Below are 57671 nucleotides of genomic sequence, written 5' to 3' on the forward strand. Positions count from 1 at the left end.
TCAAAAACAACAAAAAAGCAATCTAAAGAATATTATAAAAATTGTACTTTGATGAGAAAGAAATATCCCAATGGAGTTAAAAAAGGACATCCTGCTTATCAATCTAAGTTAGACCGTGATAAAGATGGATGGGCATGTGAAAGATAAGCATTAATCATATAGTAAATTAGGGTGCGGAACAAGAAATTCGTAATGAATATTGTTTCGTACCTTTTTTATAGTGCAAAAGGCGTAACAATCAATTAATCAGCCTAATCATGATAAAATAAAAATTAATATTACAAATACTAGGTGAGAAGTTATGACTAAAGTCAATTTAATAGAAAGTCCGTATCCGCTTCAAAGTATCAAAGGACTAGGACCAAAAAGAATTGCTTTATTGCAAGAACTGAATATTAATACGGTTGAAGACTTAGTACTCTATCTACCGACTCGATACGAAGATAATACAGTTGTAGATTTAAATATGGCTGAAGATCAATCTACAGTTACAATTGTCGGCGAAGTTTATTCGATGCCAACTGTCGCATTTTTCGGCAGAAATAAATCAAAGTTAACAGTACACTTGATGGTAGATAACATCGCGGTCAAGTGTATCTTCTTTAATCAACCATACTTGAAAAAGAAAATTGAACTTCATGGGACGGTAACTGTTAAAGGAAAATGGAATCGTGCAAAACAAGAAATAAATGGAAACAGGATGTTTTTTAATGAGCAATCACAAGATACAAGTGAAATTAAGTTAGAACCTGTTTATCGCATTAAAGAGGGCATTAAACAAAAACAAATGCGGGATATGATTTATCAAACTTTAGATGATGTTACAATCCATGAATGGCTTACAGAAGAACTTAAACAGAAATATAAATTAGAATCCTTAGAGGATACATTACATGCCTTACATCGTCCAAAGGATCGACAGGACTTATTACGTGCTAGAAGAACATATGCTTTTACTGAGTTATTTATGTTTGAATTAAGAATGCAGTGGTTAAATCGTTTAGAAAAGTCATCTGACGAAGCTATTGAGATAAATTACGATATTCAAAAAGTGAAAGATTTTATAGAAACTTTACCTTTTGAATTAACTGATGCACAAAAAAAGAGTGTGAATGAAATCTTTAGAGATTTAAAAGCACCGATACGTATGCACCGATTACTACAGGGTGATGTGGGGTCAGGTAAAACAGTTGTTGCAGCAATATGTATGTATGCGTTGAAAACAGCGGGCTATCAATCAGCATTAATGGTCCCAACGGAAATTTTAGCTGAACAACATGCAAATAGTTTAACTGAACTGTTCGGTGAGTATATGAATGTAGCATTGCTGACAGGTTCTGTTAAAGGTAAAAAAAGAAAAGTTCTATTAGAGCAATTAGAAAATGGTACTATTGATTGTTTAATAGGTACACATGCGCTGATTCAAGATGATGTAACATTTCAAAATGTAGGACTTGTCATAACAGATGAACAACATCGCTTCGGAGTCAATCAACGTCAACTTTTAAGAGAGAAGGGTGCAATGACGAATGTACTCTTTATGACAGCAACACCGATTCCTAGAACACTTGCTATATCTGTATTTGGTGAAATGGATGTGTCATCAATTAAGCAACTACCTAAAGGGCGCAAGCCAATTATTACAAATTGGGCAAAACATGAACAATATGAGCAAGTGCTATCGCAAATGACGTCTGAACTTAAGAAAGGGCGTCAAGCCTATGTAATATGTCCATTGATAGAGAGTTCAGAGCATCTTGAAGATGTGCAAAATGTAGTCGAGTTGTATGAATCACTCAAACTGCATTATGGCGAGAAAAAAGTAGGATTATTACATGGTAAAATGCCAGCTGAAGAAAAAGATGAGGTTATGACGCGTTTCAGTCAACATGAAATAGATATACTAGTTTCAACAACTGTAGTTGAAGTTGGCGTCAATGTACCAAACGCGACATTTATGATGATATATGATGCAGACCGCTTTGGTTTATCAACGTTGCATCAATTAAGAGGTCGTGTAGGACGTAGTGAACACCAAAGTTACTGTGTCCTTATCGCATCTCCCAAGACAGAAACTGGCATAGAACGCATGACTATTATGACGCAAACAACGGATGGTTTTGAATTGAGTGAGCGTGATTTAGAAATGCGTGGTCCTGGTGACTTCTTTGGAGTTAAACAAAGTGGTTTGCCTGACTTTATGGTAGCGAATATTGTTGAAGATTATCGAATGCTTGAAGTAGCTCGAGACGAGGCGGCAGAGTTAATACAATCAGGTGAATTTTTCACAGAAACATATCAGCATTTACGTGAATTCATTGATCAGAACTTGCTACATATGAGTTTTGATTGATGCTTAAAAGTCACTATTGTCAAAAAGTAAAATATAGCACTATGATATTTGTTGAGCTTATCAAACGGAAAGTGTTATGATATGTGAGGAATGTTTAAGACTTGGTACTAATTTCACTTTTAAGGAGGGATTTAATTGAAATTGAAAAAAGCAGAACGTCGTCAGGCGATTCAAAAAGCAATTGAATTAAATCCCTTTATTACGGATAGTGAATTATGTGAACAGTTTGAAGTTAGTATTCAAACCATAAGGTTAGATAGAACAAACCTAAGTATTCCAGAACTACGAAAGCGTATTAAATTAGTAGCTGAGCAAAATTATGAACAAATTCGTGCTCTAGAGGCAAATGAAGTGGTTGGAGATTTAATTCAAGTTGAACCAAATATATCCGCTCAATCCCTCATTGAAATTACTGAAGAATCCGTTTTTACGAAGACTCAGATAGCACGAGGTCATGTGTTATTTGCTCAAGCAAATTCGCTTTGTGTAGCTTTAATACATAAATCAACAGTGTTAACACAGGAAAGTAATGTAGCATTCATTGAGAAAGTTAAACTTAATGATACAGTAAGGGCAGAAGCACACGTTGTAAATAAAACTTCGCACCATTATGTTATAGAAGTAAACTCATACGTAAGAGACACAATAGTGTTTAAAGGAACGTTTAAAATGTTTTATATAAGCGAGGATGAATGACATGGTTAAAATTGCTATTGATATGATGGGTGGAGATGACGCACCCGGTATCGTCTTAGAAGCGGTTGAGAAAGCAGTTAATGATTTTAAAGATTTAGAGATTATTTTATTTGGTGATCAAAATCAATACACACTCAATCATGAACGTATAGAATTTAGACATTGTTCTGAGAAAATAGAAATGGAAGACGAACCTGTAAGAGCTATTAAACGTAAGAAAGACAGTTCAATGGTAAGAATGGCAGAAGCAGTGAAAAATGGTGAAGCGGATGGATGTGTGTCTGCAGGTAATACCGGTGCGCTTATGTCAGCAGGTTTATTCATTGTTGGTCGTATTAAAGGTGTGGCAAGACCAGCACTTGTAGTCACTTTACCAACAATTGATGGAAAAGGATTTGTATTTTTAGATGTGGGTGCCAATGCAGATGCGAAACCTGAACATTTATTGCAATATGCACAACTTGGTAATATTTATGCTAAAAAAATACGTGGCATTCAAAATCCTAAAGTATCATTATTAAATATCGGTACAGAACCAGCTAAAGGTAATACATTGACTAAGAAGTCTTACCAACTACTTAAAGACGATCAAAGCTTTAACTTTGATGGTAATATTGAAGCTAAAACGTTAATGGAAGGTAATACTGATGTAGTGGTAACTGATGGATATACGGGTAACATGGTACTTAAAAATATCGAAGGTACTGCAAAATCAATAGGTAAAATGTTGAAAGAAACATTTTTAGGAAGTTTAAAAAACAAACTAGCAGCTTTAGTATTAAAAAAAGACTTAGACACTTTTACTAAGAAGATGGATTATGCAGAATACGGTGGATCAGTATTATTAGGTCTTGACGGAACGGTTGTTAAAGCGCATGGTGGATCTAATGCTCGCGCGTTTTATTCTGCGATTCGACAAGCTAAAATTGCTGGCGATGAAAAGATTGTCGATATTATGAGAGAGACGGTAGGTGGTAAGGATGAGTAAAGTAGCAATTATTTTCCCAGGTCAAGGTGCACAAAAAGTTGGCATGGCAAGTGATTTGTTTAATGAGGATAAGAAAGCGACAAATATTCTAAATTCAGCTCAAGAAGCAATGGACTTTGATTTATTGGAAACGATGTTTACAGATAATGAGAACAAACTAGGTGAAACTGAACATACACAACCAGCTTTATTGACGCATAGTATAGCGTTATATAGTGCATTAGATAATATTAATGCTGATTATACTATGGGACACAGCTTAGGTGAATATTCTAGTTTAGTTGCTGCGGGAGTATTAAAATTTGAGGATGCAGTTAAGATTGTTCGCAAACGTGGTCAATTAATGGCTCAAGCTTTTCCAAATGGTGTTGGTAGTATGGCAGCAGTATTAGGTTTGAGTTATGAAGAAGTAGACCGAATTTGTAAAGAATTATCTACAAATGATGAATTGGTCGAACCAGCAAACATTAATTGTCCAGGTCAAATTGTAGTGTCAGGTCACAAATCACTTATTGATAAATTTGTTGAAGAAGGTAAATCGTTAGGTGCTAAACGCGTCTTACCTTTAGCGGTTTCTGGACCTTTCCATTCTTCAATGATGCAAGTGATTGAAAAAGACTTTGAGTCTTTCATTAATCAATTCGAGTGGCATGATGCATCGTTCCCGATAGTTCAAAATGTTAATGCACAAGGTGAAACTGATGCAACAACAATTAAGTCTAATATGATTAAGCAATTATATTCACCCGTTGAATTTATCGATTCAGCAGAATGGTTAATTGCTCAAGGTGTAGATCATTTTATAGAAATTGGTCCTGGTAAGGTCTTATCTGGTTTAATTAAGAAAATAAATCGCGATGTTAAATTGACATCAATTCAAACATTAGAAGATGTGAAAGGATGGAATAATCATGACGAATAAAAATGCATTAGTGACTGGTGCTTCAAGAGGTATAGGTCGTAGTATCGCATTACAATTGGCTGAAGATGGTTTCAATGTAGCCGTAAACTATGCAGGTAATAAAGAAAAAGCTGAAGCAGTTGTTTCTGAAATTAAAGCTAAAGGTGTTGAAAGTTTTGCGATTCAAGCAAATGTAGCTGAAGGCGACGAAGTTAAAGCTATGATTAAAGAAGTCGTTAGTCAATTTGGTTCGTTAGATGTACTTGTGAATAACGCTGGTATCACTCGTGATAACTTATTAATGCGCATGAAAGAACATGAATGGGATGATGTTATCAATACTAACCTTAAAGGTACATTTAATTGCATTCAAAAAGCTACACCTCAAATGCTTCGTCAACGTGGTGGTGCAATCATTAACTTATCAAGTATTGTAGGTGCCATGGGTAATCCAGGACAAGCTAACTATGTTGCTACTAAAGCAGGTATAGAAGGTTTAACGAAATCAAGCGCACGTGAACTTGCATCACGTGGTATTACAGTCAATGCGGTAGCACCTGGTTTCATTGTTTCGGATATGACAGACGCACTGAGTGATGATTTAAAATCACAAATGTTGGAACAAATACCACTATCTCGATTTGGTGAAGATACAGATATAGCGAATACAGTAGCATTTTTAGCATCTGATAGAGCGAAATATATTACTGGCCAAACAATCCATGTCAATGGTGGCATGTACATGTAAATGAAGTACTTGAATTTTATTATCAGTGTTTAAGAAATGCTTGTATTTTACCCATTAAAATGGGAAAATAAAGTAGTCTATGGATAGACACTTTTAAAGGAGGTGAATCGACGTGGAAAACTTCGATAAAGTAAAAGATATCATCGTTGACCGTTTAGGTGTAGATGCTGATAAAGTAACTGAAGACGCATCTTTCAAAGATGATTTAGGCGCTGACTCACTTGATATCGCTGAATTAGTGATGGAATTAGAAGATGAATTTGGTACTGAAATTCCTGATGAAGAAGCTGAAAAAATCAATACTGTTGGTGATGCAGTTAAATACATCAATAGTCTTGAAAAATAAAAACTTACATCTGAGTCGTCTACAAGATGGCTCAGATTTTTTTCTTAAGAATCAAACAAAGAATAAACATATGGGAGGTTCTAATGTGACAAATCCAAAAAAAATAGAAATGGTTAATGACTTTCAACAACAGTTTGCGAAGAAAATGAATGAGTTGGGATTTACATATTCAAATATTGACTTGTATCAACAAGCTTTTTCTCATTCAAGTTTTATCAATGACTTTAATATGGACCGTTTGGCGCATAATGAGCGACTCGAATTTTTAGGCGATGCGGTATTAGAATTGACGGTATCACGCTACCTTTTTGATAAACATCCGGATCTACCAGAAGGTAATTTAACAAAAATGCGTGCAACAATTGTATGTGAGCCCTCACTTGTAATATTTGCTAACAAAATCGAGTTAAATCAACTTATCTTATTAGGTAAAGGTGAAGAAAAAACGGGTGGGAGAACACGCCCTTCATTAGTGTCCGATGCCTTTGAAGCTTTTGTCGGGGCTTTATATCTTGATCAAGGATTAGATGTAGTTTGGCAATTTGCTGAGAAAGTGATTTTTCCATATGTTGAGGATGATGAATTGGTTGGTGTTGTTGATTTTAAAACACAATTTCAAGAGTATGTTCATAGTCAAAATCGTGGAGATGTGACTTATCGTTTAATTAAAGAAGAAGGTCCAGCGCATCATCGATTGTTTACGTCGGAAGTCATTTTAGAGAATGAAGCAGTAGCAACAGGTCAAGGTAAAACTAAAAAAGAATCAGAACAAAAAGCGGCAGAGAGCGCTTATTCAAAATTAAAAAGCAATAATAATCTTTAACATATATTAAAGAAAACCATTAAACGGTAAAATATTGTCCTCCTCTCAACTAGAATGAGTGGAATGATTAACAAGGAGAATAGTATGGTGTATTTAAAATCAATTGATGCCATAGGTTTTAAATCATTTGCAGATCACACAGATGTTCAATTTGACAAGGGTGTAACTGCAATTGTTGGGCCTAATGGTAGCGGAAAAAGTAATATCACTGATGCCATTAAATGGGTATTAGGTGAACAGTCCGCCAAATCATTACGTGGCTCTAAAATGGAAGATATTATTTTTTCAGGAGCAGAACATCGAAACGCTCAGAATTATGCAGAAGTACAATTGAAACTTGACAATAAAGCTAGAAAGTTACAAGTTGATTCAGATGATATCGTCGTGACACGTCGTTTATATCGTAGTGGTGAGAGCGAATACTATCTTAATAATGATAAAGCGCGTTTAAGGGATATCACTGAACTATTCCTGGATTCTGGTTTAGGAAAAGAAGCATTTAGTATTATATCTCAAGGTAGAGTAGATGAAATTTTAAATGCTAAACCTATTGATAGACGACAAATACTTGAAGAATCAGCTGGTGTATTAAAATATAAGAAGCGAAAAGCTGAATCATTACAAAAGTTAGACCACACTGAAGATAATCTTACGCGCGTAGAAGATATTTTATATGATTTAGAAGGACGCGTTGAACCATTAAAAGCTGAAGCATCAATTGCAAAAGAGTATTTAAAATTGTCTGAAGAGATGAAACAAAGTGATGTTATTGTTACTGTAAATGATATCGACCAATATTCAGAGGATAATCGTCAACTGGATCAAAAATTAAATGATTTAAAAAGCCAACAAGCGGATAAAGAAGCAAAACAAGCTCAGATTAATAAATATATTCAAAAGCAAAAGTCTCAACGTCAACAAATTGATAATGACATTGAACAATTAAACTATAATTTAATCAAAGCTACTGAAGAATATGAAAAGTTCACAGGTCGATTGAATGTTTTAGAAGAAAGAAAACGAAATCAATCAGAAACGAATGCTCGTTTTGAAGAAGAGTTAGATAATTTACATCAAGAATTAAAAAATGCTCATAATGAAAAAGCTGATATTACTCAACAAATTACTGCTTTAAAAGAAAAACAAAAAGAGTTGAATAGTAGTATTCATCAATTAGAATCACAACTGTATGTTTCTGATGAACAACATGACGAAAAATTGGAATCAATCAAAAATGAATACTATGAATTAATGTCTGAACAATCAGATGTAAATAATGATATTCGCTTTTTAGAGCATACGATTAAAGAGAATGAAGCGAAAAAATCACGCTTAGATTCTCGCTTGGTTGAAGCTTTCAATCAACTTAAAGCGTTGCAAAGTGAAATTTCTAATACAGAACGCAACCATCAAGCTACTGTTAAACAATTGAGCGATATTGAGACTCAAATAAGTCAACTAGAACAGCAGTTATCAAAAGCTAAACAAACTCAAACTGAATATGAAGATAAACTTTATCAGGCTTATCGATACACTGATAAAATGAGAGCTAGAATAGAGAGTTTAGAAACTCAAGAAGAGGATTATACTTATTTCTTTAATGGTGTTAAACATGTGTTAAAAGCTAAAAATGATAACCTACAAGGTATTCATGGTGCTGTTGCAGAAGTGATAAATGTGCCATCTGAATTGACTCAAGCGATTGAGACCGCATTAGGTGCTTCATTACAACATATCATAGTTGATAGTGAAAAAGATGGACGCCAGGCAATACAATTTTTAAAGCAAAAGGGTCTTGGTAGAGCCACATTCTTACCATTAAATGTTATAAAATCGAGACAATTATCTAATAATATTAGGCACATCGCTGAAAATACAAATGGATTTATCAATGTAGCTTCAGATGCGATTAAAGTTAATTCACAATATCAAGCTGTAGTTGAAAATTTAATAGGTACTACTATTATCGTAGACAATTTGAAACATGCTAATGAACTGGCAAGAGCTATCCAATATAAAACACGCATTGTAACTTTAGAAGGAGATATTGTTAATCCTGGTGGTTCTATGACCGGTGGTGGTGCGCGCAAGACGAAGAGTATTCTATCACAAAAAGATGAACTGACAACTATGCGTAATCAATTAAAAGATTATGAATCACAAACACAAGATTTCGAGAAACAGTTACAAAAACACAAAAATGAAGTTGAACATCTCAGCGAAACTTATTTTAAAATGAGTCAGCAATATAACGAAGTAAAAGAACAATCTCATAATGAAGCGTTAGAATTAGATCGACTTAAAACACAAGAAGCGCACATTAAAGATGAACATGAGGAATTTGAATTCGAGAAAAATGATGGCTACCAAAGTGAAAATAGTCGCATTACTTTAACTGAAAAACAAGAGCGATTAACTATTATTCAAGGTAAGTTAAAACAACTTGAAACAGATATTGAACGTTATACTCAATTATCTAAAGAAGGTAAAGAGAATACCACTCAAGTGCAACAACAATTAAACCAAAAACGCTCTGACTTAGCTGTAATTAAAGAACGAATAAATGCTCAAAAAGCGTCATTAGAACGTACAGATAAACAGATAGAGACGATTAACAAACAATTAACAAATGTTGACGATAAAATTAAACTCTTCAATTCTGACGAAATGATGGGGGAACAAGCATTTGAAAAATTACAACAACAGATAAAATCTAAAGAAAATGACCGACAATCCATCACTGATCAGTTAAAACAATTGAAAAAAGAACGTATTGATGTCAATGAAGATGTTGAGTCACATGAAGCTACATTGCAAGAATGTCATCAAGATTTATTGTCAATTGAAAGTTTTTATCAAGATATAAAAGCACAACAATCGAAATTAGATGTATTGATTAACCATGCAATTGATCATTTGAATGATGAATATCAACTAACTGTTGAGCGGGCTAGAAGTGAATTCTCTTCAGAAACGCCAATTGATGCGCTGAGAAAGAAAGTCAAACTAACTAAAATGTCAATTGAAGAACTAGGGCCAGTAAATATTAATGCTATTGAGCAATTTGAAGAATTAAATGAGCGTTATACTTTCCTAGATGAACAACGTACAGACTTGCGTGAAGCGAAACAAACACTTGAACAAATTATAAGTGAGATGGACCAAGAAGTGAAAGGTCGTTTTAAAGAAACGTTTTTACAAGTGCAAGCTCATTTTACGACAGTATTTCAGTCGTTATTTGGAGGTGGACATGCTAAATTAGAGTTAACAGATGATGATTATTTATCAGCTGGTGTCGATATTATTGTTCAACCACCTGGTAAGAAATTGCAACACTTATCTTTATTAAGTGGTGGTGAGCGTGCATTAAGTGCTATTGCACTACTATTTGCTATCTTGAAAGTAAGATCTGCTCCATTTGTTATACTAGATGAAGTAGAGGCTGCACTCGATGAAGCGAATGTAATTCGATACGCTCAATTTTTAAAAGAATTATCTATTCAAACTCAATTTATTGTTATTACACATCGAAAAGGAACTATGGAATATTCAGACCGTTTATATGGTGTGACGATGCAAGAGTCAGGTGTTTCAAAATTAGTAAGTGTCAACTTAAATACAATTGATGAGGTTATGAAGGAGGAACAAGCATGAGTTTCTTTAAACGATTAAAAGACAAATTTTCAACGAAATCTACTGAAGATATAGAACAAGAATTATCAGAAGAAGAAGGCAATCAGAGTAGCACAATTCATGATGACAATGATGAAGCACAGATAGAACCGAAGAAAAAACCGCGTAAATTAAGTGAAGCGGATTTTGATGACGATGGATTAATTTCAATTGAAGATTTTGAAGAAATTGAAGCACAAAAAATGGGGGCTAAATTTAAAGCAGGTCTTGAAAAATCACGTCAGAACTTCCAAGAACAACTTAATAATTTGATCGCACGTTATAGAACAGTAGATGAAGATTTCTTCGAAGCACTTGAAGAAATGTTAATCACTGCAGATGTTGGTTTCAACACAGTAATGCAATTAACAGAAGAATTACGTACTGAAGCACAACGTCGAAATATACAAGAAACTGAAGATTTACGTGAAGTTATTGTTGAAAAGATTGTTGAAATCTATCATCAAGAAGATGACCAATCAGAAGCAATGAATCTTGAAGACGGCCGTTTGAATGTCATTTTAATGGTTGGCGTAAATGGTGTTGGTAAAACAACTACAATCGGTAAATTAGCACACAGATATAAAATGGAAGGAAAAAAAGTAATGCTTGCCGCTGGAGATACATTTAGAGCTGGTGCAATTGATCAACTACAAGTTTGGGGTGACCGTGTAGGTGTTGAAGTAATTCGTCAAAGTGAAGGTTCAGATCCTGCTGCAGTTGTATATGATGCAATTAATTCCGCTAAAAATAAAGGTGTCGATATATTAATTTGTGATACTGCAGGACGTTTACAAAACAAATCTAATTTAATGCAAGAATTGGATAAAATGAAACGTGTCATTAGCCGAGCTGTGCCAGATGCGCCACATGAAGCTTTATTATGCTTAGATGCAACAACAGGTCAAAACGCATTATCTCAAGCACGTTCATTTAAAGAAGTTACAAACGTATCAGGTATAGTATTAACTAAATTAGATGGTACTGCTAAAGGTGGTATTGTACTTGCGATTAGAAATGAACTTCACATACCTGTGAAATATGTAGGATTAGGTGAGAAACTTGATGACTTACAACCATTTAACCCAGAAAGTTATGTATATGGCTTATTTGCAGATATGATTGAACAAAATGAAGATATTCCAGATGAAGTTGCTGAATTAGATTTTAATAATGAGGATAATCCAAATGGGGAAAAATGATTTAGTTAAAACTTTGCGAATGAATTATTTGTTTGATTTTTATCAAACATTATTAACTGAAAAACAAAGAAATTATATGGAACTGTTTTATTTGAGAGACTATTCACTAAGTGAAATTGCAGAGACATTTGATGTGAGTAGACAAGCAGTTTATGATAATATAAGAAGAACTGGCGATTTAGTAGAAGATTATGAAGCTAAATTGAATTTGTATGAAAAATTTGAACAACGTCGTAAAATTTATGACGATATGAAACAAACATTAAATGATTCTAAGAAGTTAGAACAATACATTAATCAATTAGAAGAATTAGAATAAATAGAGATAAAGGAGGGCAATTGATATGGCATTTGAAGGATTATCTGATCGTTTGCAAGCTACGATACAGAGAATGCGTGGTAAAGGTAAAGTTACTGAAGCGGATATTAAAGCAATGATGCGTGAAGTACGATTAGCATTATTAGAAGCCGATGTAAACTTTAAAGTAGTTAAAGAATTTGTTAAGACAGTGTCAGATCGTGCCTTAGGATCAGATGTAATGCAATCATTAACACCTGGTCAACAAGTCATTAAAATTGTACAAGATGAATTAACTCAATTAATGGGTGGCGAAAACTCAACGATTAAAATGGCAAACAAGCCACCTACTGTTGTTATGATGGTTGGTTTACAAGGTGCAGGTAAAACAACAACAGCCGGTAAACTAGCATTATTAATGCGTAAAAAATATAATAAAAAGCCAATGTTAGTTGCAGCGGATATTTATCGTCCAGCGGCAATTAACCAATTACAAACGGTAGGTAAACAACTTGACGTTCCTGTTTATAGTGAAGGGGACCAAGTTAAACCGCAACAAATCGTTGAAAATGCATTAAAACATGCCAAAGAAGAACATTTAGATTTTGTAATCATTGATACAGCAGGTCGTTTGCATATTGATGAAGCGTTAATGAATGAACTTCAAGAAGTTAAAGAAATTTCTAAACCTAATGAAATCATGTTAGTTGTAGATGCTATGACTGGGCAAGACGCTGTTAACGTTGCTCAATCATTTGATGACCAATTAGACGTTACTGGTGTTACGTTGACTAAATTAGATGGAGATACTCGTGGTGGTGCTGCTTTATCTATTCGTTCAGTAACTCAAAAACCAATTAAATTTGTTGGTATGAGTGAGAAGATGGATGGACTTGAACTGTTCCACCCAGAGCGAATGGCTTCTCGTATACTTGGTATGGGAGATGTTTTAAGTCTTATTGAAAAGGCACAACAAGATGTTGACCAAGAAAAAGCTAAAGATTTAGAACAAAAAATGCGTAATTCTACGTTCACATTGGACGATTTCCTTGAACAATTGGATCAAGTTAAAAATCTTGGCCCACTTGATGACATCATGAAAATGATTCCAGGAATGAATAAGATGAAAGGCATGGATAAGTTAAATATGGATGAAAAGCAAATTGACCATATTAAAGCAATTATCCAGTCTATGACACCAAGTGAAAGAGAAAACCCAGCAGTACTAAATGTTTCAAGAAAAAAACGTATCGCCAAAGGTTCTGGGCGTTCACTACAAGAAGTGAATCGCTTGATGAAACAATTTAATGATATGAAGAAAATGATGAAGCAATTCAGTGGCGCTGGACGTAAAGGTAAAAAAGGTAAACGTAGTCAAATGGAAAATATGTTAAAAGGTATGAACTTACCATTTTAATTAAGTGAAAATATCGAACGCTTCTCAAATAGTGTTCGATATTTTGATGTTTATTGAAAAAATAAATGTACTACCAAACATTTAGCAAAAGGTTCGGCCTAGCTAAAGCTAGTCCATAACCAAATCTACGGTTTTAAAAAAACCTAGATTTGGTAAAGAAAAAAGTCTTTACAAAATATCAAGTTACTGTTAATATTATTTCTTGTAGAAAATAAAAAGTAAAAGATATAAAGGAGAGTTTTATATATGGCAGTTAAAATTCGTTTAACTCGTTTAGGTTCAAAAAGAAATCCATTCTATCGTATCGTAGTAGCAGACGCACGTTCACCACGTGATGGTCGTATTATCGAACAAATCGGTACTTACAACCCAGCTAGTGTTAATGCTCCAGAAGTTAAAATTGATGAAGAATTAGCATTAAAATGGTTAAAAGACGGTGCTAAACCAACTGATACAGTTCATAATATCTTATCTAAACAAGGTATTTTAAAAACTTTTGATGAACAAAAACACGCTAAATAATTAGATTAAACTTTATAAGTAAAGTAATAGAGGCGCCAACTGATGGCGCCTTTTTAAATACTGAAAAATCATGATATGATAAACAAAATGACATTAATGGATTAAATGAGGTGCAAATATGCAAGTTGAAGTTGGTCAAATCGTAAATACACATGGAATTAAAGGTGAAGTTAAAGTGAAATCTAATTCCGATTTTACGGATACCCGTTTCCAACCAGGTGAAGTATTGACGGTAAATCATCAAAATCATGAAGAACAATTGACGGTCTTATCTTACCGTGTTCATAAAGGATTTCATATGTTGAAATTTGAGGGAATAAATAACATTAATGACGTCGAACAATATAAAGGTGACTATTTGTACCAAGAACGCGATCATGAAGATATTGAATTAGCTGAAAATGAATATTACTACTCTGACATCATTGGAAGTACTGTATTTGATAATGACAATCAACCTATCGGCAGAGTTATCAATATTTTTGAAACAGGTGCAAATGATGTTTGGGTTGTTAAAGGAGAAAAGGAATATCTCATTCCTTATATAGCTGATGTAGTTAAAGAAATTGATATTGAAAATAAAACGATTCGTATAACACCTATGGAAGGGTTGTTAGATTAATGAAAATTGATTATTTAACTTTATTTCCTGAGATGTTTGATGGCGTGCTCAATCACTCCATTTTAAAAAGGGCACAGGATAAAGAAATCATTAGTGTGAATACTGTGAATTTTAGAGATTATGCCATTAATAAACATAATCAAGTGGATGATTACCCATTTGGTGGTGGACAGGGTATGGTCCTAAAACCTGAACCAGTCTTCAATGCTATGAAAGATTTACAACGAACTGATCAAACGCGTGTCATTTTAATGTGTCCTCAAGGTAGACCTTTTTCACAAGAAATTGCACAAGAATTAAGCGAAGCTGAGCATATCGTATTTATTTGTGGACATTATGAAGGTTATGATGAACGTATAAGAACGCACCTAGTGACGGATGAAATTTCAATTGGGGATTATGTATTAACTGGAGGAGAATTGCCAGCGATGACGATGACAGATGCGATTGTGCGATTAATACCAGGTGTATTAGGAAATCAACAATCACATCAAGATGATTCGTTCTCAGATGGTCTATTAGAATTCCCTCAATATACGCGTCCAAGAGAATTTGAAAATATGACCGTTCCAGATGTATTATTATCAGGTAATCATGCAAATATTGAACAATGGCGACATGAACAAAAATTAATCCGTACTTATCATAAGCGACCGGACTTACTTGATCGATATCCTTTAACAGAAGACGATGAAAAATTTATAGAAAGCTATAAAAAGCAATTGAAAAACAATTAGTATTATGCTAATATATATCAAGTGTGAAAAGACACTAATTATCACTATGATCCGCTGCTATATGAATGTCTAGGCAAGAACATAGGTTGAAGGAGAGTATATCAATGAGTAATCATAAGTTAATCGAAGCAGTTACAAAATCACAATTACGTACAGACTTACCAACATTCCGTACTGGTGATACTTTACGTGTACACGTACGTATCGTAGAAGGTTCACGTGAACGTATCCAAGTATTCGAAGGTGTTGTAATCAAACGTCGTGGTGGAGGAATTTCTGAAACTTTCACAGTTCGTAAAATTTCTTCAGGTGTAGGCGTGGAACGTACATTCCCATTACACACTCCAAAAATCGAAAAAATCGAACTTAAACGTCGTGGTAAAGTACGTCGTGCTAAATTATACTACTTACGTAGTTTACGTGGTAAAGCTGCTAGAATCCAAGAAATTCGTTAATCAGCAAACTGAGTATAATAATAAGACAGAGATTAGATACAACGTTTGTCTTACAAATAAAGCTTCCAATCTTCTTCTTTCAAGTTGAGATTGGAAGCTTTATTATTTTTATTCACATTTAAAACAATTAAAGTTTAATTTATTAACTATCTTAATTTATCGTTTTTTCTTAACCCATAAACTAAATAATATACTACCGATAACACCAATGAAACTCATAATAGCAAGTAGATAGAATTGAGGAGGTGTGTATGTGAGTTTAATCACTTTATCTCCTTTATTAACTGGTATTGCTGTCATGATACCATTAGCTTGGTGAACAGGTACTTCTTTCCCATCGACTTGCGCATGCATACCTTTTGCATATACAGTTGGTAAAATGACATATCCTGTTGCGTTCTTAGGTTTCTTGACGACATAACCATTTCTCATATCTTTAACTTTCACAGGTGTTAATTCTTTTGAAGCTTTTTTAAGTGTGCTGTAGTCCTCGCCATAAATACCTTTCACAGATAAACGATAATTCCCTTTAGATAGATGAATATTTAGCTTATCAGATGCTTTAACACGCATTGTAACTGGTGTAACTAAACGACGATATTTGTAGCTCAGTTCATTTCGATTTTGCGAATATTCATTAACACTTACAGAATGCGCTTTGTCAGGAGAAAGTAGTTCAACATCCATTTCTACGTACATATCTTTATATTGATTCGCGACAGATTCAGGTAATTTTAATGTAACTCCACCATTATCCTTGTGTACTTTAAGATGATTTTGATTTTTCCAAGTCGCATCTTTTGTAGACATTTTTGACTCGGTTAAAAGATTTTTATTAGGTTTAAATGAAGTATTAGCTTTTTCTGAATTGTCGTTTAATATGATCCCTTTTAACATAGCTTGTTCACGATCTAAAGGTGACTTTAAATCATCACTATTATATATATGATTAGTTACATGAGCTGATGGATAGTCAATCATGTTTTTAGAATGGATAAGCGTATTTTTACCATTCAATATCATATCTTTCTTTTCAAAACCGTAAGTCATATTTTGATCTTCAGGATGACGTAGTCGATCTTGAACATTCCATAAAGCAGTTAAGTTTGCACGATTTCCTAAAAAGCGATACGTACTATTTTTATCAACGGGCATATTAATTTGCATTAATTTATCATAATATTTCAAAATTCCTCCATCAAAAATGCTTGAGTATAGCGAAATACCATTGTAGTGATAAAGAAAAGGAGAATTTAATGCATATGCCGACATATAATCAATACGATGAAATGGATCATCATGATGTTCTTTGATAGAATTAATTTTTTTAGCAGTAGTATCATTATAGTATGAAGGATCGCTCAATGTATTGATTGTCGTTGAATATGGGTCTATCGTTCTTTGTCTTGAATCATGTGTCATTATAATTTGTTGACCGAAAAATAGCACAATCAACGATAACATAATAATTGGTTGTTTTAGTAAAGATTTGCGATAGATAAATATTCCTAGCACAACGATGATAATTAAAGCAATTACCATCCAATCTACAAAGTTGTCAGCTATGATATACCTACACAAACCAGCAATAAATACGGACACAGCTGCAAATAGAAACTGTTTCATAGTCAACTCTGATAAGTGATGAATATATAAAGCAATCAGTCCACTTGTAGATAACACTAAGAAATAAACCCAACGTCGTTGTGGTAATGAGAATCCATTAAAAGCACTATCAAAGTACTGTGATAATGAACCAATAAGTAAGAACCACGTTATAATAGCAAAAATTTTATAGTAATAGTGTTTATATAACTTTGGCGTTAATAAAGCCACCAATGCAATAAGTGATATTGTTACATAAAAGCCATTTGAAAATATATAATAATTATTTTTAGTTAAATCAGTAAATAGAGAGATGTTGAAATCAGAATTTTGTTGGCGATCATTATTTAGGAAAGATGATACACCAGTGTAAAAACCTAATATGCTTGATAGGAGCGCAAACATAGCCCCTATAATTAGTAAATAACATTTTTGCCAACGAGATACGATATCATGGCGATATTGGAATACGACACGTAATATAAAATAAATACCTAACACAATGGCTTGATAATAAGTAAAGTAAAAATTTGAAAATAGTGTGATTGCCACCGCAAAGATGAACAAACCTATCTTTCTTCGTTGAAAGAAACGTTCCATTCCCCATAATGATAATGGCAATATAATTAACAAATCTCCATAAAATGACCAAGTAAAATTGTAATATAACACTACTGTTGATGCCCCATATAAAATTGTTGCTATCAACAGAGGTGTAGAACTTAACTTTAAATATCTAAAATAATAAAATGCACAAATAAAAGTAATTATTGTTCGTACATAAGCAACAATTAATTGATTTGTTGGCCAAAAGCGAATGTTTTGCGGTTGCCAATGGAATATATGTTCACCGATCCATACAATAATAAAATTGACCCACATGATTGGTGAAAGGGAATAATAATAGGCTAACCCTTTAACATAATCTCCGCCTAGTCCAAATGAATGATCGTAAAATCCTTTTAATTGTGTGAAGTGTTCATATAAATATAATTGGAACGGCATCATTTGTCTAAAACCATCACCAGAGCCACTAAATACCACGCCATCTTTTATGTAATCCCGGATAAATGGATAATAAATGGTTAGTGTTACGATATTAGCTATGATGAAAATGAAACCAAACGTCCATAAGGGTTTAGACCATATTTTTTTAATCAATTTACTTCCTCATCTTTCGTTTTTTTGAATTAAAAATTTTTACAAAAATAGCACTAAGAATCATACTCATTAATGAAATGAATATCATAGTATTCCAGTAAGGAGGTTGATATTTAATGACAATTTGTTTTGCATTTTTGTCGACTGGAACACCGGTCATCATATAATTTACTTTTTGGATTTTTGCAGGTTGACCATCAACATACGCTTGCATTCCTTTTCGATAAGGAATGTTTATTGAGGCTACACCACTCTCATGGTGACTGAGTTGGACTTGTATACCATTTTTAATATCATGATAACTTGTATCAAAATTAGCATTATCATGCACCTTTTTAAGCGTATCATAATTCTCGCCATTTAATTGTTGTAAATCGACATAAAATTCACCATCAGGCGAAAGGGTAATAGTGATATCACCATTTTTATCTGGTTGAGTGCGATAAAGTTGAGTGTCTACACCTGTTCGATAGGTAGAATTATTAAACAATCGATGATTAGCGTAATTATTAATAGCGACAGTGTAATTACTATCTGGATTACCTCTCTTAATCTTCATCGTTAAATAAAAATCATCATATTTATCACGTATTTGTTTTGGAAGATGTAATTTTATAGTACCACCTTTGCCACCAATGACCTTATAGCGATTTTTTCCAATTCGCTTAATATTTTGTTGTTGCATATCAACTTTTGATAGTAAATTAGATGCTGGTTGTTTGAAAGATTTTCCTGCATTATCCATGATCACACCATTTAACATCGCATGCTCACGATCTATAGCTGTTTTTAAAGATTTACTATTATAAACATTTTTCGTAACTTTAACACTCGGCAAAGTAAGTGTATTTTCATAGATAGAATATTGTCCACTTGTTTTAACCTTTTTAAAATAGGGGGGTAAATTTCCTTGATAATCTTTAAGCATCATATAACGTACTGAGAAAAGACTCGCTATATTTTGTCGACCATTTATTGATTGATAGCGACTTAGTGACTCCTCGGCAAGATTAATCTTTAGTGCATCATAATAGTAATCGAGAATATTATGATGGAAGATACTTGAATATAAACTTAGTCCCTTAAAGTGTTGGTACATAGGTGTGTTATCTTGCTCATTCACTCGCCAATCGATACGTTCATCTTCTCGCTTACTATTCTTCATTGTATTAACTAATGAACGCTGTAAGTCTGAACTATATAAACTTGAATTAATATAAAATGTATTAGCTCGTTCTTGATGATCTTTAAAATAAATTTGATTTTTAATAAATACGAAAGAAACCATTAAATTGAGTAAGATTATAGAAATACCGAATATATAGCTTAGATTAATGCGATAACGTCTATCTTTTAAAATTAAAATAAGTAACCCTATTAAAGAAACGATTGGTACAAGTACAAGCCAAGCTACAAATTTATGATATGTAATAGCACTAGCGAAAATGATAATTTCAGCAATAATATTACTAATTAAATATGATTTGATTTTTAGTGTTCTAAAATATTTTAGAAATAGACCAATTAATATTGCTGAATTAAAAGACAATATAAAATGCCAACGTTTTTGTGGTGCAGAAAATCCATTAAACAATTGATCGATAAATGGTACAAAGCTTAATAGAATAAATGCGAGAGTTAAAATTGCGAATAAGCGATAATAAAAGTGTTTATAAAGTTTAATACATAATAATGCTTGAATAGTTAGAAATAGCAATACGATTAAATAATTATCAAAGAAGATATTTGTGTTAATATCTAGCTTTTCGAAGGTATTTACTGTTCCTGAAAAAGGGACACGACGGTTATTTAAAAAACTTTGAACACCGTGGAAGAACATAAATAAACTATTACCTAACCCTAAAATGGCACTGATAGCAAATAATAGTAAAGCTTTGCCACGTGGAATAATATCTTTAGAGTGTTTAAAAATTATTCGAAGAAGTATGTAACCTGCACCTATAAGACAAAGATAATATGCAAAGTAGAAATTATTTATCATTATTAGTGTAATTGTAACTATAAATAGACCAAACTTTTGTTTTTGAAGTGTGCGTTCTATAGAAAATAGTAACAATGGCATCCAAATAAAAACATCACTAAAGAATGGCCAATAAACAGTAAAGCGATAATAAAGCGGCGACATAACAAATAGAAATGCCATAATAATACTAATCCAAGTATTACGTGAAATAAATTTACTATAAAGATAGGTACAATACATCGCTAATGCAGCTTTAATAGTGGAAATAACTAGCGCATTTACCATCCAAAATAGTAATCCCTGAGTATTTATATGTATAAATGTTTTTAATAGAATGATACATAGTACATTAATAATAAATAGTATGTTTGTTGAGAAATAATAGCTTAAATCCGTAAAAAAATCTCCACCTAGACCAAAATCAGTAGCATAAAAAAGATTGCCAACGCTCCATTTATCAAATAGAAACATTTGAATAGGTATCATCTGTTCGATACCATCGTTGGGTCCTGTAAATAATACGCCGTCGTGAATAAAGCGATAAATAATATAGCTATGTCCTAAGAAAGACAGAGTTAAGAATATACATATATATATTAATATTTTCTTCATAACTTACCTCTAAGCGATAGGATTATAATTGTAAGAGTATATTTAAATTGTAGGGGATTGATTGTGCGATTAAAAGTAATTATGCTTTTCTGACATTATAAACTTATTGTACTTTATCGTTTTATTTAATGAATGATAAAATAAATGATGAACTTAGAAAAAAAGTGGCTCTCAAATAAAAATTCAATTATAATCAACAGGTTGAATTAAAATATATCGAAAGTAAGGTGACAATTAATGGCAATTCAATGGTATCCAGGACATATGGCAAAAGCTAAACGAGAGGTAACAGAACAATTAAAAAAAGTAGATGTTGTATTTGAATTAGTTGATGCACGTATTCCATATAGTTCTCGTAACCCAATGATTGATGAAGTAATCAAACAAAAACCGCGCGTAGTTATTCTTAATAAAAAAGATATGTCCAATTTAAATGAAATGCAGAAATGGGAAAGCTTCTTTATAGATAAAGGATATTATCCTGTATCAGTAGATGCTAAGCATGGCAAAAATTTAAAAGGTGTAGAAACTGCAGCTATAGCAGCAACAAAAGAAAAATTTGAACGTGAGAAGGCTAAAGGACTTAAACCTAGAGCAATTAGAGCAATGATTGTTGGCATACCTAACGTTGGTAAATCAACTTTGATTAATAAATTAGCACGTAAAAATATTGCACAAACTGGTAATAAACCAGGTGTAACCAAACAACAACAGTGGATTAAAGTTGGGCAATCTCTACAATTATTAGATACACCTGGAATTTTATGGCCTAAATTTGAAGATGAAATTGTTGGTAAAAAATTAAGTTTAACTGGCGCAATAAAAGACAGTATTGTACATTTAGATGAAGTTGCTATCTATGGTTTACAGTTTTTAATTAACCATGATTTAGAAGGTTTTAAGCAACATTATAAGATTGATGTATCTGCAGATGCTGAAATATTAGAATGGTTTGATGCAATTGGACGTCGACGTGGACTTTTACAAAGAGGCAATGAAGTAGATTACGAAGCGGTTATTGAACTGATAATTAATGACGTTAGAAATGCCAAAATTGGAACATACAGTTTTGACTTATATTCAGAAATGAAGAGTGAATTAGATAATGACACAAACAATTAATGAAGCAAAGCACATATTGTCTGAAATTAACTCAATTGAAGTTTTAGAACAACATGAATTAAATCAAGACGTTCGTAAAGGGATACAACAAGCTATTACAAGACGTCGTAAACAACTTTTAAAAGAACAAGAAATTTTAGACCATTACAATACAATGAATAAATTTGAAAGTGAGTTGCTGAATAACAATCCTCAAGCATTAATCTGTGGTATTGACGAGGTTGGACGTGGTCCGTTAGCAGGTCCTGTTGTTGCATGTGCGGTGATTTTAAATGAAGGGCATCGCTATTTAGGACTTGATGATTCTAAAAAAGTAACAGCGAGTAAAAGACAAATACTTAATAAAAAGCTTAAAGATGGGGTGTTGGAGTATGCCTATGGTTTAGCTAGTCCAGAAGAGATCGATGAATTGAATATATATAATGCAACTCAAGTAGCAATGAATCGAGCTTTGAGTCAATTAGTAAATCGTCCAGATCATTTATTAATAGATGCAATGTCTTTAGATACAACAATTCCTCAAACATCTATTATTAAAGGCGACGCAAAGAGTGTGTCTATTGCTGCAGCAAGTATAATGGCAAAAGAGTACAGAGATGATTTAATGAAAGAGATTGCAGATGAATATCCAGGATATGAATTTGAGAAAAATGTGGGTTACGGAACTAAAGCACATTTAGATGGCCTAAATAAACTCGGTATTACACCTTATCATCGTAAAAGCTTTGAACCAATCAAATCTATGACGTAATTATTTGAATTTTAAATTAATTGCAAAAAGTGGAACACTTTCAGTTTACAATAGCGCTTTCATTTTCTATAATTATAACTGAACTTAACCTAAGAAGTAGGAGGATGGAAGATGAATATCCACGAATATCAAGGTAAAGAAATATTTCGTTCTATGGGCGTAGCCGTTCCAGAAGGACGAGTTGCATTTACTGCTGAAGAAGCAGTGGAAAAGGCTAAAGAATTAGACACAGAGATTTATGTGGTTAAAGCACAAATCCACGCTGGGGGTAGAGGTAAAGCAGGTGGAGTTAAGATTGCTAAATCATTATCTGAGGTTGAAACTTATGCCAATGAATTATTAGGTAAACAATTAGTTACACATCAAACTGGACCTGAAGGTAAAGAAGTTAAACGTTTGTATATTGAACAAGGTTGCGATATTCAAAAAGAATATTATGTAGGTTTTGTAATTGACCGTGCAACTGATCGTATTACTTTAATGGCTTCAGAAGAAGGCGGTACTGAAATTGAAGAAGTAGCTGCTAAAACACCAGAAAAAATCTTTAAAGAAACAATCGACCCAGTTGTTGGTTTATCACCTTATCAAGCGCGTCGTATTGCTTTCAATATTAATATTCCAAAAGAATCTATTAATAAAGCAGCGAAATTCTTAATTTCTTTATACAATGTATTTATCGAAAAAGATTGTTCTATCGTTGAAATTAACCCATTAGTTACTACTGGTGAAGGTGAAGTTTTAGCTTTAGATGCTAAAATCAACTTCGATGACAATGCATTATTCAGACATAAAGATATCCAAGAATTACGTGATTTAGAAGAAGAAGATCCTAAAGAGATTGAAGCATCTAAATATGACTTATCTTATATTGCATTAGATGGAGATATTGGTTGTATGGTTAATGGTGCTGGTTTAGCGATGGCTACAATGGATACTATTAATCATTTTGGTGGAAATCCAGCTAACTTCCTAGACGTAGGGGGCGGCGCTACAAAAGAAAAAGTTACTGAAGCATTCAAAATCATCTTAGGTGATGACAATGTTAAAGGTATCTTTGTAAACATTTTCGGTGGAATCATGAAATGTGATGTTATTGCTGAAGGTATCGTAGCAGCAGTTAAAGAAGTTGAATTAACTTTACCATTAGTAGTTCGTTTAGAAGGTACAAATGTAGAACGCGGTAAAGAAATCTTAAACGAATCAGGTTTAGCAATTGAACCAGCAGCTACAATGGCTGAAGGCGCTCAAAAAATTGTTAAGCTTGTTAAAGAAGCGTAAGGAAAGGATGGGAACACTAAGATGAGTGTATTTATAGATAAAAATACTAAAGTAATGGTACAAGGTATTACAGGGTCTACTGCCCTTTTCCATACAAAACAAATGCTTGATTATGGTACACAAATTGTTGCAGGGGTAACACCAGGTAAAGGTGGACAAGTTGTTGAAGGTGTACCTGTATATAATACTGTTGCTGAAGCTAAAGAAGAAACAGGTGCTAACGTATCTGTAGTTTATGTTCCGGCGCCATTCGCAGCAGATTCTATTTTGGAAGCAGCAGATGCAGATTTAGATATGGTTATTTGTATCACTGAACATATTCCTGTTGTTGACATGGTTAAAGTTAAGCGTTACTTAGAAGGAAGAAAAACACGTTTAGTTGGACCAAACTGCCCAGGTGTTATTACTGCTGATGAATGTAAAATTGGTATCATGCCAGGATATATCCATAAAAAAGGTCATGTAGGTGTTGTATCACGTTCTGGTACGTTAACTTACGAAGCGGTTCATCAATTAACTGAAGAAGGCATTGGTCAAACTACAGCTGTAGGTATTGGTGGCGACCCTGTCAACGGTACTAACTTTATCGATGTACTTAAAGCGTTTAATGAAGATGAAGATACTAAAGCTGTTGTAATGATTGGTGAAATCGGTGGTACTGCTGAAGAAGAAGCGGCGGAATGGATTAAAGCTAATATGACTAAACCGGTTATTGGCTTCATTGGAGGTCAAACAGCCCCTCCAGGTAAACGTATGGGTCACGCTGGTGCGATTATTTCTGGCGGTAAAGGTACTGCAGATGAAAAAATTAAAACATTAAATGAATGTGGTGTTAAAACTGCGGACACACCTTCAGAAATTGGTACTACATTAATCGAAGCAGCTAAAGAAGCTGGCATTTACGAAGAATTATTAACAATTAAGTAAATTTGATTAAATTCTAATTAAACATTGCCTAGACTCTTATTGACAGTCTCTATTCGAAGTTGATATTAAATTTATTAATTTCGAATGGAGAACATCAATTGTTAAAGAGTCTAGTTTTTTGTGTTTTTATATATAGTTTTGTAAAATTTATTAACAATTTTATTGAATAGTGATATTCTAATTATAAATAAGTATTAAGGAGTAAACATCATGATATTAAAACAACACAGATAATTATTTTCTTTCATTTAGAAATAATCAATGAACAAAACATCAATAAATGAAAGAGAGCTCAAAAAATGAAATTTACTAAATTGAACATTAACGAATATAGATCATTTGTAGAACAACAATTTTCTCATTATACACAGTCGATGGATTTATATGATTATCGAATAAATCGTGCAGGTGGGGTTCATATTGTCGGTGTTAAAGAAAACGGTAACGTTGTTGCTGCCTGTTTATTAACTGATGCTCGTATATTTAAGGTGTTTAAATACTTTTATACCCATCGAGGACCAGTGATGGATTTTACTAATTTAGCGTTAGTAGAATTTTTCTTTAAAAAATTAACGCATTATGTAAGTATGCGAAGAGGTGTTTTCATATTAGTTGACCCTTATGTCTTGGAGAATATAAGAAGTGCTGATGGTGAGATTATAGAACACTTTAACAATAAACAGTGGTTCAAGGTGATGAATAAATTAGGATACCAACACCAAGGTTTTACAACTGGCTATTCAGCTATGAGTCAAATAAGATGGCATTCTATATTAGATTTAAAAGATAAAAGTGAACAACAATTATTAAAAGATATGTCATATCAAACTAGACGTAACATTATGAAGACAATTGAAATGGGTGTGCAAATTAAAACTTTATCAATTAAAGAAACGAATAGATTTTATCGACTGTATCACATGGCTGAAGAAAAACATGGTTTTCATTTTCAAGAAGAACCTTATTTTAAACAAATGCTTGAAATTTATGGTGATAAAGCATGTATGAAGTTAGCTTATATTGATTTAAATAAGTATATAAATTTATTAAAGCAACGAGCGATAGAATTAGAAGAGAAAGTGACTGAAATTAAACAATCATTAAAAGTGAATGCTAATTCAAAAAAGACAAAAACAAAATATCACCAATTAAATCAACAACTAGAGAGCCTTAATAAAAAAATAGCAAAAACTGAACAATTAATCATTACGGATGGTACATTACTTGATTTAGCTGCTGCATTGTTTATTTATAACAATCACGAAATGTACTATTTATCAAGTGGTTCTAATCCTAAATACAATGAATTTATGGGAGCCTATTGTCTACAATGGGATATGATAAGATACGCAAAAGAGAAAGGAATAGAGCGTTATAATTTCTACGGTATAACTGGCGACTTTGGTGAAGATGCAGAAGATTATGGTGTTCAACAATTTAAAAAAGGATTCAATGCGTTTGTAGAAGAATATGTTGGTAATTTTATTAAGCCAGTAAATAAATTGCTCTATAAATTATATCAAAAGTAAGTGTAATGATATAGCTAGTGCTAACGTCATATAATATAAAAAATTCTGAGGCTTTAAGGGTCTCAGATTTTTGTTTGAATTGAGAGAGTGGATTGTTTACATAATTCAATATTAAAATTACTCATTAAAAGTTATTAAATTTTTCCCTCAAATGTCTTTTAATTGAAATGTGGTGTACTAAATATTTGTCTTATAATGTTGTTAAAGGAGACGACTTCATGACTAACAACAACATATTACTTTTGAAATTAATTTGGTTAGGTTATACGACCCAACATATTCATCATTTATTAAAATTAAATCCTGAATTTTTTAAATTCTCTTATACTGATCAAATAGATTCAATAAAAAATTGGGACAAGTTATTTCATAAAGGTGATTTTATTGATAGATATAATCATTTAAATGATAAAGAAATTTTGTCATTTTTGAATCAACACAAGATAAGTTTTGTAACACCGTTTAACGCTAATTATCCTCGACTATTAAAAGAAATTTATGATTATCCGTTTGTCCTATTTTACCAAGGTGACCCCCAATTATTAACATCCCCCAATACATTAGGTGTGGTGGGCTCAAGAAATGCAACAGAGTACTCAGCTAAAGCCATGCAATACTTATTTCCTAAATTTAAACAAATTCCACTAACCATTATTTCCGGTTTGGCAAAAGGTGCTGATAGCATTGCACATCATTTTGCTATAGAGTATCAATTACCTACTATAGCTGTTTTAGGTTTTGGTCATATGATGCATTACCCTAGAGAAACGCAAAAATTACGCAACATAATTGAAGTAAAAGGTTTAGTTATTAGTGAATATCCGCCATTCACTAGTGTTAGGCGATATCACTTTCCGCAACGCAATCGTTTGATAAGCGGTCTTTCACAAGGGGTTTTAATAACTGAAGCAAGTGTTAGAAGCGGTAGTCAAATTACAATTGATTGCGCATTAGACCAAAATAGAAATATATATGTATTACCAGGTTCAATATTTAATCCACTAACTAAAGGTAATTTGAAACGAGCTCAAGAAGGTGCGATGATTGTAACCTCAGCTGATGATATTCTATGTGATTATAAATAGATATCATTAATGATTCATTCTAGAGTAATAAAAATCTATATTTAATTCTAATTGATAGCTAAAAATAATATTAAAAAGCGTTTAAAATGCACGTTAATAGAATTTAAACATTGACAAAAACAAAATTGACCGTTTATCATTTATCTTTAGTAATTGAAATAGCAAGGGGGAATTCACTTTGGCAGATAATTTAGTCATAGTTGAGTCGCCTGCAAAAGCGAAAACCATTGAAAAATATTTAGGTAAAAAATATAAAGTTATAGCTTCTATGGGACATGTTAGAGATTTACCAAGAAGTCAAATGGGTGTCGATGTAGAAGATAATTATGAACCGAAATATATTACGATACGCGGTAAAGGTCCAGTTGTTAAAGACTTAAAGAAATATGCTAAGAAAGCAAAAAATGTCTTTCTTGCGAGTGACCCTGACCGTGAAGGTGAAGCGATTGCTTGGCATTTATCAAAAATTTTAGAACTTGATGATTCAAAAGAAAACAGAGTAGTATTTAATGAAATTACAAAAGATGCGGTAAAAGAAAGTTTTAAGCATCCTCGTGGCATAGAAATGGATTTAGTCGATGCACAACAAGCACGCCGTATATTAGATAGATTAGTTGGATATAATATTTCACCAGTATTATGGAAGAAAGTGAAAAAGGGGCTGTCTGCAGGGCGAGTTCAATCTGTAGCTTTAAGATTAGTAATAGATAGAGAGAATGAGATTCGTAACTTTAAGCCTGAAGAGTATTGGTCTATAGAAGGTGAGTTTAGATATAAGAAATCTAAATTTACTGCTAAGTTTCTTCATTATAAAAATAAACCATTTAAATTAAAAACAAAAAAAGATGTTGAAAAAGTTACAGCTGAATTAGATGGAGACAAATTTGAAATTACAAATGTTAATAAAAAAGAAAAAACTAGAAATCCTGCTAATCCATTTACCACTTCAACATTACAACAAGAGGCAGCTCGTAAATTAAATTTCAAAGCGCGTAAAACTATGATGCTCGCGCAACAATTATATGAAGGTATTGATTTAAAACGACAAGGTACAGTTGGATTAATCACATACATGAGAACTGACTCTACACGTATATCACAAACCGCTAAAGACGAAGCGAAACAATATATTGAAGATAAGTATGGTAAAGATTATCTTTCTAATAGAACTGCTAAGGGTAAACAGGGTGACCAAGATGCCCACGAAGCAATTCGACCAACAAGTACTTTACGTACACCTTATGAAATGAAAGCATACTTAACTAGAGATCAGCATCGATTGTATAAGTTAATATGGGAAAGATTTGTAGCAAGTCAAATGGCACCAGCTATTTTAGACACAGTTGCTTTAGATGTTACCCAAAACAACATTAAATTCCGAGCGAATGGTCAAACAATCAAATTTAAAGGTTTCATGACGCTTTATGTAGAAGCCAAAGACGATAAAGATAATGAAAAAGAAAATAAATTACCTAACTTAAGTAAAGGTGATGAAGTCACTGCAACTCAAATAGAGCCAGCACAACACTTCACTCAACCACCACCACGTTATACTGAAGCTCGTTTAGTTAAAACGTTAGAGGAGTTAAAAATCGGTAGACCGTCTACCTATGCACCTACGATTGACACAATACAAAAACGAAATTATGTAAAACTTGAAAGTAAACGATTCGTACCTACTGAATTAGGTGAAATTGTTTATGAACAAGTAAAAGATTACTTCCCAGAAATAATTGATGTAGAGTTTACTGTAAATATGGAAACACTATTGGATAAAATTGCTGAAGGAGATATTGGTTGGAGAAAAGTAATTGATAACTTTTATGGAAGTTTCAAATTAGACGTTGAACGTGCTGAAGAAGAAATGGAAAAAGTTGAAATTAAAGATGAACCTGCCGGCGAAGATTGTGAAGTTTGTGGCTCTCCTATGGTTATTAAAATGGGGCGATATGGTAAGTTTATGGCGTGCTCAAACTTCCCAGATTGTAGAAATACGAAAGCAATAGTGAAAACAATAGGCGTGACATGTCCTAAATGCAAAGATGGAGATGTCGTTGAAAGAAAATCTAAGAAAAATAGACTTTTCTATGGTTGTTCAAACTATCCTGAATGTGACTTTATTTCTTGGGACAAACCTGTAGGTCGTGATTGTCCTAAATGTAATCATTATTTAATGGAACATAAGAAAGGACGTAGTTCACAAGTAATTTGCTCTAACTGTGACTATAAAGAAGAAGTTCAAAAATAGATAAAAATTGAAGGAGGAAAACCATGAGTCAAACTGTAAATATTGTTGGCGCTGGACTAGCTGGTTCAGAGGCCGCTTATCAATTAGCACAACGAGGCATCAAAGTGAATTTAATTGAAATGCGCCCAGTTAAACAAACGCCAGCACATCATACTGATAAATTTGCTGAATTAGTATGTTCAAACTCACTACGAGGCAATGCATTAACGAATGGTGTGGGTGTATTAAAAGAAGAAATGAGAAGATTAGACTCACTAATTATCTCTGCTGCTGACAAAGCAAGAGTTCCTGCCGGTGGTGCATTAGCAGTTGATCGACATGATTTTTCTGGTTATATCACTGAAACTTTAAGAAATCATCCTAATGTTACTGTTATTAATGAAGAAATTAATAGTATCCCTGAAGGATATACAATTATTGCTACTGGTCCATTAACTACAGAAAATTTAGCTAAAGAAATCGTAGATATTACAGGTAAGGATCAACTTTATTTTTATGATGCAGCTGCTCCAATTATTGAAAAAGAATCGATTGATATGGATAAAGTGTATCTAAAATCACGTTACGATAAAGGTGAAGCCGCCTATCTTAATTGTCCTATGACAGAAGAAGAATTTAATCGCTTTTATGATGCAGTACTTGAAGCAGAAGTTGCACCAACAAATGAATTTGAAAAAGAAAAATATTTCGAAGGATGCATGCCTTTTGAAGTAATGGCTGAACGTGGACGCAAAACACTATTATTTGGTCCTATGAAACCTGTTGGCCTTGAAGATCCAAAAACAGGTAAACGTCCATTTGCTGTCGTTCAATTACGACAAGATGATGCAGCTGGAACGCTATATAATATTGTTGGTTTCCAAACTCATTTAAAATGGGGCGCTCAAAAAGAAGTCATTCGCCTTATCCCTGGTTTAGAAAATGTAGATATCGTTCGATATGGTGTCATGCATCGAAATACTTTTATTAACTCTCCTGACGTGTTAAATGAAAAGTATGAATTGATTAAAGAAGATCGAATTCAATTTGCAGGTCAAATGACTGGTGTTGAAGGATATGTTGAAAGTGCAGCAAGTGGACTTGTTGCTGGGATTAACCTAGCTCACAAATTACTTGATAAAGGTGAAGTAATATTCCCAAGAGAAACAATGATAGGTAGTATGGCATATTACATCTCACATGCTAAAAATGAAAAGAACTTCCAACCTATGAATGCTAACTTTGGTTTATTACCTTCACTTGAAAAGCGTATTAAAGATAAAAAAGAGCGTTACGAGGCACAAGCTAACAGAGCGCTCGAATATTTAGAGAATTATAAGAAAACACTTTAAAAATAATATAAACTTTATAATTGATAGAAAATGTGTCAATTCAAAGTTTTAAAGAATTCTCAAAAGATTTTGAATTCTATAGCTAATTATTTTAGTCCCCTTCATGTTATATGCTACAATGCATATGATGGAGGGGATTTTTAAGTGGAAGAAATCCAAGTTACATTCTTAAATATGCTCAAAGTTGAGAGAAATTTCTCCGCCCATACATTAAAATCATATCATGATGATTTAGTACAATTTAATCATTTTTTAGAACAAGAATTAATTAATCTAAGAACATTTGAATATAAAGATGCTAGAAATTATTTAAGCTATTTATATTCACAAAATTTGAAACGTACTACTGTATCAAGGAAGATTTCTACTTTAAGAACTTTCTATGAGTTTTGGATGACACAAGACGAGACAATCATAAATCCTTTCGTACAACTCGTTCATCCTAAGAAGGAGAACTACTTGCCACAGTTTTTTTATGAAGAAGAGATGGAAGCATTATTCGAAACTGTAGCAAAAGATACTAAAAAAGGATTACGGGATCGCGTTATTCTAGAATTATTATATGCAACGGGTATACGTGTTTCTGAACTAGTAAATATCCAACTCAAAGATATTGATATGTCTTTACCTGGTGTGAAAGTACTAGGAAAGGGAAATAAAGAACGTTTTGTTCCGTTTGGAGAATTTTGTCGTCAAAGCATTGAACAATACTTAAGAGAATTTAAGCCTATACAACATACCAAACATTCATTTTTATTAGTTAACATGAATGGCGCCCCTATAACAGAGAGAGGCGTTAGGTATGTTTTAAATGATGTTGTTAAACGTACAGCAGGGGTTACGGAAATTCACCCCCACAAACTAAGACATACGTTTGCAACACATTTACTCAATCAAGGTGCGGATTTAAGAACGGTACAATCTTTGTTAGGACATGTTAATCTTTCGACAACTGGAAGATATACACATGTTTCTAACCAACAATTACGTAAAGTGTATTTAAATGCACATCCTCGAGCGAAAAAGGAGAGTAAATAAATGAGTAAAACATCATTACATGCAACAACTATTTATGCCGTTAGACACAACGGTGAAGCAGCGATGGCTGGTGATGGACAAGTTACACTAGGTGAGCAAGTTATTATGAAGCAAACAGCGCGCAAGGTCCGCAGATTATATGAAGGAAAAGTGTTAGCTGGATTTGCTGGTAGTGTAGCTGATGCCTTCACTTTGTTCGAAAAGTTTGAAACAAAATTACAACAATTTAGTGGTAATTTGGAACGTGCAGCTGTTGAGCTAGCTCAAGAGTGGCGTGGTGATAAACAATTACGTCAATTGGAAGCTATGTTAATTGTAATGGACAAAGATGCAATATTAGTGGTCAGCGGGACTGGAGAAGTCATTGCACCTGATGATGATTTAATTGCGATTGGCTCAGGAGGCAACTATGCTTTAAGTGCTGGAAGAGCATTGAAGCGTCATGCAAGCCAATTATCTGCTAAAGAAATGGCTTACGAAAGTTTAAAAGTTGCATCTGACATTTGTGTGTTCACAAATGATAATATTATAGTGGAAACACTTTAACTTTTAAAAATATGGAAATGAATATAAATGGACGTTAATTAGGTTGGAGGTAAAATATATGGATGCAAACGGTATAAAATTAACACCTAAAGATATCGTATCTAAATTAGATGAATATATAGTTGGGCAAGATGATGCTAAACGAAAAGTTGCCATTGCTCTAAGAAATCGCTATAGAAGAAGTTTGCTAGATGAAGAAACCAAACAAGAAATCGCACCTAAGAATATCTTGATGATTGGTCCAACTGGTGTTGGTAAAACTGAAATAGCAAGACGTATGGCTAAAGTTGTAGGAGCGCCATTTATTAAGGTGGAAGCTACTAAGTTTACTGAAGTAGGATACGTTGGACGCGATGTTGAGAGTATGGTTCGTGATCTAGTCGATGTAGCTGTAAGACTAGTTAAAGATCAAAAGAAAGGTTTGGTTAAAGACGAAGCAGTTAATAAAGCTAATGAAAAGTTAGTTAAATTACTTGTGCCTAGTATGAAGAAAAAAGCGTCAAATAATAGTAATCCTTTAGAATCATTACTTGGTGGTGCAATTCCAAACTTTGGTAACAATGATGATGAAGAAGAGGAAACACCTACAGAAGAGATTAAAACCAAGCGTTCAGAAATCAAAAAACAATTATTAGATGGTAAACTTGAAGAAGAGAAAGTTAGAATTAAGGTAGAACAAGATCCAGGTGCGCTAGGCATGCTCGGTACAAATCAAAACCAACAAATGCAAGACATGATGAATCAACTCATGCCTAAACGTAAAGTTGAGCGTGAGGTACCAGTTAAAACAGCTCGTAAGATTTTGGCTGATGATTTTGCTGATGAATTAATTGATCAAGAAACTGCAAATCAAGAAGCGCTTGAGTTAGCAGAACAAATGGGTATTATCTTCATCGATGAGATCGATAAAGTAGCAACGAATAACGCTAATAGTGGTCAAGATGTTTCAAGACAAGGTGTACAACGAGATATCTTACCAATTTTAGAAGGTAGCATGATTCAAACTAAGTATGGTACTGTAAATACTGAACATATGCTGTTTATCGGTGCTGGCGCGTTTCACGTATCGAAACCAAGTGATTTAATACCTGAATTACAAGGACGCTTCCCAATTAGAGTAGAATTAGAAAGTTTAACTGTTGACGATTTTTATAGAATATTAACTGAACCTAAGCTATCACTTATCAAACAATATGAGGCATTGCTTCAAACAGAAGAGGTCACTGTGAACTTTACTAAGGAAGCGATTACAAGATTAGCTGAAATGGCATATCAAGTTAACCAAGACACTGATAATATTGGTGCACGTCGTTTACACACAATCTTAGAGAAAATGCTTGAGGATTTATCTTTCGAAGCCCCTAGCATGCCAAATGCTGTAGTAGATATAACACCACAATATGTTGATGATAAGTTGAAATCTATTTCAACAAATAAAGATTTAAGTGCATTTATTTTATAATATAAATAAAGGAGAAATTTTATGAGCTTATTATCTAAAACTAGAGAATTAAATACACTATTACAAAAACATAAAGGTATTGCGGTCGACTTTAAAGACGTTGCTCAAACAATTAGTAGCGTTACAGTAACGAACGTATTTATTGTTTCACGTAGAGGTAAAATTCTAGGTTCAAGTTTAAATGAACTTTTAAAAAGTCAGAGAATTAACGAAATGTTAGAAAGTAAACACATTCCTAGTGAATATACAGAACTATTAATGGACGTTAAACAAACTGAATCTAATATTGATATTGATAATGAATTAACTGTATTCCCACCTGAAGATAAAGAAGTGTTTAGTAGCAGTCGTACAACTGTATTTCCAATACTTGGTGGCGGCGAAAGATTAGGAACATTAGTACTTGGTCGTGTTAAAGATGACTTTAACGAAAATGATTTAGTATTAGGCGAATACGCTGCAACAGTTATTGGAATGGAAATACTTCGTGAGAAACATAATGAAGTTGAGAAAGAGGCACGTGATAAAGCGGCAATCACTATGGCAATTAATTCATTATCTTATTCTGAAAAAGAAGCAATTGAGCATATTTTTGAAGAATTAGGTGGTAATGAAGGCCTATTGATAGCTTCAAAAGTAGCAGATAGAGTAGGTATCACTCGCTCAGTAATCGTGAACGCGTTACGTAAACTTGAAAGTGCTGGTGTAATCGAATCACGATCCTTAGGGATGAAGGGTACCTTTATTAAAGTTAAAAAAGAAAAATTCCTTGATGAATTAGAACGAAATAAATAATTATGATTTAAATCGATAATGAAATAACCAACATTCAACTGTTGCAAGTATATATTATTTGTAACAGTTTTTATTATGAAAAATGTGTATAGCATTATTTCTTTAGTGAAATTAACATTGCGCATTATATAGAAATATGATATTATTGTTTTCGGCTATAAAAGCCAATACACACATGATAAACGTACATTTAAAGGGTGCAATTAAATTAATTGTCTTTATATGAGTTTATTATGGAGGTAAATAACCACTAGGAGGAATTTAAAATGGCAGTAATTTCAATGAAACAATTACTAGAAGCCGGTGTTCACTTCGGTCACCAAACACGCCGTTGGAACCCAAAAATGAAAAAATACATCTTCACTGAGAGAAATGGTATCTATATCATTGACTTACAAAAAACAGTGAAAAAAGTTGAAGAAGCTTATAACTTCATCAAACAAGTATCTGAAGATGGCGGTAGAGTCTTATTCGTAGGTACTAAAAAACAAGCACAAGAGTCAGTTAAAGCTGAAGCAGAACGTGCTGGACAATTCTACGTTAACCAAAGATGGTTAGGCGGAATTTTAACTAACTACAAAACAATTTCTAAACGTATTAAACGTATTTCTGAAATCGAAAAAATGGAAGAAGACGGTTTATTCGACGTTTTACCTAAAAAAGAAGTTGTTGAACTTAAAAAAGAATACGACCGTTTAATCAAATTCTTAGGCGGTATTCGTGATATGAAATCTATGCCTCAAGCATTATTCGTAGTTGACCCTCGTAAAGAGCGTAACGCGATTGCTGAAGCACGTAAATTAAATATTCCAATCGTTGGTATTGTTGACACTAACTGTGATCCAGATGAAATTGATTACGTTATCCCAGCGAACGACGATGCTATTCGTGCCGTTAAATTATTAACTGGTAAAATGGCTGACGCTGTCTTAGAAGGTCAACAAGGTGTTTCTAACGATGAAGTAGCTGCAGAGCAAAACATCAATTTAGATGAAAAAGAAGAATCTCAAGAAGCAGAATCAACTGAAGAAAATACTACTGTTGAATCAAACTAAGATATAGTTTAAATGGGTGATAAGATGTAATGCTTATCGCCCTTTTTTCAAATAATAATGATTAAAGTTTACTAGAGTATTGGAAATTATAGTGACTTTAATGGTAATATTTAGGTATCATCTATTATTACAATTAGAAATATTGGAGGAATAATTAATGGCAATTTCAGCAAAACTTGTTAAAGAATTACGTGAAAGAACTGGCGCTGGTATGATGGATTGTAAAAAAGCGCTAACAGAAACTGATGGTGACATCGATAAAGCGATTGATTACTTACGTGAAAAAGGTATCGCTAAAGCAGCTAAAAAAGCAGACCGTATCGCAGCTGAAGGTTTAGTACATGTTGAAGTTAAAGGAAATGAAGCTGCTATCGTTGAAATCAACTCTGAAACTGACTTCGTAGCTCGTAATGAAGGCTTCCAAGAATTAGTTAAAGAAATTGCTAATCAAGTTCTTGATAGCAAAGCTGAAACAGTAGATGCTTTATTAGAAACTAAATTATCAAGTGGTAAAACAGTTGATGAAAGAATGAAAGAAGCAATCTCAACAATCGGTGAAAAATTAAGTATCCGTCGTTTCGAAATCAGAACAAAATCTGATAACGATGCATTTGGTGCATACTTACACATGGGTGGACGTATCGGTGTGTTAACTGTAGTTGAAGGTTCTACTGATGAAGAAGCTGCTAAAGATGTTGCTATGCACATCGCAGCTATCAATCCAAAATATGTTTCTTCAGAACAAGTTAAAGAAGAAGAAATCAATCACGAAAGAGAAGTATTAAAACAACAAGCATTAAATGAAGGTAAACCTGAAAACATCGTTGAAAAAATGGTTGAAGGTCGTTTACGTAAATATCTTCAAGAAATTTGTGCAGTTGATCAAAACTTCGTTAAAGATCCAGATCAAACAGTTGAAGCTTTCTTAAAATCTAAAGGTGGTAAACTTGTTGACTTCGTTCGCTATGAAGTAGGCGAAGGTATGGAAAAACGTGAAGAAAACTTCGCAGATGAAGTTAAAGGTCAAATGAAATAATCTGTCGACAAGATTTACAAGAAAGAAGACACCTTTGAGGTTTTCTATTATAAAGTGATACTTTATGTTAGAAGGCGCGTCAGTGTCTTCTTTACTTGTATATATTACATATTTTTACAATAGAGAGGAAAAAACAATGGCGCAAACTTCTAAATATAAACGTGTAGTATTAAAACTTAGTGGTGAAGCACTCGCAGGAGACAAAGGTTTTGGTATTAATCCAATCATTATTAAAAGCGTGGCACAGCAAGTAGCTGAAGTTGCTAAGATGGATTGCGAAATCGCAGTTATCGTTGGTGGTGGCAATATTTGGAGAGGTAAAACTGGTAGTGATTTAGGTATGGACCGTGGTACAGCAGACTACATGGGTATGCTTGCTACAGTTATGAATGCTCTTGCACTCCAAGATAGCTTAGAACAATTAGAATGTGACACACGTGTGTTGACATCAATTGAAATGAAACAAGTTGCTGAACCATATATCCGTCGAAGAGCTATTAGACATTTAGAGAAGAAACGTGTTGTTATTTTTGCAGCAGGAATCGGTAATCCATACTTCTCTACAGATACAACTGCAGCGTTACGTGCAGCAGAAGTCGAAGCCGATGTTATTTTAATGGGTAAAAATAATGTTGATGGAGTATATTCAGCAGACCCTAAAGTAGATAAGAATGCAGTTAAATATGAACACTTGACGCACATTCAAATGTTACAAGAAGGGTTACAAGTAATGGACTCAACTGCATCATCATTCTGTATGGATAATAATATTCCTTTAAATGTATTTTCAATTATGGAAGAAGGCAATATTAAACGTGCAGTTATGGGTGAAAAAATAGGTACGTTAATAACTAAATAATTAGAGGTGTAAACAATATGAGTGACATAATTCAAGACACTAAAGCTAGAATGAGCAAATCTATCGATAATTTATCAAGAGAATTAGCAAATATCAGTGCTGGAAGAGCAAATTCAAATTTATTAAGTGGCGTAACTGTTGACTATTATGGTGCACCAACACCAGTTCAACAATTAGCGAGCATCAATGTGCCTGAAGCACGTTTATTAGTTATTTCTCCTTATGATAAATCTTCAGTAGCTGATATTGAAAAAGCAATTTATGCAGCAAATTTAGGTGTAAATCCTACAAGTGATGGTGAAGTTATTCGTATCACTGTCCCAGCTTTAACAGAAGAACGTCGTAAAGAATTAGTGAAAAACGTTAAGAAAATTGGTGAAGATGCGAAAGTATCTATCCGTAACATCCGTCGTGATATTAATGATCAATTGAAAAAAGATGAAAAAAATGGTGACATTACTGAAGATGATTTAAGAAGTCAAACAGAAGATGTTCAAAAAGCTACAGATAATTCTATTAAAGAAATTGATCAATTAGTAGAGGACAAAGAAAAAGACATTATGTCTGTTTAATTAGTTCGACAATAAATTAATTCATTTAATAATGTGTAAGTATTATTATAAATATACTTTCTACATTACTATAAATTATTTTAGTCTAAACTGTGCCAATTCAGACTTTGGTACAGTTTTTTCATTTGCTTATTCAATGCCATTATCGAGTATGATAAAATGATAGATGATTTCTTAAATAACTAATATAATATAATAGAGATGATCAGGCTCGGAGGAAAGACCATGTTTAAAAAGCTAATAAAAAGAAATAAGACTAAAATCAGTCATAACGATGATTTAGATTTACATAATTTACCTGAACATGTAGCGATTATCATGGACGGAAATGGACGTTGGGCCAAAAAGCGTAAAATGCCTAGAATTAAAGGACATTACGAAGGTATGCAAACCATTAAAACTGTAACGCGAGAAGCAAGTGATTTGGGTATTAAATACTTAACACTATACGCTTTTTCAACTGAAAATTGGTCTAGACCTGAAAATGAAGTTAATTATATCATGAATTTGCCTGTTAATTTTTTAAAAACATTTTTACCCGAACTCATTGAAAAAAATGTTCAAATAGAAACGATTGGATTTCTAGATGCAGTTCCTAAATCGACGATTGAAGCAATAGAACATGCAAAAGAAAAAACAAAAAATAATACAGGTCTGAAATTAATATTTGCCATCAATTATGGTGGACGAGCTGAAATTGTTCAAAGTATGAAATCAATTTATGATGAACTTCAACGCAATGGTCAAGACAGTAAAGATATTGATGAATCAATGATTAACAAGCATTTAATGACACATTCATACCCAGATCCTGAGTTATTAATTCGCACTTCTGGTGAACAACGTATTAGTAATTTCCTTATTTGGCAGTCTTCTTATAGTGAATTTATATTCAATGAGAAATTGTGGCCAGACTTTGACGGTGAAGAATTTAAAAATTGCTTAAAAATATATCAATCTCGCCAAAGACGCTTTGGAGGGTTAAGTAAGGAGTAGCGTATGAAAGTTAGAACTTTAACCGCAATTATAGCATTGTTAATTTTTCTACCCATTCTATTGATGGGTGGTACAACGTTAATGTTGTTTGCGTACTTACTAGCTTTAATTGCATTAAAAGAACTTTTAAATATGAATATGATTAAATTAATTTCAGTCCCTGGTATTTTTAGTGCTTTAGCATTAATAATTATTATGTTACCTCAATCAGCAGGTGACTGGGTTAGTAACATTCAATTAAAAAGTTTAATCGCAATGAGTTTTATTTTACTAAGTTACACTGTACTGTCAAAAAACAGATTTAGTTTTATGGATGCTGCTTTCTGTCTTATGTCAGTTGCATATGTCGGTATTGGATTTATGTATTTCTATGCAACACGTTCAGATGGCTTACATTACATACTTTATGCATTCTTAGTGGTGTGGTTAACAGATACAGGTGCTTATATTTTCGGTCGACTAATGGGTAAACATAAATTATGGCCAGTAATTAGTCCGAACAAAACTATTGAAGGTTTTATTGGCGGATTAATTTGTAGTTTAATTGTGCCAATTGTTATGTTGTTCTTTGTTGATTTCAACTTAAATATTTGGTTACTATTATTAGTAACTATTATCTTGAGTATCTTTGGTCAACTTGGAGATTTAGTTGAATCAGGATTTAAACGTCATTTTGGTGTTAAAGATTCTGGTAGAATTTTACCGGGGCACGGTGGTATATTAGACCGATTTGATAGTTTCATGTTTGTTTTACCATTACTCAACATTTTATTAATACAAATGTAGTGTGATTTTAATGTTTTATTTATATATGAAAAATGTATAGTGCTATAATTGAGGAGTTATTGAGTGCACATTTGACTAGACATAGTAGATGATGTAATTCTTAACTCCTTTTATTAAAAGTAAAATTCTTGAATAATTTAACCAAATCATAGATAATCTACATCGTTCTAATGAAAAAAGTAGAAATTTAATTTAATTGAGGTGTATCATGTGAGCTATTTAATCACTATTGTCTCATTTATGATCGTGTTTGGTGTACTTGTTACGGTACATGAATATGGTCACATGTTCTTTGCTAAGCGTGCTGGAATAATGTGTCCTGAATTCGCGATAGGTATGGGACCAAAAATATTTAGTTTCCGTAAGAACGAAACTTTGTATACCATCCGTTTATTACCTGTAGGTGGTTATGTAAGAATGGCTGGAGACGGTTTAGAAGAGCCACCAGTTGAACCAGGTATGAATGTTAAAGTAAAACTTAATGATAAAGATGAGATTACGCACATAATTTTAGATGATCAGCATAAATTTCAAAAGATAGAAGCAATTGAAGTTAAACAATGTGACTTCAAGGATGATTTGTACATTGAAGGTATTACTTCATATGATAATGAGCGACATCATTTTAATATTGCTGAAAAAGCATATTTTGTTGAGAATGGTAGTTTAATTCAAATCGCTCCACGACATCGACAATTTGCACATAAGAAACCTTTACCCAAATTTTTAACGTTATTTGCAGGACCATTATTTAACTTTATATTAGCCTTAATATTATTTATCGCATTAGCTTATTTCCAAGGAACACCTACTACCTCAGTGGGGCAATTAGCTGATCACTATCCAGCTCAACAAGCAGGATTAAAATCCGGAGATAAAATCGTTCAAGTAGGTCAATATAAAACAAAGAGTTTTGATGACATTCAGTCTGCAGCAAATAAAATTAAAGATAATAAAACAACTATAAAATTTGAAAGAGATAATCAAACAAAGACAGTGGACATAACTCCTAAAAAGCAAGTTATTAAGCAAACTAAATTAAATTCTGAGACGACGTACATTTTAGGTTTCCAACCAGAGAAAGAACATACTTTAATAAAACCAATTGCGCTAGGATTTGATCAGTTTGTTAGTGCCAGTACATTAATCTTTAAAGCTGTAGGAACAATGATTGCAAGTATATTCACAGGTCAATTCTCATTTGATATGTTAAATGGTCCAGTGGGTATTTATCATAATGTTGACTCTGTAGTTAAGCAGGGTATCATTGCTTTAACATACTACACTGCACTATTAAGTGTTAACTTAGGTATAATGAACTTATTACCAATTCCAGCACTTGATGGTGGTCGAATTTTATTTGTTATCTATGAAGCAATTTTCAGAAGACCAGTTAATAAAAAAGCAGAAACAATTATAATAGCTGCTGGTGCTATTTTTGTCTTAATTATAATGGTTCTAGTAACTTGGAACGATATACAACGTTATTTCTTGTAAAATAAGGAGGATTAAGTGATGAAACAATCGAAAGTTTTCATACCAACTAGGAGAGATGTCCCTGCTGAAGCAGAAGCATTGAGTCACCAATTATTATTAAAAGCAGGATTAATCAAACAAAGTACAAGTGGTATTTATAGCTATTTACCATTAGCATCTCGTGTGTTAAATAATATTTCTAAAATCATCCGTGAAGAAATGGAAAGCATTGATGCCGTTGAAATTTTAATGCCTGCACTTCAACAAGCAGAACTTTGGGAAGAATCAGGTCGTTGGGGTGCATACGGTCCAGAGTTAATGCGCTTAAAAGATCGTAATGGACGTGAATTTGCTTTAGGTCCTACACATGAGGAAGTAGTGACTTCTATCGTTAGAGATGAACTTAAATCATATAAACAATTGCCTTTAACGTTATTCCAAATACAATCTAAATTTCGAGATGAGAAACGTCCACGCTTTGGTTTGTTAAGAGGTAGAGAATTTATTATGAAAGATGCGTATTCATTTCATGCTGATGAAGCATCTTTAGATGAAACATATCAAGATATGTACAATGCTTACGACCGTATATTCAAACGTGTTGGCATCAATGCTCGACCAGTGGTTGCAGACTCAGGTGCAATTGGCGGTAACCACACACACGAATTCATGGCCTTAAGTGAAATTGGTGAAGATACTATCGTATATAGTGAGCATAGTGATTATGCAGCTAATATTGAAAAAGCGGAAGTCGTTTATCATCCAAATGAAAAGCATACAGAAGTAGCAGAACTAGAAAAGGTTGAAACACCTAATGTTAAAACTGCTCAAGAATTAGCTGATTTTTTAAACCGTCCGGTTGATGAAATTGTTAAATCAATGATTTTTAAAATTGATGGAGAATTCATTATGTTCTTAATACGTGGTCATCATGAATTAAATGATGTCAAAGTAAAAGCATTTTTTGAAACAGATAATGTTGAAATGGCTACTCAAGAAGAGATTGTTAACTTATTAGGTGCTAATCCTGGTTCACTGGGACCAGTTCATGATAAAGATATTAGAATTTTTGCAGATAATTATGTCAGAGATTTAAATAATTTAGTCGTTGGTGCTAATGAGGATGGATCCCACTATATTAATGCTAATTTAGATCGAGATTTCAAGGTTGATGAGTTTGGAGATTTCCGCTTTATCTTAGAAGGAGAAACATTAAGCGATGGCTCTGGCGAAGCGAAATTTGCAGAAGGCATTGAAGTAGGTCAAGTATTTAAGTTAGGAACTAAATACTCAGAAGCAATGAACGCAACATTCTTAGATAACCAAGGTAAAGCTAAGCCATTAATCATGGGGTGCTACGGAATAGGCGTTTCAAGAACGCTAAGTGCTATTGTTGAACAAAATAATGATGAAAATGGTATTATTTGGCCTAAATCAGTTACACCATTTGATTTACATCTAATTACTATTAATCCTAAAAAGGATGAACAACTAGAATTAGGTGATCAATTGTATAAAGAATTACAACAACAATATGATGTACTTTATGATGATCGTAAAGATCGAGCTGGCGTTAAATTTAATGATGCAGATTTAATCGGTCTTCCAATAAGAATTGTAGTTGGTAAAAATGCTAGTGAGGGTATCGTTGAAGTTAAAGTACGTCAAACTGGTGAAAGCGAAGAAGTTCATATTAACGATTTAAACACTCATATCGCTACACTTTATAGTAATTTATAATTTGCTAAGACTAAGTTGAATTTGATGAATGTACTTGATTTCACTTGTTCAACATGGATTTTCAATGCATAATGCTAAATGAGGTTAAGACAATTTCATATTTGTCTAAACCTCTTTTTTTACTAAAAATTTTAAAACGAAACATATGAAAAGCACATGGCAAAGTAGTATAATGGATATCAAGTTTGCAGTTAGATCAATAACACGTTGCGTATACATATAATTGAGAAATTAGTTAGATATAAGGGTGGTTATCTGTCATGGCAATGACGAATCAAGAAAAATTCAAAGTACTCGCTGACCAGATTAAAGTTTCCAATCAACTAGATCAAACAATAATTGAAAAAGGTGAATTAACGCGAGTAGATGTGTCAAATAAAAATAGAACGTGGGAATTTCAAATTACATTGCCATATTTTCTATCACATGAAGATTATTTAATATTCACTAATGCGATTACTGAAGAATTTAAAGAAATTGCCAAAGTTGATTGGCATTTTACAATTCAAGATACAAGTAATCAAGATGAGCATGCTATCAAATATTTTGGTCATTGTATAGAACACACTGCACTTTCACCTAAAGTAAAAGGTCAACTTAAACAGAAGCGTTTAATTATGTCTGGTAATGTGTTGAAAGTAATGACCTCTAATGACATCGAAAGAAATCACTTTGACAAAGTATGTAATGGTAGCTTAGTAAAAGCTTTTCGTAAATGTGGTTTTGATATTGATAAAGTTGTTTTTGAAACAGACGACTCAAGTTCTTATGATGATTTAGCTTCATTAGAAGCACATATTCAAGAAGAAGATGAAAAAAGTGCTCGTGAAGCAACTGAAAAAATTGAAAAAATCAAAGCAGAAAAAGCGAAACAACAAGATAACAATGAAAGTAATGTTGATAAGTGTCAAATTGGTAAACCGATACAAATTGATAATATAAAACCAATTGAATCAATCATTGAGGAAGAGTTCAAAGTAGCGATTGAAGGGGTTATATTTGATATTAACCTAAAAGAATTAAAGAGTGGTCGTCATATTGTTGAGTTAAAAGTCACAGACTACACAGATTCTCTTGTACTTAAGATGTTTACAAGAAAAAATAAAGATGATTTAGATCACTTTAAGGCACTAAGTGTAGGTAAATGGGTACGCGCTCAAGGACGTATTGAAGAAGACACGTTTGTAAGAGATTTAGTAATGATGATGACTGATATAGAAGAAATCAAAAAGACACCTAAGCAAGATAAAGCTGAAGAAAAGCGTGTAGAGTTTCATTTACATACATCAATGAGTCAAATGGATGGTATTCCTAATATAAGTGCATATGTTAATCAAGCTGCAAAATGGGGACATAAAGCGATAGCAGTTACAGATCATAATGTCGTTCAAGCCTTTCCTGATGCTCATGGTGCCGCTGAAAAAAATGGTATTAAAATGATTTATGGTATGGAAGGTATGCTCGTAGATGACGGAGTACCTATTGCTTACAAACCAACAGATCGAGATCTTAAAGAAGCAACTTATGTTGTATTTGACGTTGAAACAACTGGACTTTCAAACCAATACGATCAAATTATAGAATTGGCCGCCGTTAAAGTTAAAGACGGGGAAATTATTGATAAATTTGAACGATTTAGTAATCCACACGAAAAATTATCAGAAACAATCATTAATTTAACTCACATTACTGATGATATGTTGACTGATGCACCTGAGATTGAGGAAGTATTGACTGAATTTAAAGAGTGGGTTGGGGATGCTATATTTGTAGCACATAATGCATCATTTGATATGGGCTTTATTGACACTGGCTATGAAAGACTTGGCTTTGGGCCATCAACGAATGGTGTCATTGATACTTTAGAACTATCACGTACGATTAATACTGAATATGGTAAACACGGATTAAACTTTTTAGCGAAAAAGTATGGTGTAGAATTAACTCAACACCATAGAGCTATTTATGATACTGAGGCTACAGCTTATATCTTCATTAAGATGGTTCAGCAAATGAAAGAGTTAGGAGTTACAAATCATAAAGACATTAATCAAAAACTGTCTAATGAAGATGCATATAAACGTGCACGTCCGACACATGTGACATTAATTGTTCAAACACAGGAAGGCTTAAAGAACTTATTTAAAATTGTAAGTGCCTCATTAGTTAAATACTATTATCGAACTCCTAGAATTCCACGTTCATTATTAAATGAATACCGTGAAGGCATACTAGTTGGAACAGCTTGTGATGAAGGTGAATTATTCACTGCTGTAATGCAGAGAGACCAATCGGAAGTTGAAAAAATCGCTAAATATTATGATTTTATTGAAGTACAACCACCTAAACTGTATCAAGATCTTATTGATAGAGAACTCATTAGAGATACTGAAACACTTTATGAAATTTATGAACGTATATTAAAAGCTGGAGAAAGTACAGGTATTCCAGTAATAGCGACAGGAAATGCGCATTATTTATATGAACATGACGCAATTGCTCGTAAAATCTTAATCGCATCTCAACCTGGTAATCCTTTGAATCGCTCAACTTTACCAGAAGCGCATTTTAGAACGACAGATGAGATGTTAGATGAGTTTCACTTTTTAGGCGAAGAAAAAGCACATGAAATAGTTGTTAAAAACACAAATGAATTAGCGGACCGAATTGAAAAAGTTATTCCAATTAAAGATCAATTGTTTACGCCACGTATGGATGGAGCAAATGAAGAAATTCGTGAACTAAGCTACACGAATGCCAAAAAATTATATGGTGAAGATTTACCACAAATCGTAATCGATCGTCTTGAAAAAGAACTAGCAAGTATCATCGGAAATGGTTTCTCGGTTATCTATTTAATTTCACAACGTCTTGTTAAAAAATCTCTAGATGATGGATATTTAGTAGGTTCGCGTGGTTCGGTTGGATCTAGTTTTGTGGCAACAATGACTGAAATAACTGAAGTTAATCCATTGCCACCTCATTACATTTGTCCTAACTGTAAAACGAGTGAATTCTTTGATGATGGGTCTGTAGGTTCAGGGTTTGACTTACCTGATAAACAATGTAGCACTTGTGGTGCTGAACTTATTAAAGAAGGGCAAGACATACCATTTGAAACATTCTTAGGATTTAAGGGAGATAAAGTTCCCGATATTGACTTGAACTTTAGTGGTGAGTACCAACCAAACGCTCATAACTATACTAAAGTGCTTTTCGGGGAAGACAAGGTTTTCCGTGCAGGAACAATAGGTACAGTTGCCGAAAAAACGGCGTTTGGATATGTTAAAGGCTATTTAAATGACCAAGGTATCCATAAACGTGGTGCGGAAATCGATCGTCTGGTTAAAGGATGTACAGGTGTAAAACGTACAACAGGACAACATCCAGGTGGGATTATAGTAGTTCCTGATTACATGGATATTTATGATTTCACCCCGATACAATATCCTGCAGATGATCAAAGCGCTTCTTGGATGACAACGCATTTCGACTTCCATTCCATCCATGATAATGTTTTAAAACTTGATATATTAGGACATGATGATCCTACAATGATTCGTATGTTACAAGATTTATCTGGTATAGATCCTAAGACCATTCCAGTAGATGATAAAGAGACAATGCAAATCTTTAGTAGTCCTGAATCATTAGGTGTAACTGAAGAGGAGATACTTTGTAAGACTGGAACATTCGGTGTACCTGAATTTGGTACAGGATTTGTTCGACAAATGTTAGAAGATACGAAACCAACAACTTTTTCAGAACTTGTACAAATATCAGGACTATCTCATGGTACTGATGTTTGGTTAGGTAATGCACAAGAATTGATTCGTTCAGGTATTTGTGATTTATCAAGCGTTATAGGTTGTCGTGATGATATCATGGTTTATTTAATGTATGCAGGATTAGAACCGTCAATGGCCTTTAAAACAATGGAATCAGTGCGTAAAGGTAAAGGTCTAACTGAAGAAATGATAGACGCTATGAAAGAGAATAATGTACCAGATTGGTATTTAGATTCTTGTCTGAAAATTAAGTACATGTTCCCTAAAGCTCACGCAGCCGCATATGTACTAATGGCAGTGAGAATTGCATATTTCAAAGTACATCATCCGCTTTATTATTATGCATCTTATTTCACAATTCGTGCATCAGACTTTGATTTAATTACTATGATTAAAGACAAAGAAAGCATAAAGAATACAGTCAAAGATATGTATTCAAGATACATGGACCTCGGTAAAAAAGAAAAAGATGTTCTTACTGTCTTAGAAATTATGAATGAAATGGCTCACCGCGGATTCCGTATGCAACCAATCAGTCTAGAGAAAAGTCAGGCATTTGACTTTATTATTGAAGGAGATACTTTAATTCCTCCATTTATTTCTGTACCTGGACTTGGAGAGAATGTTGCTAAACGTATTGTTGAAGCGCGAGAAGATGGTCCATTCCTATCTAAAGAAGATTTAAATAAAAAGGCTGGATTATCTCAAAAAATAATTGAGTATCTTGATGATTTAGGTTCTTTACCTAATCTTCCAGATAAGGCACAATTGTCTATTTTTGATATGTAATTTATATTCCAAGATCAAAAGTATTTTAGTAGTCTCTGTGACGCAAGATATAGACATTTGTTTAAGGAATTAAAGTGTGATATACTTAAGTTGCGTAAAAAATTAGACTCAGGCAGAAAGAGTGGGCATATACCCGCTCTTTTCTATTTGCCGAAAAAGGAGGCCTGTATGAGTAAAATCACTGAGGAAGTAGAAACAATCATAACTCCTATTTTAGACGAATTGAATTTTGAATTAGTTGAAGTTGAATACACTAAAGAGGGGAAAGATCATTTCTTAAGAATCTCTATTGATAAAGAGGGCGGTGTCAATTTAAATGATTGCACACTTGCTTCTGAAAAAATCAGCGAGGCAATGGATGAGAATGATCCAATTCCAGATATGTACTACTTAGACGTAGCATCACCAGGTGCGGAACGTCCAATTAAAAAAGAAAAAGATTATCACAATGCAATTGATAAACCAGTATTTGTATCATTATATGCGCCAATTGAAGGCGATAAAGAGTGGCTTGGAATTTTAAAAGCTGTTGATGATGACACAATCACGATGGAAGTTAAAGAAAAAGCTAAAACAAAACAAATTGAAATACCAAGAAATAAAATTGCAAAAGCACGTCACGCTGTAATGATTTAACGTGATGAGGAGGAATAATTGTGGCAAGTAATGAACTTTTATTAGCAACTGAATATTTAGAAAAAGAAAAGAAAATCCCTAGAGAAGTATTAATCGATGCTATTGAAGCAGCTTTAATAACTGCATATAAAAAGAACTATGATAGTGCTAGAAACGTACGTGTAGAATTAAATATGGATGAAGGTACTTTTAAAGTTATAGCACGTAAAGAAGTTGTAGAAGAAGTATTTGATGACAGAGACGAAGTAGATTTAAGTACAGCATTAGTTAAAAATCCAGCATATGAAGTTGGTGATATCTACGAAGAAGATGTTACACCAAAAGATTTTGGTCGTGTTGGTGCACAAGCTGCTAAACAAGCAGTAATGCAAAGACTAAGAGATGCTGAAAGAGAAATTCTGTATACTGAATTTATTGATAAAGAAGATGATATTTTAACAGGTGTTATCGATAGAGTTGACCATCGTTACGTTTATGTTAACTTAGGTAGAATTGAAGCGGTCTTATCTGAAGCTGAAAGAAGTCCTAACGAAAAATATATTCCTAACGAACGTATTAAAGTCTATGTTAATAAAGTGGAACAGACAACTAAGGGACCACAAATTTACGTTTCTAGAAGTCATCCAGGCTTGTTAAAACGTTTATTTGAGCAAGAAGTTCCTGAAATTTATGATGGAACTGTTATTGTGAAATCAGTAGCACGTGAAGCTGGTGATCGTTCTAAGATTAGTGTTTATTCTGATAATCCAGATATCGATGCGGTAGGCGCATGTGTTGGTGCAAAAGGTGCTCGAGTTGAAGCTGTAGTTGAAGAACTTGGTGGAGAAAAAATCGACATCGTTCAATGGAATGAAGATCCTAAAGTATTTGTACGTAATGCTTTAAGTCCCTCACAAGTATTGGAAGTTATCGTTGACGAAGACAATCAATCTACTGTTGTTGTAGTTCCTGACTATCAATTGTCACTAGCTATTGGTAAGAGAGGTCAAAATGCACGATTAGCTGCAAAATTGACTGGATGGAAAATTGATATTAAATCAGAAACTGATGCTCGTGATGCGGGAATTTATCCTGTGATTGAATCTGAAGAATTAGCTGAAGACATCGTTTTATCAGAATCAGATGATGAAGATATTGAAATTGATGATGTTAATTTAGAGGAATCAAATTTAACTACTGCAGAATTAGCGGCAGATATCGATGAAACTTCTGAAAATAATGAAGAAGCAGACAGTGAAGAAAAAGACGTATAAGCAGATAATTGGGGTGAGTAATTAAGTGAAGAAGAAAAAGATTCCAATGCGTAAATGTATTATTACAAATGAAATGCGTCCCAAAAAAGATATGATTCGCGTTGTTATTAACAAAGAAGGCGACATTTTTGCTGATGGTACTGGCAAACAACAAGGTAGAGGCGCTTATGTTTCAAAAGATGTTCAAAGTGTAGAAGCAGCCCAAGAAAAAGGCGTACTTGAAAGATATTTTAATGCAGATTCTGAGAAGCTAGACCCTGTTTATAAAGAAATTATACGTTTGATATATAGAGAAGAGATTCCTAAATGAGCAAAGAACAAATTTTAAACTTTTTAGGTTTAGCAATGAGAGCCCGTAAAGTAAAGTCTGGCGAGTCTGTATTGCTTACTGAAATCAAGAAAAATAATATAAAGCTTGTTATCATGGCATCTGATGCCTCAGAAAATACTGTAAAGAATATAAAAAATAAATGTGAATCATATCATGTTCCATTTAGAATCTTTAGTACAAGAGCAGAATTAGGACAATCTTTAGGCAAGTCAGAACGTGTAAACATTGGAGTTATAGACTCTGGGTTTGCGACTAAGCTTACGTCGATGATAGATGAATATTGTAAGGAGTGATTATATGAGTAAAAAAAGAATTTACGAATATGCGAAAGAATTAAATGTTAAGAGTAAAGAGATTATAGACGAGTTGAAAAATATGAATGTAGAAGTTTCAAACCATATGCAAGCGTTAGAGGACGATCAAATTAAAACGCTTGATAAAAAGTTTAGACAACAAGAAAGTAACAATAATACAAAACAAAACACTCAAAATAATCACCAAAAACAACAAAACAATAACAACAATAAAAATAATAACAAACAAAGCAACAAAGGTAACGCGAATCAAAAAGGCAATAATAATAACAAAAATAATGCCAAAAATAATAAAAATAACAAAAACAATAAGAACAATAAAAATAATAAAAACAACAAAGGTAACAAAAATAACAAACCGGCAGCTGAACCAAAAGAAATGCCTTCTAAAATCACATATGAGGAAGGCATTACAGTTGGCGAGTTAGCTGATAAATTAAATATTGAATCATCAGGAATTATTAAAAAATTATTCTTATTAGGCATCGTTGCTAATATTAACCAAGCACTTGATGAAGAAACACTAGAATTGATTGCGGATGATTATGGTGTTGAACTTGAAAAAGAAGTGGTGGTAAATGAAGAAGATTTATCAATTTACTTTGATGAAGAAGAAGCTGATCCAGATGCAATTGAACGCCCAGCGGTAGTTACAATTATGGGACACGTTGACCATGGTAAAACAACATTACTTGATTCAATTCGTCATACTAAAGTTACAGCTGGAGAAGCAGGCGGTATCACGCAACATATTGGTGCTTATCAAATTGAAAATGCTGGTAAAAAAATTACATTCCTTGATACACCTGGACACGCAGCATTTACTACAATGCGTGCACGTGGTGCTCAAGTAACGGACATCACAATTTTAGTAGTCGCAGCTGATGATGGTGTAATGCCACAAACAATTGAGGCAATTAACCATGCAAAAGAGGCTAACGTTCCTACTATAGTAGCTGTAAATAAAATTGATAAACCTACTGCAAACCCAGACCGTGTTATGCAAGAATTAACTGAGTACGGTTTGATCCCTGAAGATTGGGGCGGTGAAACAATTTTTGTTCCACTTTCAGCATTAAGTGGTGAAGGTATTGATGATTTATTAGAAATGATTGGCTTAGTAGCTGAAGTCCAAGAATTAAAAGCTAATCCTGATAAACAAGCTGTAGGTACTGTGATTGAAGCGGAGTTAGATAAATCACGTGGTCCAGCTGCTTCATTATTAGTTCAAAACGGAACATTGAATGTTGGTGACTCAATAGTTGTAGGTAACACATATGGACGAATTAGAGCGATGGTTAATGATTTAGGTCAAAGAATTAAATCAGCAGGCCCTTCTACACCTGTAGAAATTACAGGTATCAATGATGTGCCATTAGCTGGTGATCGCTTCGTTATCTTCAAAGACGAAAAACAAGCACGTCGCATTGGTGAAGCGCGTCATGAAGCAAGCGTTATCCAACAACGTCAAGAAAGTAAAAATGTTTCATTAGACAACTTATTTGAACAAATGAAACAAGGTGAAATGAAAGATCTTAACGTGATTATCAAAGGTGACGTTCAAGGTTCTGTTGAAGCACTTGCAGCTTCTCTTATGAAAATCGATGTAGAAGGCGTTAATGTACGTATTATTCACACTGCTGTTGGGGCTATTAATGAATCAGATGTTACATTAGCTAATGCGTCAAATGGTATTATTATCGGTTTCAATGTGCGTCCAGACGCAGGTGCTAAACGTGCTGCAGAAGCTGAAAACGTTGATATGAGACTACATCGCGTTATTTATAATGTTATTGAAGAAATTGAATCAGCTATGAAAGGTTTACTTGATCCTGAATTCGAAGAACAAGTTATCGGACAAGCTGAAGTACGTCAAACATTCAAAGTGTCTAAAGTTGGCACAATTGCTGGTAGTTATGTTACTGAAGGTAAGATTACTCGTAATGCGGGTGTTCGTATTATTAGAGACGGAATTGTTCTATTTGAAGGTGAATTAGATACATTGAAACGTTTCAAAGATGATGCGAAAGAAGTAGCTCAAGGTTATGAATGTGGTATTACAATTGAAAAATTCAATGATATTAAAGAAGGCGACATTATCGAAGCATTCGAAATGGTTGAAATCGAAAGATAAGACTTAACAATATATGTATAGGTGGACGTGGAGAAACCGTCCACCTTTTTAAATGATAAACTTTACAATATATTACTTCTTTAAGATAATGCGTTTGAATCTAACTTAAATAGTGAATAAAATAACAAAGAAGAGTAACATCAAATATTGAGGTGACATAAATGAATAACATGAGAGCAGAACGCGTAGGCGAACAAATGAAGAAAGAAATTATGGATATCGTTAATAATAAAGTTAAAGATCCTAGAGTAGGGTTTATCACTATTACTGACGTTGACTTAACAAATGACTTATCTCAAGCAAAAGTTTACCTTACAGTCTTAGGTAGCGAAAAAGAAGTTAATGATACGTTTAAAGCTTTAGACAAAGCGAAAGGATTTATTAAATCTGAATTAGGTTCAAGAATGAGATTGCGTATCGTTCCAGAATTATTCTTTGAATATGATGAATCAATTGAGTATGGTAATAAAATCGAGAAAATGATTCAAGATTTGCATAAGCAAGATAGATAATTATTTATTATCTTAATTACAGCAAATTTACTAAATAGTTAAGGGGTAGGACATTGAAATTAGTATAATTTCAGTTCTACTCTTTTTTTAAAATTAAAGTAATTAAAAATTTACCAATTTAGCTATATGATATACGAATTAGTGTTATTACTTTTATATTAAATAACACAAGTTAAGTCAGATAAGTTATGATACATAAGTGTACTTAAAACTGAAGGACGTGAAAAAATGTATAATGGTATTTTACCTGTATATAAAGAGCGTGGATTGACGAGTCATGATGTCGTCTTTAAGCTAAGAAAAATCTTAAAAACTAAGAAAATAGGTCATACTGGGACATTAGATCCTGAAGTTTCTGGGGTATTGCCAGTATGTATTGGTACTGCCACTCGTGTAAGTGATTATGTGATGGATATGGGAAAATCTTATAACGCTACCATAACTCTAGGGGAAAGTACGACAACGGAAGATCAAACAGGAGAAGTTATTGATAAAATAGATGTACAAGCAAACGCAATAAATATAAACGAAGTAGACGCTGTTTTAAAACAATTTGAAGGAATTATAGAACAAGTTCCACCTATGTATTCATCTGTTAAAGTAAATGGTAAAAAGTTATATGAGTATGCACGTAAAGGTGAAACTGTTGAACGACCAATTCGTAAAGTAAATATAGATTCGATAGCACGCACCTCTGAACTTCAATTCGAAGATGGGAAATGTCATTTTAATATTGAGGTTAAGTGTGGTAAAGGTACATATATTCGCACATTAGCAACGGATATTGGTAAACAATTAGGGTATCCAGCTCACATGTCGCTATTGACACGAATAAATTCAGGTGGGTTTGACATTAAAGATAGTATAACATTAGATCAAATCTCTCAATTACATGAGCAAGACACATTACAACCACACTTATTTCCTTTAGAATATGGTTTGAAAAGTTTGCCGAAAATTTATGTTTCTGATGAAAATATAAAAACTAGAATATTAAATGGACAAAAGTTTAATAAAAAACAATTTAATCAAACGATTGAACAACAACTTGTCTTTATTGATTCTGAGACGGAGAAAGTAATGGCAATTTATATTCAACATCCGGAAAAAAATCATGAAATAAAACCTAAAAAAGTATTTAATTAAAGGAGTCTAAAGTTATGAAAGTGATAGAAGTAACCCATCCAATTCAAGAAGATCAATTGATAAAAGAAGACGTTGCGATGGCATTTGGCTTTTTTGATGGCATGCATCGTGGTCATCATAAAGTGTTTGAAGCATTGGATGAACGTGCTGCAGCGCAAAATCTAAAAAAGGCAGTAACAACATTCGATCCTCATCCTTCTGTTGTGTTAAATCCTGAACGTAAACGCACGGATTATTTAACACCACTTTCAGATAAACTTGAAATGATTGAACAGCACGACGTGGATTATTGTATTGTTATTAATTTTTCTTCACGATTTGCGAGTGTAACAGCAGAAGAGTTTGTTCAAGACTATATTATTAATAATCGTGTTAAAGAAGTAATTGCTGGTTTTGACTTTACTTACGGTAAATTCGGAAAAGGTAACATGTCCGTATTAAATGAAATGGATGAATTTAGTACTACAATAGTTGGTAAACAAGAAATGGAAACTGAAAAAATCTCTACTACTGCAATTAGGGAAGCTTTGAAAGAAGGGAATTTAAAAAAGGCAAATGAACAGTTAGGTTATCTCTATCGAATTAAAGGCACTGTAGTTCAAGGAGAGAAACGTGGACGTACAATTGGCTTTCCTACGGCAAATGTTCAACCTAGTGATGATTATGTTTTACCTAAAAAAGGGGTTTATGCTGTTAGTATGGCAATAGGTGCTGAAAATAAAATCTATCGTGGTGTAGCTAATGTTGGTGTTAAACCTACTTTTCACGATCCTTCTAAAGCTGAAGTAGTGATTGAAGTTAATATCTTTGATTTTAATGACAATATATATGGTGAACGTGTTATTGTTTATTGGCATCATTACTTAAGACCAGAAGTTAAATTTGATGGTATTGATCCATTAGTTGAACAAATGAATAATGATAAAGAAAAAGCGAAATACTTACTTTCAGTTGATTTCGGTGATGATGTATCGTATAATATTTAAAGTTGAGTTCTAGAAAATAGAATTCATAAATATTATTCCTTTATCTTGGCGGGTTGAGACTCCGACGCCTAGCTCAGATTAAGGTGTATACAAATTTTAGGAGGAATTTAATTATGGCAATCACTCAAGAACGTAAAAATGAAATTATCAAAGAATATCGCGTGCACGAAACTGACACTGGTTCACCAGAAGTACAAATCGCTGTTTTAACAGCAGAAATCGCTGCGTTAAACGAACACTTACGTGAACACAAAAAAGACCACCATTCACGTCGTGGATTATTAAAAATGGTAGGTCGTCGTCGTCACTTATTAAACTACTTACGTGGTAAAGATATTCAACGTTACCGTGAATTAATTAAATCATTAGGTATTCGTCGTTAATTTTTATATATTAAGAGGAAAGCACCATTTAGTTTGGTACTTTCCTTTTTTTATCGTTTAATATAAATCACTAATATAAAATTTGAAAAATAAATGATATGATGTAGTTAATAGATTTCAGAGAGGAGATTCATAATGTCTCAAGAAAAGAAAGTGTTTAAAACTGAGTGGGCTGGAAGATCGTTAACGATTGAGATAGGGCAATTAGCAAAACAAGCTAATGGTGCAGTTTTAGTACGTTATGGAGATACGGTTGTATTATCTACGGCTGTAGCATCTAAAGAACCTCGTGATGGTGACTTTTTCCCATTAACAGTTAACTATGAAGAAAAAATGTATGCTGCTGGTAAAATTCCAGGAGGATTTAAAAAACGTGAAGGTCGTCCAGGAGACGAAGCAACATTAACTGCACGTTTAATTGATAGACCAATTCGACCACTTTTCCCTAAAGGATATCGACATGACGTTCAAATTATGAACACAGTACTAAGCGCTGATCCAGATTGTTCGCCTGAAATGGCTGCTATGATAGGTTCTTCAATGGCATTAAGTGTTTCAGATATTCCTTTCCAAGGACCAATTGCTGGTGTTAATGTAGGTTATGTTGATGGTAAATATGTAATTAACCCTACCGTTGAGGAAAAAGAAGTTTCACGTCTAGACCTAGAAGTTGCCGGCCATAAAGACGCTGTAAACATGGTAGAGGCTGGTGCAAGTGAAATAACTGAGAAAGAAATGTTAGAAGCTATTTTCTTCGGACATGATGAAATCAAACGTTTAGTAGCATTCCAAGAAGAAGTGGTAGCTCACATTCAGCCTGTTAAAAAAGAATTTGTACCTGTAGAACGTGATGAAGCACTGGTTTCAAGAGTTAAAACACTTACTGAAGAAAAAGGCTTAAAAGAAACAGTTCTAACATTTGATAAACAACAACGTGACGAAAACTTGGATACGTTAAAAGCTGAAATTGCAACTGAATTTGTTGACGAAGCAGATCCTGAAAATGAATTGTTAATTGATGAAGTTTATGCAATTTTAAATGACTTAGTTAAAGAAGAAGTACGTCGTCTTATCGCTGATGAAAAAATTAGACCTGATGGGCGTAAACCAGATGAAATTAGACCACTTGAATCTGAAGTTGGTTTATTGCCACGAGCACATGGCTCAGGTTTATTTACACGTGGACAAACTCAAGCTTTATCTGTATTAACATTAGGAGCATTAGGTGATTATCAACTTATTGATGGACTAGGTCCTGAACAAGAAAAACGATTCATGCATCATTACAACTTCCCTAATTTCTCTGTTGGAGAGACAGGCCCAGTTAGAGCACCTGGTCGTCGTGAGATTGGACATGGTGCATTAGGCGAGAGAGCACTAAAATACATTATTCCAGATACAACTGAATTCCCTTACACTGTACGTATTGTAAGTGAAGTATTAGAATCTAACGGTTCATCTTCACAAGCATCAATTTGTGGTTCAACTTTAGCTTTGATGGATGCTGGTGTGCCAATTAAAGCGCCTGTTGCAGGTATAGCAATGGGACTAGTCACACGTGAAGATAGTTATACGATTCTTACGGATATTCAAGGTATGGAAGATGCTTTAGGAGATATGGATTT

General features: G+C 33.3%; 49 protein-coding genes (2 of these 49 cut by a window edge). 47 read left to right on the forward strand and 2 right to left on the reverse strand.

Translation table 11 applies throughout. The annotated features are described in order from the left end of the window. From AC1RRU_RS00715 to rplS, 16 genes are all read left to right on the forward strand, one after another. Positions 1–147, forward strand: partial view of a thermonuclease family protein gene (locus AC1RRU_RS00715; protein ID WP_011275973.1) — the end only. The gene continues 654 nt to the left of window position 1, outside the view; only the last 147 of its 801 coding nucleotides appear in the window; its start codon lies beyond the left edge, outside the window; its stop codon occupies positions 145–147. Positions 148–301: 154 nt separating this feature from the next. Then, entirely contained in the window at positions 302–2353 is a 2052-nt protein-coding gene (gene recG / locus AC1RRU_RS00720) for an ATP-dependent DNA helicase RecG (protein ID WP_016930693.1), read from the forward strand. A gap of 135 nt (positions 2354–2488) precedes the next feature. Continuing rightward, positions 2489–3049: a transcription factor FapR gene (gene fapR, locus AC1RRU_RS00725; protein ID WP_011275971.1), complete on the forward strand. Its 561-nt coding sequence runs from the start codon at positions 2489–2491 to the stop codon at positions 3047–3049. Between the two features lies 1 nt (position 3050). Next, entirely contained in the window at positions 3051–4037 is a 987-nt protein-coding gene (gene plsX, locus AC1RRU_RS00730) for a phosphate acyltransferase PlsX (RefSeq protein WP_011275970.1), read from the forward strand. Further along, positions 4030–4959 (forward strand): ACP S-malonyltransferase, encoded by a 930-nt coding sequence (gene fabD, locus AC1RRU_RS00735; protein ID WP_011275969.1) that lies wholly within the window; start codon positions 4030–4032, stop codon positions 4957–4959. The genes plsX and fabD overlap by 8 nt, the downstream gene beginning before the upstream one ends. Further along, entirely contained in the window at positions 4949–5686 is a 738-nt protein-coding gene (gene fabG / locus AC1RRU_RS00740) for a 3-oxoacyl-[acyl-carrier-protein] reductase (RefSeq protein WP_011275968.1), read from the forward strand. The genes fabD and fabG overlap by 11 nt, the downstream gene beginning before the upstream one ends. 112 nt (positions 5687–5798) lie before the next feature. Further along, the gene (locus tag AC1RRU_RS00745; protein WP_001830184.1) at positions 5799–6032 is read left to right on the forward strand and encodes an acyl carrier protein; all 234 of its coding nucleotides are present in this window, start codon (positions 5799–5801) and stop codon (positions 6030–6032) included. Between the two features lie 70 nt (positions 6033–6102). After that, positions 6103–6855 (forward strand): ribonuclease III, encoded by a 753-nt coding sequence (rnc, locus tag AC1RRU_RS00750; RefSeq protein WP_210423027.1) that lies wholly within the window; start codon positions 6103–6105, stop codon positions 6853–6855. 84 nt (positions 6856–6939) lie between these two features. After that, a complete protein-coding gene (gene smc / locus AC1RRU_RS00755; RefSeq protein ID WP_016930692.1) occupies positions 6940–10509 on the forward strand; it encodes a chromosome segregation protein SMC in 3570 nt (1189 codons plus the stop codon). Next, the gene (ftsY, locus tag AC1RRU_RS00760) at positions 10506–11729 is read left to right on the forward strand and encodes a signal recognition particle-docking protein FtsY (RefSeq protein ID WP_011275965.1); all 1224 of its coding nucleotides are present in this window, start codon (positions 10506–10508) and stop codon (positions 11727–11729) included. Before smc ends, ftsY begins: the two co-directional genes overlap by 4 nt. Next, the gene (locus tag AC1RRU_RS00765) at positions 11716–12048 is read left to right on the forward strand and encodes a putative DNA-binding protein (RefSeq protein WP_011275964.1); all 333 of its coding nucleotides are present in this window, start codon (positions 11716–11718) and stop codon (positions 12046–12048) included. The genes ftsY and AC1RRU_RS00765 overlap by 14 nt, the downstream gene beginning before the upstream one ends. 25 nt (positions 12049–12073) lie before the next feature. After that, the gene (gene ffh / locus AC1RRU_RS00770) at positions 12074–13444 is read left to right on the forward strand and encodes a signal recognition particle protein (RefSeq protein WP_011275963.1); all 1371 of its coding nucleotides are present in this window, start codon (positions 12074–12076) and stop codon (positions 13442–13444) included. A gap of 246 nt (positions 13445–13690) precedes the next feature. After that, positions 13691–13966, forward strand: a complete 276-nt coding sequence (gene rpsP / locus AC1RRU_RS00775; protein ID WP_011275962.1) for a 30S ribosomal protein S16 — start codon at positions 13691–13693, stop codon at positions 13964–13966. Between the two features lie 118 nt (positions 13967–14084). Beyond that, entirely contained in the window at positions 14085–14588 is a 504-nt protein-coding gene (gene rimM, locus AC1RRU_RS00780) for a ribosome maturation factor RimM (protein ID WP_011275961.1), read from the forward strand. After that, positions 14588–15325 (forward strand): tRNA (guanosine(37)-N1)-methyltransferase TrmD, encoded by a 738-nt coding sequence (trmD, locus tag AC1RRU_RS00785; protein ID WP_011275960.1) that lies wholly within the window; start codon positions 14588–14590, stop codon positions 15323–15325. Before rimM ends, trmD begins: the two co-directional genes overlap by 1 nt. 104 nt (positions 15326–15429) lie before the next feature. Further along, a complete protein-coding gene (gene rplS, locus AC1RRU_RS00790) occupies positions 15430–15780 on the forward strand; it encodes a 50S ribosomal protein L19 (RefSeq protein ID WP_011275959.1) in 351 nt (116 codons plus the stop codon). A 156-nt stretch (positions 15781–15936) separates the two neighbouring features. Here the strand turns inward: rplS and AC1RRU_RS00795 are convergent, their stop codons facing one another. Together AC1RRU_RS00795 and AC1RRU_RS00800 are read right to left on the reverse strand one after the other, a co-directional pair. Continuing rightward, the gene (locus AC1RRU_RS00795) at positions 15937–18546 is read right to left on the reverse strand and encodes a YfhO family protein (protein ID WP_011275958.1); all 2610 of its coding nucleotides are present in this window, start codon (positions 18544–18546) and stop codon (positions 15937–15939) included. Between the two features lies 1 nt (position 18547). Further along, positions 18548–21142 (reverse strand): YfhO family protein, encoded by a 2595-nt coding sequence (locus AC1RRU_RS00800; protein ID WP_011275957.1) that lies wholly within the window; start codon positions 21140–21142, stop codon positions 18548–18550. 237 nt (positions 21143–21379) lie between these two features. Here AC1RRU_RS00800 and ylqF point away from each other — a divergent pair, with 237 nt between their 5' ends. From ylqF to pnp, 31 genes are all read left to right on the forward strand, one after another. Then, complete coding sequence (gene ylqF, locus AC1RRU_RS00805) at positions 21380–22264, forward strand: ribosome biogenesis GTPase YlqF (RefSeq protein WP_011275956.1); 885 nt, start codon at positions 21380–21382, stop codon at positions 22262–22264. After that, the gene (gene rnhB / locus AC1RRU_RS00810; RefSeq protein ID WP_011275955.1) at positions 22248–23015 is read left to right on the forward strand and encodes a ribonuclease HII; all 768 of its coding nucleotides are present in this window, start codon (positions 22248–22250) and stop codon (positions 23013–23015) included. The genes ylqF and rnhB overlap by 17 nt, the downstream gene beginning before the upstream one ends. Positions 23016–23126: 111 nt before the next feature. After that, positions 23127–24293 (forward strand): ADP-forming succinate--CoA ligase subunit beta, encoded by a 1167-nt coding sequence (gene sucC, locus AC1RRU_RS00815; protein ID WP_011275954.1) that lies wholly within the window; start codon positions 23127–23129, stop codon positions 24291–24293. A 21-nt stretch (positions 24294–24314) separates the two neighbouring features. Further along, on the forward strand, positions 24315–25220 hold the full coding sequence (sucD, locus tag AC1RRU_RS00820) for a succinate--CoA ligase subunit alpha (RefSeq protein WP_011275953.1): 906 nt from the start codon (positions 24315–24317) through the stop codon (positions 25218–25220). Positions 25221–25519: 299 nt separating this feature from the next. Further along, positions 25520–26749 (forward strand): aminoacyltransferase, encoded by a 1230-nt coding sequence (locus AC1RRU_RS00825; protein ID WP_011275952.1) that lies wholly within the window; start codon positions 25520–25522, stop codon positions 26747–26749. A gap of 218 nt (positions 26750–26967) precedes the next feature. Then, positions 26968–27834, forward strand: coding sequence for a DNA-processing protein DprA (dprA, locus tag AC1RRU_RS00830; protein WP_011275951.1), 867 nt, complete (start codon positions 26968–26970; stop codon positions 27832–27834). Between the two features lie 178 nt (positions 27835–28012). Further along, positions 28013–30082, forward strand: coding sequence for a type I DNA topoisomerase (topA, locus tag AC1RRU_RS00835; protein ID WP_011275950.1), 2070 nt, complete (start codon positions 28013–28015; stop codon positions 30080–30082). Positions 30083–30105: 23 nt separating this feature from the next. Beyond that, a complete protein-coding gene (gene trmFO, locus AC1RRU_RS00840) occupies positions 30106–31413 on the forward strand; it encodes an FADH(2)-oxidizing methylenetetrahydrofolate--tRNA-(uracil(54)-C(5))-methyltransferase TrmFO (RefSeq protein ID WP_011275949.1) in 1308 nt (435 codons plus the stop codon). A 174-nt stretch (positions 31414–31587) separates the two neighbouring features. Continuing rightward, entirely contained in the window at positions 31588–32451 is an 864-nt protein-coding gene (gene xerC, locus AC1RRU_RS00845; protein ID WP_210423028.1) for a tyrosine recombinase XerC, read from the forward strand. After that, complete coding sequence (gene hslV, locus AC1RRU_RS00850; RefSeq protein ID WP_011275947.1) at positions 32452–32997, forward strand: ATP-dependent protease subunit HslV; 546 nt, start codon at positions 32452–32454, stop codon at positions 32995–32997. It abuts the gene before it with no gap. A 58-nt stretch (positions 32998–33055) separates the two neighbouring features. After that, a complete protein-coding gene (gene hslU / locus AC1RRU_RS00855) occupies positions 33056–34459 on the forward strand; it encodes an ATP-dependent protease ATPase subunit HslU (RefSeq protein WP_011275946.1) in 1404 nt (467 codons plus the stop codon). A gap of 21 nt (positions 34460–34480) precedes the next feature. Further along, complete coding sequence (gene codY / locus AC1RRU_RS00860) at positions 34481–35254, forward strand: GTP-sensing pleiotropic transcriptional regulator CodY (RefSeq protein ID WP_011275945.1); 774 nt, start codon at positions 34481–34483, stop codon at positions 35252–35254. A gap of 266 nt (positions 35255–35520) precedes the next feature. Further along, positions 35521–36309: a 30S ribosomal protein S2 gene (rpsB, locus tag AC1RRU_RS00865; protein WP_011275944.1), complete on the forward strand. Its 789-nt coding sequence runs from the start codon at positions 35521–35523 to the stop codon at positions 36307–36309. A 157-nt stretch (positions 36310–36466) separates the two neighbouring features. Beyond that, complete coding sequence (gene tsf, locus AC1RRU_RS00870; RefSeq protein ID WP_011275943.1) at positions 36467–37345, forward strand: translation elongation factor Ts; 879 nt, start codon at positions 36467–36469, stop codon at positions 37343–37345. Between the two features lie 136 nt (positions 37346–37481). After that, complete coding sequence (gene pyrH / locus AC1RRU_RS00875) at positions 37482–38204, forward strand: UMP kinase (RefSeq protein WP_011275942.1); 723 nt, start codon at positions 37482–37484, stop codon at positions 38202–38204. A 17-nt stretch (positions 38205–38221) separates the two neighbouring features. Then, entirely contained in the window at positions 38222–38776 is a 555-nt protein-coding gene (frr, locus tag AC1RRU_RS00880; RefSeq protein WP_011275941.1) for a ribosome recycling factor, read from the forward strand. A 225-nt stretch (positions 38777–39001) separates the two neighbouring features. Then, positions 39002–39772 (forward strand): undecaprenyl pyrophosphate synthase, encoded by a 771-nt coding sequence (gene uppS, locus AC1RRU_RS00885; protein WP_011275940.1) that lies wholly within the window; start codon positions 39002–39004, stop codon positions 39770–39772. A gap of 3 nt (positions 39773–39775) precedes the next feature. Beyond that, a complete protein-coding gene (locus tag AC1RRU_RS00890; RefSeq protein WP_011275939.1) occupies positions 39776–40558 on the forward strand; it encodes a phosphatidate cytidylyltransferase in 783 nt (260 codons plus the stop codon). Between the two features lie 210 nt (positions 40559–40768). Continuing rightward, positions 40769–42055 (forward strand): RIP metalloprotease RseP, encoded by a 1287-nt coding sequence (gene rseP / locus AC1RRU_RS00895; RefSeq protein ID WP_011275938.1) that lies wholly within the window; start codon positions 40769–40771, stop codon positions 42053–42055. An 18-nt stretch (positions 42056–42073) separates the two neighbouring features. Next, on the forward strand, positions 42074–43774 hold the full coding sequence (locus AC1RRU_RS00900; protein WP_011275937.1) for a proline--tRNA ligase: 1701 nt from the start codon (positions 42074–42076) through the stop codon (positions 43772–43774). A 260-nt stretch (positions 43775–44034) separates the two neighbouring features. Next, entirely contained in the window at positions 44035–48351 is a 4317-nt protein-coding gene (locus AC1RRU_RS00905) for a PolC-type DNA polymerase III (protein ID WP_016930687.1), read from the forward strand. 168 nt (positions 48352–48519) lie between these two features. After that, positions 48520–48987, forward strand: a complete 468-nt coding sequence (gene rimP / locus AC1RRU_RS00910) for a ribosome maturation factor RimP (RefSeq protein ID WP_011275935.1) — start codon at positions 48520–48522, stop codon at positions 48985–48987. A gap of 20 nt (positions 48988–49007) precedes the next feature. Beyond that, on the forward strand, positions 49008–50240 hold the full coding sequence (nusA, locus tag AC1RRU_RS00915; RefSeq protein WP_011275934.1) for a transcription termination factor NusA: 1233 nt from the start codon (positions 49008–49010) through the stop codon (positions 50238–50240). A 25-nt stretch (positions 50241–50265) separates the two neighbouring features. Next, entirely contained in the window at positions 50266–50550 is a 285-nt protein-coding gene (gene rnpM / locus AC1RRU_RS00920) for an RNase P modulator RnpM (protein ID WP_011275933.1), read from the forward strand. Continuing rightward, positions 50547–50864 (forward strand): YlxQ family RNA-binding protein, encoded by a 318-nt coding sequence (locus AC1RRU_RS00925; protein WP_011275932.1) that lies wholly within the window; start codon positions 50547–50549, stop codon positions 50862–50864. Before rnpM ends, AC1RRU_RS00925 begins: the two co-directional genes overlap by 4 nt. Before the next feature lie 4 nt (positions 50865–50868). Further along, a complete protein-coding gene (gene infB, locus AC1RRU_RS00930; protein WP_011275931.1) occupies positions 50869–53019 on the forward strand; it encodes a translation initiation factor IF-2 in 2151 nt (716 codons plus the stop codon). A gap of 161 nt (positions 53020–53180) precedes the next feature. Next, complete coding sequence (gene rbfA / locus AC1RRU_RS00935) at positions 53181–53531, forward strand: 30S ribosome-binding factor RbfA (protein ID WP_011275930.1); 351 nt, start codon at positions 53181–53183, stop codon at positions 53529–53531. Between the two features lie 228 nt (positions 53532–53759). After that, positions 53760–54677 (forward strand): tRNA pseudouridine(55) synthase TruB, encoded by a 918-nt coding sequence (gene truB / locus AC1RRU_RS00940; RefSeq protein WP_011275928.1) that lies wholly within the window; start codon positions 53760–53762, stop codon positions 54675–54677. Positions 54678–54691: 14 nt separating this feature from the next. Beyond that, complete coding sequence (ribF, locus tag AC1RRU_RS00945; protein WP_011275927.1) at positions 54692–55663, forward strand: riboflavin biosynthesis protein RibF; 972 nt, start codon at positions 54692–54694, stop codon at positions 55661–55663. Positions 55664–55776: 113 nt separating this feature from the next. Further along, positions 55777–56046, forward strand: a complete 270-nt coding sequence (gene rpsO, locus AC1RRU_RS00950; protein WP_011275926.1) for a 30S ribosomal protein S15 — start codon at positions 55777–55779, stop codon at positions 56044–56046. Between the two features lie 135 nt (positions 56047–56181). Next, positions 56182–57671, forward strand: the 5' portion of a protein-coding gene (gene pnp / locus AC1RRU_RS00955) for a polyribonucleotide nucleotidyltransferase (RefSeq protein ID WP_016930685.1). The gene runs 613 nt beyond the window's last position; only the first 1490 of its 2103 coding nucleotides appear in the window; the start codon lies at positions 56182–56184; the stop codon falls past the right edge of the window.

Source organism: Staphylococcus sp. GW821-FHT11H10, from assembly GCF_058807855.1.

Bases quoted from the DNA above. Each gene is read 5' to 3' on its own strand.
- AC1RRU_RS00825 (WP_011275952.1), top strand. From the start codon at position 25,520: ATGAAATTTACTAAATTGAACATTAACGAATATAGATCATTTGTAGAA.
- hslU (WP_011275946.1), top strand. From the start codon at position 33,056: ATGGATGCAAACGGTATAAAATTAACACCTAAAGATATCGTATCTAAA.
- ylqF (WP_011275956.1), top strand. From the start codon at position 21,380: ATGGCAATTCAATGGTATCCAGGACATATGGCAAAAGCTAAACGAGAG.
- sucD (WP_011275953.1), top strand. From the start codon at position 24,315: ATGAGTGTATTTATAGATAAAAATACTAAAGTAATGGTACAAGGTATT.
- infB (WP_011275931.1), top strand. From the start codon at position 50,869: ATGAGTAAAAAAAGAATTTACGAATATGCGAAAGAATTAAATGTTAAG.
- rimM (WP_011275961.1), top strand. From the start codon at position 14,085: ATGCAAGTTGAAGTTGGTCAAATCGTAAATACACATGGAATTAAAGGT.
- AC1RRU_RS00900 (WP_011275937.1), top strand. From the start codon at position 42,074: ATGAAACAATCGAAAGTTTTCATACCAACTAGGAGAGATGTCCCTGCT.
- rnhB (WP_011275955.1), top strand. From the start codon at position 22,248: ATGACACAAACAATTAATGAAGCAAAGCACATATTGTCTGAAATTAAC.
- ffh (WP_011275963.1), top strand. From the start codon at position 12,074: ATGGCATTTGAAGGATTATCTGATCGTTTGCAAGCTACGATACAGAGA.
- sucC (WP_011275954.1), top strand. From the start codon at position 23,127: ATGAATATCCACGAATATCAAGGTAAAGAAATATTTCGTTCTATGGGC.
- recG (WP_016930693.1), top strand. From the start codon at position 302: ATGACTAAAGTCAATTTAATAGAAAGTCCGTATCCGCTTCAAAGTATC.
- AC1RRU_RS00905 (WP_016930687.1), top strand. From the start codon at position 44,035: ATGGCAATGACGAATCAAGAAAAATTCAAAGTACTCGCTGACCAGATT.
- AC1RRU_RS00800 (WP_011275957.1), bottom strand. From the start codon at position 21,142: ATGAAGAAAATATTAATATATATATGTATATTCTTAACTCTGTCTTTC.
- AC1RRU_RS00765 (WP_011275964.1), top strand. From the start codon at position 11,716: ATGGGGAAAAATGATTTAGTTAAAACTTTGCGAATGAATTATTTGTTT.
- hslV (WP_011275947.1), top strand. From the start codon at position 32,452: ATGAGTAAAACATCATTACATGCAACAACTATTTATGCCGTTAGACAC.
- fabD (WP_011275969.1), top strand. From the start codon at position 4,030: ATGAGTAAAGTAGCAATTATTTTCCCAGGTCAAGGTGCACAAAAAGTT.
- frr (WP_011275941.1), top strand. From the start codon at position 38,222: ATGAGTGACATAATTCAAGACACTAAAGCTAGAATGAGCAAATCTATC.
- dprA (WP_011275951.1), top strand. From the start codon at position 26,968: ATGACTAACAACAACATATTACTTTTGAAATTAATTTGGTTAGGTTAT.
- truB (WP_011275928.1), top strand. From the start codon at position 53,760: ATGTATAATGGTATTTTACCTGTATATAAAGAGCGTGGATTGACGAGT.
- rpsB (WP_011275944.1), top strand. From the start codon at position 35,521: ATGGCAGTAATTTCAATGAAACAATTACTAGAAGCCGGTGTTCACTTC.
- ribF (WP_011275927.1), top strand. From the start codon at position 54,692: ATGAAAGTGATAGAAGTAACCCATCCAATTCAAGAAGATCAATTGATA.
- AC1RRU_RS00890 (WP_011275939.1), top strand. From the start codon at position 39,776: ATGAAAGTTAGAACTTTAACCGCAATTATAGCATTGTTAATTTTTCTA.
- uppS (WP_011275940.1), top strand. From the start codon at position 39,002: ATGTTTAAAAAGCTAATAAAAAGAAATAAGACTAAAATCAGTCATAAC.
- tsf (WP_011275943.1), top strand. From the start codon at position 36,467: ATGGCAATTTCAGCAAAACTTGTTAAAGAATTACGTGAAAGAACTGGC.
- xerC (WP_210423028.1), top strand. From the start codon at position 31,588: ATGCTCAAAGTTGAGAGAAATTTCTCCGCCCATACATTAAAATCATAT.
- fabG (WP_011275968.1), top strand. From the start codon at position 4,949: ATGACGAATAAAAATGCATTAGTGACTGGTGCTTCAAGAGGTATAGGT.
- rpsO (WP_011275926.1), top strand. From the start codon at position 55,777: ATGGCAATCACTCAAGAACGTAAAAATGAAATTATCAAAGAATATCGC.
- rnc (WP_210423027.1), top strand. From the start codon at position 6,103: ATGGGAGGTTCTAATGTGACAAATCCAAAAAAAATAGAAATGGTTAAT.
- pyrH (WP_011275942.1), top strand. From the start codon at position 37,482: ATGGCGCAAACTTCTAAATATAAACGTGTAGTATTAAAACTTAGTGGT.
- smc (WP_016930692.1), top strand. From the start codon at position 6,940: ATGGTGTATTTAAAATCAATTGATGCCATAGGTTTTAAATCATTTGCA.
- AC1RRU_RS00925 (WP_011275932.1), top strand. From the start codon at position 50,547: ATGAGCAAAGAACAAATTTTAAACTTTTTAGGTTTAGCAATGAGAGCC.
- ftsY (WP_011275965.1), top strand. From the start codon at position 10,506: ATGAGTTTCTTTAAACGATTAAAAGACAAATTTTCAACGAAATCTACT.
- rplS (WP_011275959.1), top strand. From the start codon at position 15,430: ATGAGTAATCATAAGTTAATCGAAGCAGTTACAAAATCACAATTACGT.
- codY (WP_011275945.1), top strand. From the start codon at position 34,481: ATGAGCTTATTATCTAAAACTAGAGAATTAAATACACTATTACAAAAA.
- rpsP (WP_011275962.1), top strand. From the start codon at position 13,691: ATGGCAGTTAAAATTCGTTTAACTCGTTTAGGTTCAAAAAGAAATCCA.
- trmD (WP_011275960.1), top strand. From the start codon at position 14,588: ATGAAAATTGATTATTTAACTTTATTTCCTGAGATGTTTGATGGCGTG.
- rimP (WP_011275935.1), top strand. From the start codon at position 48,520: ATGAGTAAAATCACTGAGGAAGTAGAAACAATCATAACTCCTATTTTA.
- rbfA (WP_011275930.1), top strand. From the start codon at position 53,181: ATGAATAACATGAGAGCAGAACGCGTAGGCGAACAAATGAAGAAAGAA.
- plsX (WP_011275970.1), top strand. From the start codon at position 3,051: ATGGTTAAAATTGCTATTGATATGATGGGTGGAGATGACGCACCCGGT.
- trmFO (WP_011275949.1), top strand. From the start codon at position 30,106: ATGAGTCAAACTGTAAATATTGTTGGCGCTGGACTAGCTGGTTCAGAG.